This is a genomic window from Extibacter muris (assembly GCF_004345005.1).
GTDB classification, from domain to species: Bacteria; Bacillota; Clostridia; order Lachnospirales; family Lachnospiraceae; genus Extibacter; species Extibacter muris.
In genome coordinates, this window is the sequence record NZ_SMMX01000013.1 from 1 (window position 1) to 57,671 (window position 57,671).

At 47.6% G+C, this 57,671-nt stretch carries 52 protein-coding genes and 2 pseudogenes (1 of these 54 running past the window's edge); 53 read left to right on the forward strand and 1 reads right to left on the reverse strand.

Going from position 1 to position 57,671, the window contains the following annotated elements; translation table 11 throughout:
- Positions 1–125 precede the first annotated feature (125 nt).
- The 5 genes and pseudogenes from E1963_RS14090 to E1963_RS14110 all read left to right on the forward strand — a co-directional run.
- Positions 126–1,217, forward strand: a pseudogene (locus E1963_RS14090) (VirD4-like conjugal transfer protein, CD1115 family); the annotation flags it as partial.
- A 593-nt stretch (positions 1,218–1,810) separates the two neighbouring features.
- The gene (locus E1963_RS14095) at positions 1,811–3,628 is read left to right on the forward strand and encodes a reverse transcriptase/maturase family protein (RefSeq protein WP_315974346.1); all 1,818 of its coding nucleotides are present in this window, start codon (positions 1,811–1,813) and stop codon (positions 3,626–3,628) included.
- 108 nt (positions 3,629–3,736) lie between these two features.
- Positions 3,737–4,192: pseudogene (locus tag E1963_RS14100) on the forward strand (type IV secretory system conjugative DNA transfer family protein); the annotation flags it as partial.
- 58 nt (positions 4,193–4,250) lie between these two features.
- Positions 4,251–4,550 (forward strand): glutamyl-tRNA amidotransferase, encoded by a 300-nt coding sequence (locus E1963_RS14105; RefSeq protein WP_330570842.1) that lies wholly within the window; start codon positions 4,251–4,253, stop codon positions 4,548–4,550.
- 80 nt (positions 4,551–4,630) lie between these two features.
- Positions 4,631–5,470 carry a VirB6/TrbL-like conjugal transfer protein, CD1112 family gene (locus E1963_RS14110; RefSeq protein ID WP_132279146.1) on the forward strand — a complete coding sequence of 280 codons (840 nt, stop codon included), beginning with the start codon at positions 4,631–4,633 and terminating at the stop codon, positions 5,468–5,470.
- A gap of 22 nt (positions 5,471–5,492) precedes the next feature.
- On the opposite strand, the gene E1963_RS14115 is transcribed toward E1963_RS14110, so the two are convergent.
- Positions 5,493–5,873, reverse strand: coding sequence for a hypothetical protein (locus E1963_RS14115; RefSeq protein WP_132279149.1), 381 nt, complete (start codon positions 5,871–5,873; stop codon positions 5,493–5,495).
- 86 nt (positions 5,874–5,959) lie between these two features.
- Between E1963_RS14115 and E1963_RS14120 the strand changes: the two genes are divergently transcribed.
- The 48 genes from E1963_RS14120 to E1963_RS14350 form a co-directional block, all read left to right on the forward strand.
- Positions 5,960–6,325 carry a PrgI family protein gene (locus E1963_RS14120; protein ID WP_132279152.1) on the forward strand — a complete coding sequence of 122 codons (366 nt, stop codon included), beginning with the start codon at positions 5,960–5,962 and terminating at the stop codon, positions 6,323–6,325.
- Entirely contained in the window at positions 6,318–8,660 is a 2,343-nt protein-coding gene (locus E1963_RS14125) for a VirB4-like conjugal transfer ATPase, CD1110 family (protein ID WP_132279155.1), read from the forward strand. The genes E1963_RS14120 and E1963_RS14125 overlap by 8 nt, the downstream gene beginning before the upstream one ends.
- A gap of 12 nt (positions 8,661–8,672) precedes the next feature.
- The gene (locus E1963_RS14130) at positions 8,673–9,080 is read left to right on the forward strand and encodes a DUF6075 family protein (RefSeq protein WP_132279158.1); all 408 of its coding nucleotides are present in this window, start codon (positions 8,673–8,675) and stop codon (positions 9,078–9,080) included.
- 46 nt (positions 9,081–9,126) lie between these two features.
- On the forward strand, positions 9,127–9,879 hold the full coding sequence (locus tag E1963_RS14135; RefSeq protein ID WP_132279161.1) for a class B sortase: 753 nt from the start codon (positions 9,127–9,129) through the stop codon (positions 9,877–9,879).
- 81 nt (positions 9,880–9,960) lie between these two features.
- Positions 9,961–11,649 carry a lysozyme family protein gene (locus tag E1963_RS14140; RefSeq protein ID WP_132279164.1) on the forward strand — a complete coding sequence of 563 codons (1,689 nt, stop codon included), beginning with the start codon at positions 9,961–9,963 and terminating at the stop codon, positions 11,647–11,649.
- A 266-nt stretch (positions 11,650–11,915) separates the two neighbouring features.
- Positions 11,916–12,584 carry a response regulator transcription factor gene (locus E1963_RS14145; protein ID WP_132279167.1) on the forward strand — a complete coding sequence of 223 codons (669 nt, stop codon included), beginning with the start codon at positions 11,916–11,918 and terminating at the stop codon, positions 12,582–12,584.
- A 1-nt stretch (position 12,585) separates the two neighbouring features.
- Entirely contained in the window at positions 12,586–13,515 is a 930-nt protein-coding gene (locus tag E1963_RS14150; protein WP_132279170.1) for a sensor histidine kinase, read from the forward strand.
- Positions 13,516–13,625: 110 nt separating this feature from the next.
- Positions 13,626–14,294: an ABC transporter ATP-binding protein gene (locus E1963_RS14155; RefSeq protein ID WP_132279173.1), complete on the forward strand. Its 669-nt coding sequence runs from the start codon at positions 13,626–13,628 to the stop codon at positions 14,292–14,294.
- Between the two features lie 9 nt (positions 14,295–14,303).
- Positions 14,304–16,877, forward strand: coding sequence for an ABC transporter permease (locus tag E1963_RS14160; protein WP_132279176.1), 2,574 nt, complete (start codon positions 14,304–14,306; stop codon positions 16,875–16,877).
- Positions 16,870–17,334, forward strand: a complete 465-nt coding sequence (locus E1963_RS14165) for a winged helix-turn-helix domain-containing protein (RefSeq protein WP_132279179.1) — start codon at positions 16,870–16,872, stop codon at positions 17,332–17,334. The genes E1963_RS14160 and E1963_RS14165 overlap by 8 nt, the downstream gene beginning before the upstream one ends.
- Positions 17,335–17,528: 194 nt before the next feature.
- Positions 17,529–17,810: a hypothetical protein gene (locus tag E1963_RS14170; RefSeq protein ID WP_132279182.1), complete on the forward strand. Its 282-nt coding sequence runs from the start codon at positions 17,529–17,531 to the stop codon at positions 17,808–17,810.
- Between the two features lie 91 nt (positions 17,811–17,901).
- On the forward strand, positions 17,902–18,273 hold the full coding sequence (locus E1963_RS14175) for an RNA polymerase sigma factor (protein ID WP_330570840.1): 372 nt from the start codon (positions 17,902–17,904) through the stop codon (positions 18,271–18,273).
- 789 nt (positions 18,274–19,062) lie between these two features.
- On the forward strand, positions 19,063–19,581 hold the full coding sequence (locus E1963_RS14180; protein WP_132279188.1) for a type II toxin-antitoxin system PemK/MazF family toxin: 519 nt from the start codon (positions 19,063–19,065) through the stop codon (positions 19,579–19,581).
- 131 nt (positions 19,582–19,712) lie between these two features.
- On the forward strand, positions 19,713–19,910 hold the full coding sequence (locus E1963_RS14185; protein WP_132279191.1) for a MerR family transcriptional regulator: 198 nt from the start codon (positions 19,713–19,715) through the stop codon (positions 19,908–19,910).
- A 17-nt stretch (positions 19,911–19,927) separates the two neighbouring features.
- Positions 19,928–21,151, forward strand: coding sequence for a site-specific integrase (locus tag E1963_RS14190; protein WP_132279194.1), 1,224 nt, complete (start codon positions 19,928–19,930; stop codon positions 21,149–21,151).
- A 1-nt stretch (position 21,152) separates the two neighbouring features.
- Positions 21,153–22,445, forward strand: a complete 1,293-nt coding sequence (locus E1963_RS14195) for a tyrosine-type recombinase/integrase (protein WP_132279197.1) — start codon at positions 21,153–21,155, stop codon at positions 22,443–22,445.
- A gap of 329 nt (positions 22,446–22,774) precedes the next feature.
- Positions 22,775–24,757, forward strand: coding sequence for an excinuclease ABC subunit UvrB (gene uvrB / locus E1963_RS14205; protein WP_132279203.1), 1,983 nt, complete (start codon positions 22,775–22,777; stop codon positions 24,755–24,757).
- Between the two features lie 24 nt (positions 24,758–24,781).
- Positions 24,782–27,664: an excinuclease ABC subunit UvrA gene (gene uvrA / locus E1963_RS14210; RefSeq protein ID WP_330570841.1), complete on the forward strand. Its 2,883-nt coding sequence runs from the start codon at positions 24,782–24,784 to the stop codon at positions 27,662–27,664.
- A gap of 210 nt (positions 27,665–27,874) precedes the next feature.
- Positions 27,875–28,864: a rod shape-determining protein gene (mreB, locus tag E1963_RS14215; RefSeq protein ID WP_049729390.1), complete on the forward strand. Its 990-nt coding sequence runs from the start codon at positions 27,875–27,877 to the stop codon at positions 28,862–28,864.
- Positions 28,864–31,074 (forward strand): SF1B family DNA helicase RecD2, encoded by a 2,211-nt coding sequence (gene recD2, locus E1963_RS14220; RefSeq protein ID WP_132279206.1) that lies wholly within the window; start codon positions 28,864–28,866, stop codon positions 31,072–31,074. Before mreB ends, recD2 begins: the two co-directional genes overlap by 1 nt.
- Positions 31,071–31,778, forward strand: coding sequence for a ComF family protein (locus tag E1963_RS14225; protein ID WP_132279209.1), 708 nt, complete (start codon positions 31,071–31,073; stop codon positions 31,776–31,778). Before recD2 ends, E1963_RS14225 begins: the two co-directional genes overlap by 4 nt.
- 57 nt (positions 31,779–31,835) lie before the next feature.
- Entirely contained in the window at positions 31,836–32,231 is a 396-nt protein-coding gene (locus E1963_RS14230) for a hypothetical protein (RefSeq protein ID WP_132279212.1), read from the forward strand.
- Positions 32,232–33,389 carry a hypothetical protein gene (locus E1963_RS14235; protein ID WP_132279215.1) on the forward strand — a complete coding sequence of 386 codons (1,158 nt, stop codon included), beginning with the start codon at positions 32,232–32,234 and terminating at the stop codon, positions 33,387–33,389. It abuts the gene before it with no gap.
- A gap of 41 nt (positions 33,390–33,430) precedes the next feature.
- On the forward strand, positions 33,431–34,321 hold the full coding sequence (cdaA, locus tag E1963_RS14240) for a diadenylate cyclase CdaA (protein ID WP_132279218.1): 891 nt from the start codon (positions 33,431–33,433) through the stop codon (positions 34,319–34,321).
- Positions 34,299–35,561 carry a CdaR family protein gene (locus tag E1963_RS14245; RefSeq protein WP_132279221.1) on the forward strand — a complete coding sequence of 421 codons (1,263 nt, stop codon included), beginning with the start codon at positions 34,299–34,301 and terminating at the stop codon, positions 35,559–35,561. The genes cdaA and E1963_RS14245 overlap by 23 nt, the downstream gene beginning before the upstream one ends.
- 9 nt (positions 35,562–35,570) lie before the next feature.
- Positions 35,571–35,834 carry an HPr family phosphocarrier protein gene (locus tag E1963_RS14250; protein WP_066574468.1) on the forward strand — a complete coding sequence of 88 codons (264 nt, stop codon included), beginning with the start codon at positions 35,571–35,573 and terminating at the stop codon, positions 35,832–35,834.
- 14 nt (positions 35,835–35,848) lie between these two features.
- Complete coding sequence (locus E1963_RS19460) at positions 35,849–36,034, forward strand: hypothetical protein (protein WP_145964191.1); 186 nt, start codon at positions 35,849–35,851, stop codon at positions 36,032–36,034.
- Between the two features lie 375 nt (positions 36,035–36,409).
- A complete protein-coding gene (locus E1963_RS14255; RefSeq protein ID WP_227185743.1) occupies positions 36,410–36,721 on the forward strand; it encodes a LytTR family transcriptional regulator DNA-binding domain-containing protein in 312 nt (103 codons plus the stop codon).
- Positions 36,714–38,480 carry a hypothetical protein gene (locus E1963_RS14260; protein WP_132279224.1) on the forward strand — a complete coding sequence of 589 codons (1,767 nt, stop codon included), beginning with the start codon at positions 36,714–36,716 and terminating at the stop codon, positions 38,478–38,480. The genes E1963_RS14255 and E1963_RS14260 overlap by 8 nt, the downstream gene beginning before the upstream one ends.
- Positions 38,477–39,280 (forward strand): hypothetical protein, encoded by an 804-nt coding sequence (locus tag E1963_RS14265; protein ID WP_132279227.1) that lies wholly within the window; start codon positions 38,477–38,479, stop codon positions 39,278–39,280. The genes E1963_RS14260 and E1963_RS14265 overlap by 4 nt, the downstream gene beginning before the upstream one ends.
- A gap of 35 nt (positions 39,281–39,315) precedes the next feature.
- Complete coding sequence (locus tag E1963_RS14270; RefSeq protein ID WP_132279230.1) at positions 39,316–40,338, forward strand: MORN repeat-containing protein; 1,023 nt, start codon at positions 39,316–39,318, stop codon at positions 40,336–40,338.
- Positions 40,335–42,377, forward strand: a complete 2,043-nt coding sequence (locus E1963_RS14275) for a TolC family protein (RefSeq protein ID WP_132279233.1) — start codon at positions 40,335–40,337, stop codon at positions 42,375–42,377. The genes E1963_RS14270 and E1963_RS14275 overlap by 4 nt, the downstream gene beginning before the upstream one ends.
- 3 nt (positions 42,378–42,380) lie before the next feature.
- Positions 42,381–44,669: a stalk domain-containing protein gene (locus E1963_RS14280; protein WP_132279236.1), complete on the forward strand. Its 2,289-nt coding sequence runs from the start codon at positions 42,381–42,383 to the stop codon at positions 44,667–44,669.
- 4 nt (positions 44,670–44,673) lie between these two features.
- A complete protein-coding gene (locus tag E1963_RS14285) occupies positions 44,674–46,359 on the forward strand; it encodes a phage tail sheath family protein (RefSeq protein ID WP_132279238.1) in 1,686 nt (561 codons plus the stop codon).
- A gap of 24 nt (positions 46,360–46,383) precedes the next feature.
- Complete coding sequence (locus E1963_RS14290) at positions 46,384–46,911, forward strand: phage tail protein (RefSeq protein WP_132279241.1); 528 nt, start codon at positions 46,384–46,386, stop codon at positions 46,909–46,911.
- A 38-nt stretch (positions 46,912–46,949) separates the two neighbouring features.
- Positions 46,950–47,312 carry a phage tail assembly protein gene (locus tag E1963_RS14295; RefSeq protein WP_132279244.1) on the forward strand — a complete coding sequence of 121 codons (363 nt, stop codon included), beginning with the start codon at positions 46,950–46,952 and terminating at the stop codon, positions 47,310–47,312.
- A 32-nt stretch (positions 47,313–47,344) separates the two neighbouring features.
- Entirely contained in the window at positions 47,345–47,503 is a 159-nt protein-coding gene (locus tag E1963_RS19770) for a DUF6760 family protein (protein WP_201272048.1), read from the forward strand.
- Positions 47,503–47,940, forward strand: a complete 438-nt coding sequence (locus E1963_RS14300; protein ID WP_132279247.1) for a hypothetical protein — start codon at positions 47,503–47,505, stop codon at positions 47,938–47,940. Before E1963_RS19770 ends, E1963_RS14300 begins: the two co-directional genes overlap by 1 nt.
- Complete coding sequence (locus tag E1963_RS14305) at positions 47,937–48,440, forward strand: hypothetical protein (RefSeq protein ID WP_132279250.1); 504 nt, start codon at positions 47,937–47,939, stop codon at positions 48,438–48,440. The genes E1963_RS14300 and E1963_RS14305 overlap by 4 nt, the downstream gene beginning before the upstream one ends.
- A gap of 9 nt (positions 48,441–48,449) precedes the next feature.
- On the forward strand, positions 48,450–48,911 hold the full coding sequence (locus E1963_RS14310; protein WP_132279253.1) for a CIS tube protein: 462 nt from the start codon (positions 48,450–48,452) through the stop codon (positions 48,909–48,911).
- A gap of 4 nt (positions 48,912–48,915) precedes the next feature.
- Positions 48,916–49,356 carry a CIS tube protein gene (locus E1963_RS14315; protein WP_132279256.1) on the forward strand — a complete coding sequence of 147 codons (441 nt, stop codon included), beginning with the start codon at positions 48,916–48,918 and terminating at the stop codon, positions 49,354–49,356.
- Positions 49,346–50,476, forward strand: a complete 1,131-nt coding sequence (locus tag E1963_RS14320) for a hypothetical protein (RefSeq protein WP_132279259.1) — start codon at positions 49,346–49,348, stop codon at positions 50,474–50,476. The genes E1963_RS14315 and E1963_RS14320 overlap by 11 nt, the downstream gene beginning before the upstream one ends.
- 14 nt (positions 50,477–50,490) lie before the next feature.
- Positions 50,491–51,243: a phage baseplate assembly protein V gene (locus E1963_RS14325; RefSeq protein ID WP_132279262.1), complete on the forward strand. Its 753-nt coding sequence runs from the start codon at positions 50,491–50,493 to the stop codon at positions 51,241–51,243.
- A 50-nt stretch (positions 51,244–51,293) separates the two neighbouring features.
- Entirely contained in the window at positions 51,294–51,683 is a 390-nt protein-coding gene (locus E1963_RS14330) for a GPW/gp25 family protein (protein ID WP_066574520.1), read from the forward strand.
- A gap of 10 nt (positions 51,684–51,693) precedes the next feature.
- A complete protein-coding gene (locus tag E1963_RS14335; protein WP_167482209.1) occupies positions 51,694–54,477 on the forward strand; it encodes a baseplate J/gp47 family protein in 2,784 nt (927 codons plus the stop codon).
- A complete protein-coding gene (locus E1963_RS14340; RefSeq protein ID WP_132279268.1) occupies positions 54,474–56,549 on the forward strand; it encodes a baseplate J/gp47 family protein in 2,076 nt (691 codons plus the stop codon). The genes E1963_RS14335 and E1963_RS14340 overlap by 4 nt, the downstream gene beginning before the upstream one ends.
- Positions 56,550–56,557: 8 nt before the next feature.
- On the forward strand, positions 56,558–57,511 hold the full coding sequence (locus tag E1963_RS14345) for a hypothetical protein (RefSeq protein WP_132279271.1): 954 nt from the start codon (positions 56,558–56,560) through the stop codon (positions 57,509–57,511).
- A 69-nt stretch (positions 57,512–57,580) separates the two neighbouring features.
- Positions 57,581–57,671, forward strand: the beginning of a protein-coding gene (locus tag E1963_RS14350) for a Pvc16 family protein (RefSeq protein ID WP_132279274.1). It continues 464 nt past the right edge of the window; 91 of the gene's 555 nt are visible here — the first part of the coding sequence; the start codon lies at positions 57,581–57,583; its stop codon lies off the right edge, out of view.

A 57,671-nucleotide genomic window follows, 5' to 3' on the forward strand; every position in this document is an offset into this window, starting at 1 on the left:
ACACCTGATGGTCCAAGGAGAAAACGTCACACCAATGCCTGCTCATTATACAGCTTAAACAATGAGAGGATTAAGTCCCAACTGGCTGTTGGGTACTGAAACCCTACACTTATATATTAGGAGGAGAGGAGCATGGTTCAGCACAGTGGGGAAATACGCAGGAAGTCAATAAGAAGTACAGCGAAAAAAACTTTGAGGCAAATAAACTGATGACTAAGAATGTGCGGATTAGTTATAACAGCCGCAAACACCGTAGAAACCTGTTGACCATTGTGGTAGGAGGAAGTGGGGCGGGAAAAACCCGCTTTTATTGCAAACCCAATCTTATGCAGGCAAACACTTCTTTTGTGGTGCTTGATCCGAAAGGAGAGAATTTACGAGATACCGGACACCTTTTGGAGCAGAAAGGATATGAAGTCAGGGTGCTGGATTTGATTAACATGGAGAAGAGCCATTGCTACAATCCATTTGTTTACCTGAAGGACGATAATGATGTACAGCGTCTGGTGACAAATCTCTTTAAAGCTACGACACCAAAGGGAAGTCAGAGCAACGATCCCTTTTGGGATACCGCCGCTTCTATGCTGTTACTGGCACTTATTTTTTATTTGAAATACGAAGCACCGGAAGAGGAACAGAATTTCCCGATGGTCATGGAACTATTGCGAGCAGGGGAAGTACGGGAAGATAACGATGAGTACCAATCTCCGTTAGATGAATTGTTTGAACGTCTAGAGATGAGAGAGCCGGATCATATCGCAGTGAAGTATTATAAAGATTATCATTCCGGAAGTGCAAAAACATTAAAGTCCATTCAGATTACACTGGCGGCAAGACTGGAGAAATTCAACCTGTCAAGTTTATCTGCACTGACCGCAACGGACGATTTGGATTTACCGTCTTTGGGAGAGAAGAAGGTTGCTTTGTTTGCGGTGATACCGGATAACGATACCAGTTACAATTTTCTGGTATCTATCTTATATACACAGTTGTTCCAGCAATTATTTTATCTGGCAGATTATAAGCATGGCGGGAGCCTGCCTGAGTCAGTTCATTTCTTGATGGACGAATTTAGTAACGTATCTCTGCCAGACGATTTTTCAAAAATTTTAAGTGTTATGCGGTCAAGGGCGGTAAGTGTCTCGATTGTACTGCAAAATATCGCTGCCTTGAAAGCCTTGTTTGAGAAAGAATGGGAGGCGATTATCGGCAACTGCGTGCGCACGGAAGCCGCCAGCGCGATATAAATTGGCGACGTGGTACTTATAGGATTCCGCCTTTAGCAAGCGGTAGGTAAAAGTATCAAGTGATGAAAAATCACAGCCTATTATTTTACAACTTATCCGAGAGGGGAAACCCGAAGGGGAGTGTAGCATGTTGTCGCTCTTACTATCCTTTAAGTGAGAGCCTGTACAGGAGGATGTTAATCCTAAGTGACCGAATGTACAAAAATAAAAATCAGTGTATGAGGTATAAAGCTAAACTGCCTGAACGATAGCCAGAGTGGGGGAACCCGACTCCGCATACGAAAAGGATTGAAACGTATGCTATTCCATGTTGATTACATTTCGCAATTGTGGAATCAAGCGATACTCATGGAAAGACAACCACAAGACAGTGGGTAAATGGCGAAAGTCGGTGCCGACAACACTGAATGCTAATCCTATATTTACTAACCGTGGATGACCTAAACCCGGTAACGGGCATGGTCACACAGCTCCCATAGTAGTCTGAGACGTTAATGACGTTCACATGGCGAAGGGGAGCAGCTTATTTACTAATACAAGAAGAAAGGACGGTGCGAGAGGCATTGAGAAATCCAATCGAAGTATTATGTAGTTTGACGGAAAAGTCAAAGAATGAATCATACAGATTTCAGAGGTTGTATCGGAATCTGTACAATCCAGAGTTCTATTGGCTTGCATATAAGAACATATATGCAAATACCGGCAGTATGACTGCCGGTGCTGACGGAACAACGATTGATGGAATGAGTGACGAAAGAATCAACGGGATTATAGATTCCCTGAGGGACAGAAGTTACCAGCCAAAACCTGCACGAAGGGAATACATTGCAAAGAAAAACAGCAATAAAAAGCGTCCGCTGGGAATCCAGTCGGGAAATGACAAGCTTGTGCAGGGAGTAGTGAAAATGATTTTAGAGAGCATTTATGAACCAGTGTTCAGAAAAACCTCACATGGGTTCAGACCAAACAAAAGCTGTCAGACGGCATTACAGCAGATACAGAGTACCTTTACAGGTGCAAACTGGTTTGTAGAAGGTGATATTCACGCCTGTTTTGATAGTTTTAATCACCACACGATTATTCGGCTTCTGAGAAAGCGCATAGATGATGAGACATTTATACAGCTTATTTGGAAGTTCCTAAAAGCAGGATATATGGAGCAATGGACATACAACAGGACATACAGCGGTGTCCCGCAGGGGTCCGGTGTTAGTCCAGTGCTTGCAAATGTATATCTACACGAACTGGATAAGTTCATGGAAAACTATGCACAGGCATTTAGTCAGGGAAAGAAAAGAAGAATGAATCCGGAGTACAATAAAGCCATGAAAAGAGCATCTTATTTTAGGCGCAAAGGCAAGGAAAAGTGGACGGATTTATCCCCGGATGAACGCATGGAAAGAACTAAAAGGCTAAAGGCACTGGAAACTGTGGAAAGACAAATAACACCTGCACTGCCATTAGATGATTCCTATAAGCGTATCCAGTATGTACGTTACGCCGATGATTTTACTATTGGAGTAATCGGGAACAAAAAAGATGCCGAACAGATTAAATCTGACGTTGGCAAGTTCCTAATGGACAGATTAGATTTAGAGATGTCCGATGCAAAAACGAAAGTAACGCATACCGGAGACAGAGCCAGATTTTTAGGATATGACATCACAGTATCCAGAAGTCAGGAATTAAAGAAGTCAGCAGGTGGTTATAAAGTAAGAAGCCATGCAGGAGTGGTGAGATTGCTGGTACCCAGAGAAAAGTGGGTAGGAAAGTTACTGGAATATAATGCTATCAAAATCAAGATTAACGAAAATGGCAGAGAAAGATTCGTTGCCCTGCACAGGGGCAAGCTGGTGAATCAGAGTGATATAGAGATTCTGGCAAGATATAATGCAGAAGTACGTGGATTGTACAATTACTATTCTATTGCAAATGATGCCCATAAAATAGGTAAATTTGCCAATGTCATGAAATATAGTATGTACAAAACATTTGCGTGTAAATACAAAACAAATGTCCATGAAATCAAACGCAGATATTGTGTCGGAGACTTATTTACGGTTGCATATGATACAAAAGCAGGCAGGAAAACCACAACTTTTTATAGGGATGGATTCAAGCGTAAAGAAAAGGCAACAAAATTTGATAATGTCAGTGAGTTGCCACAATACTCAAAATATGCTAAAACCAACACCCTGAAGCAAAGAGTGGAACGTCATACCTGTGAATTGTGCAATAAGGAATGCAGAAATCTGGAAATTCACCAAGTTAAGAAACTGAAAGACCTGAAGGGCAACTCAGAGTGGGTGCTTCTCATGCGAAAGAGGAGACGAAAAACTCTGGTGGTATGCCCGGACTGCCATCAATTGATTCATTCTTAAACACCGCAAATATAGTAAGCGGAAAGCCGTATACATCGAGAGGTGTACGTGCGGTTTGGGAGGGAGGGGATGCAAGTCCTGCAAGGGATGAGCTGAACCTTACCTCATGATGAATTTCTTTATTTGGGAGGAAATGAACAGAGTACCCACAAATATGTGAGCGAGCTGCTCGGAAAAGCAACCATAGATATGAACACCTATGGAAAATCTACTGGGCATTCCGGAAACTATTCAACGAATTATCAAATATCAGGGCGTGAACTTTTGACGCCGGACGAAGTGCGTATGCTGGATAATCGGTACGCACTTCTTTTTATTCGTGGTGAACGTCCAGTGATGGATGAGAAATTTGATATTTTAAAACACCCAAACGTGGAACTGACCACGGATGGGAAAGGAAAGCCATACCGACACGGAGAAGTAACGGAGGCAGTAGCCGCTATTTCACTAGCGGATAGTCTGGAGGGTGAGTTTCAGCCGGAACAGACAGAAGATTTAGCATTTGAACTTCTATCCGATGAGGATTTAGAAGAATTATTCAGTCAGAACAAGGAGGACATGTAACATGATTTTTAACAACAGAAAGAACAGAGAAAATGAGAAGAATCCCGGCAGAATTACGATGGAAAGAAAAGCACGAAGAGCCTTTGCAGTGTATGCAGCACTGGTACTGATGATGACAATGGGAACGATAACCGCATTTGCCGCAGGCGATCCCATTGCGGTAGTTAATAACCTGTCTGAATTTATCTTTGGTTTGATTCGTGCTATCGGAATGATTCTGTTGGGATTTGGTATTGTGCAGATAGGACTTTCTTTAAAGTCCCATGATCCGAGCCAGAGAGCCAATGGATTCTTGACACTGGCAGGCGGTGTTATCATTACGTTTGCAAAAGAGATTCTGACCTTGATTGCAGGATAAAGAAAATGGATTGATTTAAGACAAAAGACACAGGGCAGGCGGAAACGTCTGTCCTGTTTGGAAAAAGGAGGTGCAAAGAAGTGGACTCAGATAATTGGGTAGTACAGAATCTCATCAATGCCCTGGACACATGGAACAGTAAACTGGCGGAAATCTGGCAGATTATCACACAGTCACCGGAGACATTCAAAGGGGGCAATATCTGGAGTGTGATTGTCACGATACACGGAACGCTTCAGGCAATCGGATATGCGCTTTTGGTCTTGTTCTTTGTGGTAGGAGTAGTGAAAACCTGTGGAAGTTTTACAGAAGTGAAGAAACCGGAACACGCCCTGAAACTGTTTGTGCGATTTGCCATTGCAAAGGGTGTGATTACCTATGGGCTGGAGCTTATGATGGCAATCTTTGAGATTGTACAGGGAGTGATTAGTACCATAATGAATACAGCAGGTTTTGGAACAGCACAGCAGACCGTATTGCCGCAGGAGATTGTGACCGCAGTGGAAGACTGTGGATTTTTTGAGAGTATTCCTCTGTGGGCGGTAACGTTGATTGGCGGTTTATTTATTACTGTCTTAAGTTTTATTATGATTATGTCGGTATATGGGCGATTTTTCCGTCTGTATCTTTATACCGCTATCGCTCCGGTGCCACTATCCACATTTGCCGGAGAGCCGACACAAAACGTGGGAAAGAGTTTTATGAAGTCCTATGCGGCGGTTTGTCTGGAAGGTGCGATTATCGTGCTGGCGTGTATTATTTTCTCTGTGTTTGCGGCTTCACCGCCAGTGGTCAACCCGGACGCAGCGGCAGTGACAATGGTGTGGAGTTATATCGGGGAACTGATTTTCAATATGTTGGTGCTTGTAGGGGCAGTTAAGATGGCGGACAGAGTGGTAAGGGAGATGATGGGATTGTAAAAAGGACACCTGTAACAGTGTCCTATTCCACAATCTCATTTGTTGTATTGTAGCGAAGATTTCCGTCTGTATCAAAATGTACGGAATCGGTAGAAATACCTTTTTCTCTGGCACGATTTATCTGCCATGCCATATCTTCTTCCAGTGCCTTGTAATATCTGTGTTCCTGCCATTTCTCTTTCAGGGCGAAGAGCCAACTGACAATAGAAAGAGCGACCAAGAGATATAGAATAGCAATGGCAAGTGGTTCATGACTTGCCGCCCATTTATTCAGAATGGTAGAAACGAGCAGAAGATAAATCAACGGTAAGGTAAGACGGAGTTTGCCTGCAATTTTAAACAGAAAAGAAAGAACGAATAAAAACAGGGTAACGGAGAGTGAAAGGATAAGTCCTAGTGGCATAATAAAATCCCCCTTTTTCGTGTTTTCTTTTCAGTATATCAGAAAAAAAGCAAAGAGCAAATGTGCGAATTGGAGGTGTATTTATTTTGGAAGTAAAAATCAATCGAGAGATTCGTAATTATACGGAATCCATGTTTTTCGGACTGTCCATGCGGCAGTTTATTTTTTCTGTATTAGCCTGCGGCGTTGCTGTCGGGCTTTATTTTTTGTTACGTCCCTATGTGGGAACGGAAACCGTGAGTTGGATGTGTGTGTTGGGAGCAGCACCTTTTGCAGCATTGGGATTTATCAAATACCACGGAATGAATGCGGAGCAGTTTGTGTATGCGTGGATGAAGTCAGAGTTTTTGATTCCCAAGCGTCTGATTTTCTATCCAGAGAATCTGTACTATGAAATTCTGAAAACCAGCATTGAAACCCATGAGAAGGAGGAGTTAAAGAAACATGATTAAGACATTACGAAATATTTTCAAGCAGGATAAAGAGAAATTTGTTGTGCCGAAGAGTGTCCAGCAGGCAATTCCTGTTCAAGCAATCTGGGAAGATGGGATTTTTCAAGTAGGAAAAAACAAGTTCGCCCGTACCTATAAATTCGTAGACATCAATTATGCAGTGGCGAGCAGGGAGGATAAGGAGGCAATGTTTTTGGAGTACAGCGAACTGTTAAATTCTTTTGACAGCGGAGCCACGACAAAGATTACCATAAATAACCGGAGGTTGAATAAGCAGGATTTTGAGAAAGCAATCTTGATTCCCATGCAGGAGGACGGACTGGATTTATATCGCAAGGAATACAACAAAATGTTGATTGTAAAGGCTACCGGGGCAAACAGCATGGTGCAAGAAAAGTATGTGACGGTATCGGTCTATAAGAAATCCATCGAAGAAGCGAGGATGTATTTCTCCCGTGTAGGAACAGATTTAGTCAGTCATTTTTCAAGATTGGGTTCCAGATGCGTGGAGATGGACGCAACGGATAAATTGAGAGCTTTGCACGATTTTTACCGTACCGGAGAAGAGACAGGCTTTTATTTCGATATGGCAAAGACCATGAAAAAGGGGCATAGTTTCAAAGATTTTATCTGCCCGGACAGTCTGGAGTTTGAAAAAGACCATTTCAAAATGGGGAATCGTTTTGGACGGGTGTTATTTCTTCGGGAGTATGCTTCTTATATCAAAGACAATATGATTGCAGAACTTACCGATCTGAACCGGAACATGATGTTAAGTATTGATGTGATTCCCGTACCGACAGATGAGGCAGTGCGGGAGGTGGAGAACAGACTGTTAGGAGTGGAAACAAATATCACTAACTGGCAGAGAAGGCAGAATGCCAACAATAATTTTTCCGCAGTTGTGCCTTATGATATGGAACAGCAGCGGAAAGAGAGCAAGGAGTTTTTAGATGATTTGACTACCCGTGACCAGCGGATGATGTTTTCTGTTCTTACCCTTGTGCATACCGCAGAGACAAAGGAGGAATTGGACGCAGATACGGACACACTTTTGACCGTGGCAAGAAAGCATTTGTGCCAGTTTGCCACATTGAAATTTCAGCAGATGGACGGGTTAAATACGGTATTACCTATCGGACATCGAAAAATCAATGCACTCCGCACCTTGACTACGGAAAGTCTTGCAGTGTTAATGCCATTCCGGGTGCAGGAGATTATGGACGAGGGCGGTATTTACTGTGGGGAAAATGCAATCTCACACAACCTTATCATGTGCAATAAGGCAAAACTTCTGAATCCAAACTCTTTCTTATTAGGTGTACCGGGCAGTGGAAAGTCCTTTAACGCCAAAATGCTGATTGTATTTTTAGCACTTGCCACGGGTGATGATATTTTAATCTGTGATCCGGAGCGAGAATATGCCTCACTCATTGAGGCAATGGGCGGCGAAGTCATTCGGATAGCAGCAGGCAGTCGTGACCACATCAATGCAATGGATATGGTAGAAGGATATGGAGACGGAGGAAATCCGGTCATTGACAAGTCTGAGTTTGTCCTCTCTCTGTTTGAACAGTTGGATACAAAAGGGGTGAGTGCGAAAGAGAAGTCTATCATTGACCGCTGTACCGCCGCAGTCTATGAGGATTACCAGAGAGGAGGGCGAGTACCGACACTTTGTTTACTTCGTGAGAAAATGTTGGAGCAGCCGGAGCGTGAGGCACATGACCTTGCACTGGCGCTGGAATTATTTACAAGCGGAAGTTTGGATGCATTTGCACATGAGAGTAACGTGGATGTGAATAATCGCATGGTTGTGTACGACATCATGGATTTGGGAAAACAGTTGAAAACAATGGGACTTCTCGTTATCACAGACGCTATGCTGAATCGTGTGACGGAGAACTGGAAGAAAGGGAAACGTACTCATATCTTCTTAGATGAGTTTCATGTGGTGTTTGAAAATGAGTATTCCGGAGCGTTCTTCAATTCCGCATGGAGAAGATTCCGTAAGAGAAATGCGTTCCCGAACGCAATCACGCAGAATGTGGAGTATCTGTTGGATTCTGTTCTTGCCAGCACTATGCTGTCTAACAGTGAATTTATCGTTATGCTGAATCAGGCAGCGTCAGACCGTCAGAAACTTGCGGAACTTTTGAATATCTCCAACGAGCAGATGAGTTATATCACCAATGCAGACGCAGGGTGTGGACTGATTAAGTATGGAAGTTCCCTTGTGCCATTCGTGAATAAATTTCCGAGGAATACAAGGCTTTATAAACTGATGACTACAAAACCGGGAGAAGATAGTGCCAACCGGAACAGACAGCCATAAGGAGGGGCGGGTATGATGGAAATTAAATTTTCTTCCAGAGAGCATAAACAGTTTTTCTTTGACATGCTGGATCGGTGTAGGGTGAAAGACAGTTATCATCAGGCGTTTTTCTACTGTGTGGGTATTTCAGAAACGACACGGTTAAATGTCAACAGGTTATTTTCTTTTCGGGAGGATTGTATCAACCCAGAGGCATTGCATGAAGGATGGCAGACCGGAGGAACAGTCAAGCTTACACGCCTTGCTTTTAATCTGTGGAATGGATATACGGAAGAAAAGAATGAACAACTGTCTACGCCGTATGAAATGTTTGATTGTGGATATGCTCCGTATTTTCTTGATGCAATCCGGTTGAAATATCCAGAGTATTGCAGGGAAACAGGAGTAGGGAAACCAAATGTAAGGGTAGAAGAGCGATAAATGTAGAACAGGTGAAAGCACCTGTTTTTTTAGATGGAGGCAAAGAATGAAGAAAAAAATGTATGTGTTAGGAATGATTTTATGTACTTTTCTGTTTGGTGTATCAATCTTTCAGGTAATCAGCCATTATACCAATGCACAGAAATACACAGAGGATTTTAAGGAATTGGCAGAGATGATAGAGCAGTCTGGAGATGAAGAAGTGACGGGAAAAGAGAGGACTTTTACGTTAGACCGCTATCAGGAATTGTTTTATCAGAATCCGGATATGGCAGGGTGGATTTCCATTGTGGGAACGAGTATCAATTATCCGGTCATGTACACGCCGGATAAGCCGGACTTTTATCTGAAGCACAGTTTTGAAAAAGAATACAGTGATTACGGTGTGCCTTATATCGCAGAGCATTGTGATCCGGGTGAGAGCGATAATCTGACGATTTACGGTCATCACATCAAAGGCGGAAAGATGTTCGGGGCTTTGATGGGTTATAAGGAAAAACATTTTTATGAAGAGCATAAGGTCATTTGTTTCGATACGCTGACGGAGACCGCAGAGTATGAGGTGGTGGCGGTATTTAAAACGACCGTGTATGACGATAGCGGATTCCCCTATTATCTGTTTGCAAAGGCGGAGAAAGAGGAAGATTTTAACAGTTATATCAAAGCGTGTAAGGAACTGGCATTTTATGATACGGGTGTGACAGCAGAATATGGCGATAAACTGATTACACTATCTACCTGTGAATATTCCGCAGAAAACGGAAGATTGGTTGTAGTTGCGAAGAAAATCGTGGAATAACAGCAGATTTCCTTTTATCCCCAATACCGCAGCGGTGTGTCTATACGTTATGCGGCAAGAAAGATGAAAGGAGGCGGAGCGATGGGTAAGGAAATCAGAACACGCCAAATCCATAAGGATATAAAAGTGTTGGATAAAGCGGTTACAGGTGCAGAACGAATCAAGCGAGCGTATGTGCGGACAAAAGACAGTGCCGAGCAGACAAGAAATACAGAGTATGCTACCCCGGTGGACTATGCGGAAAGCAAAATATCAAATAGTACAGATACTGCGGCACATGAGACAGCACATCAGACGTGGAAACAGGGTAAAAAAGCGTTAAATGGTATCAAAGATACCATTCACCAGCCGAAAGAACACATTCGAAAAAGCGGTCAGGAACTGGCAAAGAAGAAGGCGGTTCAAGCGAAGTCTTTGAGACAACAGTCCATCAGAACATTGGAGAGAGGGGAAAAGACCATCAAGACTGCGGAATATAGCGGACAGGCGGTAAAGAATACTGGAAAAGGTACTGTGAAATATGCAAGCCGGACAGTAAAGACCGCAGAGCAGACCGCTCGAACTACAGTCAAGACTACACAGAATGCCGCAAGAACCGCCCGGATAGCGGCACAGACTTCCGTAAAGACAGCGGAAAAAGCAGCAATGGCGGCTAGGCAGGCGGCAAGGACAGCCGCACAGACCGCCAGAGCGGCGGCGAGAGCCACAGTGGCAGCGGTAAGAGCAATCATAGCCGCAACAAAAGCCTTGATTAGTGTTATTTTTGCAGGTGGATGGATAGCGGTGCTGATTTTGGTTATTGTGATTTTGTTTGGCGGTATATTATGTATGGTGGGCGGAGGCAATTCCAATACAGTTACTCCAGTCAGTGCAGAAGTAAAAGCCTATGAGCCATTGATACGAAAATATGCAAATCAATATGGTATCGGTGAGTATGTGGAACTTCTGAAGGCGGTGATGATGCAGGAATCCGGTGGACGGGGACTTGATCCTATGCAGAGTTCAGAAGGAGCCTTTAATACCAGATATCCAAGACAGCCCAATGGTATCACTGATCCGGAATATTCCATTGCCTGCGGTGTGCAGGAATTGAAGGCTTGTCTGGAGAGCGCCGGAGTAGAAAATCCAGTGGATATGGATAATATTAAATTGGCATTACAAGCCTATAATTTTGGAAATGGCTATATTTCATGGGCGAGAGAACACTATGGAGGTTATACCATGAGTAATGCCGCAGAATTTTCCGATATGATGGCAGAACGTATGGGATGGGAAAATTATGGGGACAAGCAGTATGTACCTCATGTACTCCGATATTATGTGTTTGGACGAATCCCGACAGGAATCGGAAATCAGGCGATTGTACAGATAGCATTGTCACAGATAGGAAATGCGGGCGGTCAACCCTATTGGAGCTGGTATGGTTTTAATAAAAGAGAAGAGTGGTGTGCCTGCTTTGTGTCATGGTGCGCAGATCAATGTGGCTATATTGCAAGCGGTGTAATCCCGAAATTTGCGAAATGTACGGTAGGGGCAGAATGGTTTCAGAGTCATGGACAGTGGCAGGATGGAAGTTATGTACCAAAGGCAGGAGATATTATCTTTTTTATATGGTCAGGAGATATGGAGACAAACCATGTGGGGATTGTCGAACGTGTAGAGAATGGTGTGGTGCATACAATAGAAGGTAACAGTGGAGATAAGGTGGCTACGAATTCTTATTCGGTTGGTAGTAGCGTGATTTACGGATATGGAATTCCAGAATATTAGGAAAGAGAAAAGAAGTTTTGAGACATGGGCTATTAGACGAGTGATTATGAAAAGAAGTCCGGGGTGTGAGCCTCGGACTCACTATTTTGTAAACGAAAAGTAATTGAGAAGTCTGTGCAAATGCCGTATAATAAATAACAAGTATGAGAATTGTTGAATAAATAAAAGTTAAATTTATTTTGAATTGTATGGTGAGAATTACAGGTTTCGGAATAATTTGGGTTTAGACGTGAAAGATGTTTTTTATATAAAAGGTGACTGGTAGAATGAAGGGTAAAATACTGATTATAGAAGATGATAAAAAACTGAATGATGGAATAAAACTGGCACTGAGAGGAGAATACTGCTGTGAGCAGGTATTTAGCATAAAAGAGGCAAAAGAGCTTTATCATGCAGATCATTTCGATGTGATCTTGTTGGATGTGAATCTTCCGGATGGTAGCGGATTTGACTTTATGGAGGAAATCAGGAAAACAGATTTGATACCGATTATTTTGTTAACGGCTAATAAAATGGAAATGGATATTGTGTCAGGACTTGAAATGGGAGCAAATGATTACATTACGAAACCTTTCAGCCTCGCTGTTCTTCGTGCAAGGGTAGCAGTGCAGTTAAGAAATAAAGTGATGAAATCATTCCTTTTTTCTGTTGGTGATTTTCGTTTTGATTTCCATAGGATGGAGTTCTTAAAAAAGGATAATGTGTTGGAGTTAAGCAAAACGGAACAGAGATTACTGAGAAAACTGGTAGAAAATATGGGCAGAAGCATTACCCGAGAGCAGTTAATTGATTATGTTTGGCAGGGAGAAAATGAATTTGTCGATGAACATGCTTTAACAGTTGTTGTGAATCGTCTGCGAAATAAATTAGGCGGCGATGATCAGAATTACATCAAGACTGTTTACGGCATTGGATATATGTGGGTAGGAAAATAGTATGTGGTATGTTTGGGCAGGAAGTATTACTTTTTTAACCGGGATTCTTATAGCAGTCTTTTTTTGGGAAAAAGAGAGAAAGACAATAAGACAGCTCCAGAAAATGCTGGATCATGCTATTGCAGGAAAAGCGTTGGATGTGCAGTTGGACGAATCAAAGACAGCGACAATCGAAAATGATATGTGGCGGTATATTTGTGATAAAGAAGTGTTTGAACAAAATGTAAGACGAGAGAAAATGCAGATACAGTCAAAAATATCAGATATTTCTCATCAGGCTGTCATACCAATTTCAAATATTATTTTGTATTCTCAGTTGGCAGAAGAGGAGATCAGGACAAGGGACAGGGAAAAATCCTGTGTGTTGGAAGAAATGGCAGCTATTCAGGAACAGGTAGAGAAATTAGATTTTCTTATTGAAACATTGGTAAAACTTTCTCGTACAGAAACCGGAATGATTCATGTAAATAAGAAATATCAGTTATTACAGCCGATTTTGGATACCATTCGAATACAATTTCAAGAAAAAGCAGAAAAAAAGGGTGTTCAATTACTGATTGAAAATACCGGGGAATCGGCAGTTTTTGATCTAAAATGGACCATAGAAGCAGTTGCCAATGTTGTAGACAACGGAATAAAATATACAAAGTCCGGTGGAACTGTAAAAATTCATGTAGAATCCTATTCTTCGCTGGTGCGAATGGATGTTACAGATGATGGTATTGGAATTTCAGAGATGGAGCAGGCATCAATTTTTCACAGATTTTATCGCTCCGAGATGGTCAGTGAGGAGCCGGGAGTAGGGATTGGTCTGTATCTTGCACGGGAAGTCATGAAAACTCAGGATGGCTATATTAAAGTGAGTTCCAAGATTGGGGAAGGCAGTCGGTTTTCCTTATTTTTTCTGAAAAATGAAATCTCTCAGAACTGAGATATTTGAGAAACCAGTTTGAGATAATAATGTGATATAGTCTGTATAGAAGAAGGATATCGGAATACAGACTATTTTTTATGTTTTCATGAGAGGAGAGTGTAGTGCAGATGAAGATTCTTGAAACAAAAGGGTTGAAGAAAATATACGGAACCGGTGAAACAAAGGTTTCTGCTCTTAATGATATTGATCTTGTGGCAAAGAGAGGTGAGTTTATCGCAATCGTAGGTTCTTCAGGCAGTGGAAAGACAACACTTTTAAATATGATTGGAGGCTTGGATGTTCCTACAGATGGGGAAATATGGATGGATGGAAAGGAACTGCAGAAATTATCAGATGATGAACTTACCGTATTTCGAAGAAGAAAAATCGGATTTATTTTTCAGCAATATAACTTAATTCCTATGCTGAACGTATGGGAAAATATTATTTTGCCTTTAAAAATGGATGGAAGAGTGGTAGATAAAGAGTATGTTATGGAAATTGTAAATATACTTGGCATTCGGGAAAAGCTAAAGAATATACCAAATGAATTGTCAGGCGGTCAGCAGCAAAGAGTGGCAATTGCTAGAGCGCTTGCTATAAAACCGACGCTTATTCTTGCGGATGAACCCACCGGAAATCTGGATTCCCGGACAAGTCAGGATGTTTTAGGATTATTAAAGATAACCAGTGAAAGGTTCAATCAGACGGTCATTATGATTACACATAATGAAGAAATTGCACAGCATGCTGACAGGATTCTGCGGATTGAGGATGGCAGAATTATAAGAAAGTAGGTGAAACTCATGAAAGCAAATGCGGAAAAAAAGCTGAAACTACACAGATGTTTTTTAAAGAATTATAAAAAAAATACAGCAGCAATTTTTCTGAGTTTTTCCCTGACTTTTCTGCTGCTTACAGTCATGCTTGTATTGTTGCGCACAAATTTTCAAATTTCTAATTTGCAGGCGAAACTAGAGTATGCGCCGGGTGACTGTTATATTGATAATCTGTCTTGGCAGCAGGTTGATAAGCTAAAAAAAGATCCGGAAATAGAATGGGTATATATGCAACAGGGAGCATATACTGCTTATCAAAAAAATAATCAGACAGTTTTTTTAACAAAAGCTGAGGAAAAGATTATGACAATGACGTCAAAGATGATAGAAGGAACCTATCCAAAAGAAAAGGGAGAAGTTGCCGCAGAAAAGTGGGTGCTCTTGAATCTTGGAATAGAACCCACAGTCGGCGCTGTTTTTACGTTAACCAACTATGAAACAGGTGTGGAAGAAGAGTTTTGTCTGACAGGAATTTTATCGGACGTTTACCGGAATAAGAAGTCAGGAGTATTAGAACTGCATTCTCCAATGGATGTAAAAGCTGTGGATACCCAGTCTTTTATGGCATATTTGCAATTTAGAGAAAATGTATCTTTTAAAGAAAAAATCAGGAATTTGCAGACGCAATTAGGAATTGAAAGGAAACAGATAAAGGAAAATCCGGCAAGAGAGAATTACACAGAATTTTATGTTTTATGCGGAGAAATTGTTCTTTTGATTTTTGTTATCGGTATGGTGATTTTTTATGGAATCTATCGAATTGCAGTTTTCGCAAGAGTACAGCAGTATGGGATTTTGAGAGCATTGGGCATGAAAAAGAAGACGGTGCATAAAATCATTCTGGCTGAATTATTTCAGATTTATATGATTAGTGTGCCGGTTGGGATTTTAGCCGGAATACTGTTGGCGTACTTTATTATGGTATTATCCGGCAATTTTGAAAAGAAAATCTTTTTATTTAATGAATCTGTAAAGCTTTCTCTTGTAATACCAATAGGACAGCTTGCATTTTGTGTGCTGCTGGTTGCGGTTGGAATCGTAGCTATCGGATGCCGAATTGGAAAACGCATAACAGACAAACAAATCGTGCAGATTATTTCAGGAGAATGGGAACATAAGCAAAAAAAGCATATCGGTTTTTCTCTTGATAAAGCAGAAGGAAAAACGGGAACTCTGATTCGTATGGGATGTAAATATATTGTACGGGACTTTAAAACCAGTTGTTTTGTAATACTTACCATATGTCTGGGGATAACCTTATTTACAGGATTGGTATATGAAACCAAGATAGCAGAAACTTATCGCTCCGATATAAAAGAGAGGGATTATTTAAACGGACAGTACGTTATGTCTATGCTTCGTTATGATAATATAGAGGAGGGCGTGTCAAGAAGCAGTGCAGAGGAAATCATGAAACTGGAAGAAACTACGGATGTAAAAACCAGTTCAGCCCTTCCAGTTCGTATTATTGATGAAAATGATGTTGTAAGAAATGACGATTATTATGATGAGTATAATAAAAGGCTGGAAGAACTTTATGGTTACGGTGGCGCAGGCTTTGACGGAGTCAATCAGATCTATCATTCAAAATTATGCGGATATAATACAAGTGCATTGAAAGCACTGGAAAACTTTGTAGTGGAAGGTGATTTTTCACCGGAAAAACTCAGAGAAGATGAAGTGATTTTGTCTGTGTTAAGAACAAAAGATGATTCTACAGAAAGTCTGGGTTCGTATCAAGAAGGGACGCCTTTGATGGGATATCAAGTGGGAGATGAAATCACCTATAAATATCGGCAGGATTTACAAACCGACTCCATTGAGTATGATAGCTTGCAGGACAGAGATTCAGAGTATGTATATCGAACAGTGAAAATTGTAGCAATCGTGTCATTTCCATATATTCTGGATTGTGACAGGACGGTTTATCCTCTTTTGATTACAGATGACCGATATATAAAAAAAATAGCGCCGGAGAGTTCCTTTCAATGTTTGTATTTAGATGGCAGGCAGGAAATGAGCAAAGAAAACCAAAAGGAATTAGAGAGAACTCTGATAAGAATCGGAAATCAGCATTCAGATGTTTCCACTCGCAGTCTTATTGATGAAATCCAACAGAATGAGAGGTTGTATCAGAAGCAGATGGTCTATATTTACAGCATTGCAATCATTAGTTTTATTCTTGTAATCATCAATATGATAAATAATCTTCACTACCGGATGCAGGTACGTACAAGAGAAGTTTGTATGCTACGGGCGATTGGACTAAGTGTATCTATGACGAAAAAAATGATTATGATTGAGAATGTGCTTTTAGGAAGTGTCGCTGTTGGTATTGCATTTGTACTTTCAAATCCGATTTTAAAATATATATTCAAAATATCGGACATGGAAGCATTTGGACATAGTTATTCTTTTGAATATCCAGCATTTATATGTGTGTCTGCATGTGCCTTGCTTATCTGTGTATTGCTTTCTTTGGGGATATTAAAGGAATGGAAGGCAAGGCAGATTATTGAAGGTATAGGAAAATATGAATAAGGATATGAGAAAGAAAGGAAGTGAAATTATCGGACGAATCGTAATCATGGAGATTGCAGAGAATGAGAATCAGTTATTTGATGAAGTGATGAGAATAGTAAATCAATTTTCCGCCATTCATAAATTTGATGTATCAAGTGAGCCGATAGTCTCTGTTTCCGGAATTGAAATTCATACGGAATGTAGAAAAGTCTATCGTTCCGGTGAGGAGATTCCTCTTACCGCAAAAGAGTACGATTTACTATATTTGTTGGCAGAGCATAAGGGTATTGTACTAACTTATGACCAGATTTATCAAAGAATCTGGAAAGATTACTCACATGCGGTAGAGAATAATACTATCGGTTATCATATCTGTAAAATGAAAAAGAAGGTGTGTCCAGTAACTTCAGAAAGTAAATTTACAATCCGGTGCGTCAGAGGCATAGGATATTGTCTGGACGTTCTAGCTGAATAATCTACATAAACAGTCTGGTTGTGATAATCAGGCTGTTTTTTTGTCATAACTTGCGATATTCCCAATCAAAATCCAAGTAATTTCTCGTTAAAAACTAAAATTTCTACAATATACTTTTCCTGTTATCGCAGAAAATGGGAAAGGTTGTAAGTTTAAGGCGCACTCCCCATTAGAGAGGGGGAAGTGCGATAAGAATGGAGACTGGACAAAGTGTAGGACAAAAGAAAGAACGAGGTTACATATTTGCTGTATTTTCATGGGGAAGTGCGGCATTTTTTTATTTGATTAAGTTTTGTCAGTTACCTAACAAATACCTATTAAAAAAACAAGTACATCCAGAAGGCGTATCCAACAAACGGGTACGCCATTTTTTTGTCGAAGAATGGCACTATTTGTTACTTCATGGAGGGCGTTCACCGCCTCACAATCTGGAATTTCAAAAAATTTCAGATTGGAGGAAAAAACATGGAGGGTAAACACCCAAAGAGAAGAAAGGACAAATATAATCCGTACAATATATGTGAGCAGGACGGACATTATTACATATCATTCAGAGATGGAGAAGGAGTGTATCAGCGATTTGAAATCAACAAGTCACTTTGTGAGGCTTTCAATCGTTTTGAATTGGCTGATCTATCTTATCTCAATGTATGGGACAGGCATATTGAACAGTCGGAGATTTGGGAAACAAGTCTGAATGAAAGAGCGTTGGAAAAGCCTGAGACGGTAGAAGATATTGTATTCCGAAATATTCAGACAGAGGATTTATATAAAGCGATTGACCGACTTCCTGACATACAGAAACGCAGGATATGGATGTATTTCTTTGAAGGTATGACTTATGAACAGATTGCTGAGTTTGAGAAGTGTAAACATCCGGCGGTTGTGAAGTCAGTAAAAGCTGCTTTAAAAAATTTGAAAAAATTTTTAAGTGAATAGGGTTACAATTTTGGATTTAAGTGAGGAAACAGGTGAGAGGGACAAGTATTCCACTCGCCTGTTTTCCGTTATTGGTGAATGGGTGGAACCTTGATAAGTGAATAACCATTCATCAAATACGTTCCTGTTGTTATCGTGATGAGCGTAAGCCACATTAACCGATACGCCATGATGTGAATGAGAGAAAGGCAGCGAAATCCCACAAATAGAGAAGAAATGGTTTGCGGCTGATTTGTCTTATTCAAAAAGCGAGTTATATCGGGTTATAACTGTCAGATTGCTACTGACAGGGCGATAACAGGCAACAGGCATAATGATACTCCTGTCCGGTCATAAAGTCGAGCATGTACGGGGAACCCCGAAAAGACGCAAGCCTTTTTGGGGAAGACGAGGAGCTATGTAGCGCATGAGACGTGTCGCTTGCGACATGGCGAACATAGCGGAATCAGCACCGAGGATGTCGCAACAAGTGAGGGCAGTTCCGGGCGATCCCCGGAGGGGTGTAAATCCCGTGGAACTGATACGCTGTCAGTCATTTGGTGACTTCCCGTGTGTAAACACAGTAAGCCGGGGTGTCGGGGACAAATAGGCTGATTTAGGCTAATTATGGTAGCCGGATAACCGATACAAAGTAATTTCTTGACAGTTAGGCAAAGACGTATCAGGTGTCCGGCTGATACATAACGACAGAGGCAGCATTCTGAGAGAGTACTGCTTTTGTTGCCAAGCATACGACAAAAACGTCCAGTGGACGTTTTTTAGTAGTCATGGATATGAAGGAGGAAGATTATGGAAGAGAGAGAAATCAAGCGAGGGGATATTTTCTATGCAGACTTAAATCCCGTCATTGGAAGTGAGCAGGGTGGTTTTCGTCCAGTACTGGTTATTCAGAATAATACCGGAAATGAATACAGTCCTACGGTAATTGTAGCGGCAATCACGAGCAGACCAAAAACAAAACTTCCTACACATGTCTCTTTGAGAAACAGAAAGGGATTGGAGAAAAATTCTGTTGTACTGTTGGAGCAGATACGGACTTTAGATAAAAAGCATCTGGAGAATTTTGTGGGGACGATAGACAGGCATCAAATGCGTAAAGTAGATGACGCACTGAGGAAAAGTACTGGTGTGAGAAAATTGGATAAACCGATTGAGATGTGCCTTTGTCCAGTGTGTGTCAAAGTATTTTATGAATCCCCAGAACATTTTGTAAAGAGGGCAGACCAGCATCAACAGAAAAAGGAAACGTGTATGTTCTGCAATAGCAGGCAAGGATATGATTATTTAATAAGGAAGAAATATTATTGAAAGCATAAAAATAAAGCGTTGTCAAGTGTGCGATTGAAAAATTCGCATGTTAGACGGAGTGGGGACTGTACGTTATTCTATAAGCGTACAGTCCTTTTATCGCAGGGAGTGTAATGGGAGGAGGTACGGTCATGACAGATTCTTTTGATATATCGAAAAAGGTATATGGTGCGGAGGAAATCCAGAAACTGCTTGGAATAGGAAGAACGAAAACCTATGAATTTCTGGATGAGGTTTATCATAAGCAGGAACCGTTTCGTGTCATCAGGATAGGCAAAGTTTATAGAATCCCCTGCAAACCATTTGATAAATGGCTGAGTGGGGAGTGAGAAAAGTGAGGAAATAGATGGTGCAGAAGAATCGAAAGGTTGATACGAAAGAAGAAAAGCAGGAAGAAAAAAGGGTTGTCTTTTTTGAAGGAAGTTCGTGGTATCACCGGACAAAAGAGTTGATGGATGATATGACCACGAAATACAGTAAAAAAGGTGGATTCCAAACACCGGAAGAGGCAGAAAAAAGTTATTGGGAATATGAAAATCGTTACCGTGACAGACAAAGGGAGTTTCAGGTAGCATTTCTGAAGAATACGGATGTAATGTTTGCCGATTACCTGAAGTATTGGTTTGAACATATTTACTCATTACGAATAGAGACAACAACGAGGATGATAGGCTCGTATACGCTGTATGAACTGCTTTTACCGAATCTTACCAATGATGTAAAACTAAAGTATGTCACTGTGGAATATCTGGATGCATTATTGGAGGGAACAGCGAAAGTTTGTATTTCGGCAGGTAACAAAGGCAGGGAACTTTTAAGCCTTGCCATGAAAGACGCATTGATAGATGGATTTATCCAGCATAACTCCTTGCCGGAGACAAAACCATATCCGAGGGCAAAACCGAAGATACGCATTTTGAGTAAAGAAAAGATAAAAATATTGTTGAATGTTGCCTCTAAAAATCCGTGGTATTTGGAGATTTTGTTGGGATTATTTTGTGGATTGCGAAAAGGGGAGATTCTTGGTCTAAAGTTCAGTGATTTTGACTTTGAGAAACAGACTATGAGAATCAGTCGGCAGTTGGTGGCGAATCCGAAAGTAAAAGGTGCATTTGAAATTGAAGAATATGCGGTAATTGAACGTGATCCAAAGACAGAAAACAGTTTCCGTATTCTACGTGTTCCGAAAGCGGTAATGATTGAAGTGGAACGCAGATTACGCAGGGTGGAGTTGGAGAAAGAGTGGAAAGGAAAATACTATGATGACAATGGATATGTAAGTTGTCAGCCAGATGGTAAGCCCCGTGCTTTAAGTTCCTTTAATCAGGCATTAACCAAAATGTGTGAACGGAACGGACTCCCGGCAATTACCGTGCATGGTTTACGTCACATGTTCGCAACCATTCTTATTGAACGTTGTGTGCCGCTTGTGAAAATATCCGGTTTGTTGGGGCATAGTTCCATCCATACTACTTATGAATACTATTGTGATGTTATGGATGAGAAAGACAAAGTTATTGCCTTTATGAACGATACGTTTGTGCCGGAAAGGACAGGGACGGAGGGATAGCATGGGCAAGAAGTTTGAATTTAAAAAATACGTAGAGTATAAGGTCTACTCGGTTACTAATATAAAGACGGGATATGGTTTCCGTGTTCTGCTTACTTTTGCAGATGAAACAACTTTGACAAAACAGCACTCCGGATATAAAAGTAAGAGAGAGGCAAATACCGCACGAGATGAGGTTGTAGGACAGCTTCGTGATAGGACGTATATTGTTTATGGAAAGATAAAGGTTGCAGATTTTCTGGAGTTTTGGCTGGAAGATATTATGCGGCTTAGAATTTCGGATAATAGTTATAACAGTTATAAGAACGTTGTCTATAATTATGCGATTCCCCAACTGGGAAAAATGTATATGGCAACACTGAATCAGGGATATATCCGAAAATTTTATAATTCGGTTGCTGCTCAATATGAATCTATCGCAAGACTGGCACAAACCGTTATGAAAACTGCATTAGATTATGCGAAATCTAAGAATGTTGTTGGGGAAAATTTAGCAGAGGGAGTATTACTTCCGAAAAAGATTAAGAAAAAGGCATATCGTGTTCTGAAGATTGATGTGAAAAAGACACTTACATTGCCACAAGTATTTAAATTGATTGAAGCAGGCAAAGAAACGCCGATTTATATGCAAATCCTGTTTGCGGTGCTTATGGGGCTGAGGCGTGGTGAGATCAACGGACTGAAATATAGTGATGTGGATTATATCAACCAGACGCTGAAAGTCCAAAGACAGTTAGGGAAGAAACCGAACTCAAAGGCAGAAGATGTAGAACCCAAAATGCTGACAAAACAGGAGATAAAGGTAAAGACACCTTCCAGTGTGAGAGAACTTCCTATACCGGATTTTGTATTTGAGGCGATACTGGAACAACGAAAGATATATGAGAAGAACCGCAGGCGGAGATCAAAGGAGTTTCGAGATTGGGATTATATTTGTTGTTCTACTTACGGAAATCCGAGAAGTAAGGGCTACCATCATCCATATTTTAAAAAGTTGCTTGCTTCTCTGGAGTTGCCGGACATTCATTTCCACCAGTTAAGAAATACATATACGACAATTCTCTTGAAGAATGATTTTAACATCAAGGGAATAGCGAATATGTTGGGACACTCCAAAGAAATCATTTCAGCGGACATTTATGGAGACACTGCAGAGATTATCGAGGACTGTCTGTATGCAATCGAACCATTTATGAAAGAAGTCATGCCGGAGCAGCGTGAAAACAAATATTATGATTATTCTGATATAGAAGAGATAGAGAGCATTGCGGACGAATATTTGCAAGCCGCCTGACAAAACTTATGAATATGGAAGCATGAAAAGTACAAATGAAAAATCGAACATTTGTACTTTTCTTTGCTTTGGGATATATACTTTTAGAAAGATATTTGCTATAATGTGCGTTAAGGCAGAGTCAGATAACTGTGAAGTGTTCTGCCCGTTTGTGTTATTTAGTGTTATTTAATTCCCGAAAATCGGTTTTGTGACTTTTGCTTTCTAAAATTCGTAAAAGTGATTTATAAGGCGGGGATTTTAAGTTTTCGTTACGAATTTCATTACGAATGGTTTTTAAAATGTGGCTGATATTGAACGTATCAAAAGTCACAAAGGAGGTTTTGACCATGAATAAATTTGTTTTAAAAGCCCCATATCAGCCTACCGGAGATCAGCCGCAGGCTATCGCAGAACTGGTAAAAGGATTCAAGGAAGGCAACCAATGCCAGACTTTACTAGGGGTTACGGGTTCCGGTAAGACGTTTACGATGGCGAATGTTATTCAGGAACTTCAGAAACCGACGCTTGTTATCGCACATAATAAAACGCTTGCTGCTCAGTTGTACGGGGAATTCAAGGAGATGTTCCCTGAGAATGCGGTGGAGTATTTTGTCAGCTACTACGATTATTACCAGCCGGAGGCTTATGTACCGTCATCCGACACATATATCGCTAAGGATTCATCCATCAATGATGAGATTGACAAGCTCCGCCACTCTGCGACAGCGGCACTGTCCGAGCGCAGAGATGTGATTATCATCGCCAGCGTGTCATGCATCTACGGCCTGGGAAGCCCGATCGACTACCAGGAGATGGTAATCTCCCTGCGTCCGGGTATGACAAAGGACAGGGACGATATTATCCGTAAGCTGATAGATATCCAGTATGACCGCAATGAGATGGACTTTAAGCGCGGCACGTTCCGGGTACGGGGAGATGTGCTGGAAGTCATTCCGGCCATGAATGACTGTGACGTTATCCGTATCGAATTCTTCGGTGATGAAGTAGAACGTATCACGGAAGTGGATGCGCTGACAGGTGAGATAAAGAACGAACGGAACCATATCGCTATATTTCCTGCCTCCCATTACGTCGTTTCAAAAGAGAGCATGGAGCGGGCGGTGAAAGAGATAGAAGTGGAACTGGATGAACAGATTCAGTATTTTAAAAGCAAAGGAAAGCTTCTTGAGGCACAGAGGATTTCCGAGCGGACGAATTTTGACATAGAGATGATGCGGGAGACCGGATTTTGCTCGGGCATAGAAAACTACTCCAGACATCTGACAGGGCTGGCTCCGGGACAGCCGCCCCATACGCTGATTGATTATTTCCCGGACGATTTTATCATGATGATTGATGAATCCCATAAGACAGTGCCGCAGATTGGCGGCATGTACCACGGCGACCAGTCCAGAAAGTCTACGCTCGTTGAATACGGATTCCGTCTGCCGTCGGCAAAGGACAACAGGCCGCTCAGCTTTGAAGAGTTTGAAAGCAAGCTGAACCAGGTGATGTTCGTCTCCGCCACACCGGGCCGCTATGAAGAAGAACATGAGCTTCTGCGGGCAGAACAGGTCATCCGTCCGACGGGGCTGCTGGATCCTGAAGTGGAAGTGCGGCCGGTGGAAGGACAGATTGACAATCTGGTCGGTGAAGTGAATAAAGAAGTGGCGAAAAAGAACAAGATACTGATAACGACGCTGACAAAACGTATGGCAGAAGACTTGACCGACTATATGCGTGAGCTCGGAATCCGCGTAAAGTATCTGCATTCTGACATCGATACGCTTGAGCGGACCGAGATTGTAAGGGATATGCGTCTAGATGTGTTTGATGTGCTCGTTGGCATCAATCTATTGCGGGAAGGGCTTGATATTCCGGAGATAACGCTTGTAGCGATTCTGGATGCGGACAAGGAAGGGTTCCTGCGTTCCGAAGTATCGCTGATTCAGACTATCGGCCGTGCGGCCCGTAACTCTGAAGGACATGTCATCATGTACGCAGACAAGATGACAGACTCCATGCGGCTTGCGATTGAAGAGACGAAACGCCGCCGCCGGATCCAGATGAAGTACAATGAGGAACACGGCATCACGCCTCAGACGATTCAGAAGGCAGTCCGAGACCTCATCAGCATCTCGAAGAAAGTTGCGGCAGAAGAGATGCGCCTGGAAAAGGATCCAGAATCTATGAGCAAGAAAGAGCTGGACAAACTCATAAAAGAGATAACAAAGAGAATGAAGACCGCAGCGGCAGAGCTGAACTTTGAGGCAGCGGCAGAATTGCGTGATAAATTGGTTGATTTAAAAAAGATATCAGAAGACTTATAAAATTTCCATAGGGGTCTGACCCCTATGGAAATTGACGGAAAGGAATGTATGATGCAGAACAGATCAGATGAGAAACAATATATCAAGATACGAGGTGCCAATGAGCACAATCTGAAAAATATCGATTTGGATATCCCCAGGAACGAGCTGGTCGTCCTGACCGGCCTTAGCGGTTCGGGGAAGTCTTCCCTGGCGTTTGATACGATCTATGCGGAAGGGCAGAGGCGGTACATGGAATCGCTGTCTTCTTATGCGAGGCAGTTCCTCGGACAGATGGAGAAGCCGGATGTGGAGAGCATCGAGGGGCTTTCTCCGGCGATTTCTATCGACCAGAAGTCTACGAACCGCAATCCGAGATCTACGGTCGGCACTGTGACGGAGATCTATGACTATTTCCGGCTGCTGTATGCACGTGTGGGAACGCCCCACTGTCCGCAGTGCGGGAAGGAAATCAGGAAGCAGACGGTAGACCAGATGGTAGACCAGGTCCTGGAGCTTCCATCCGGTACGAAGATCCAGCTGCTGGCCCCGGTTGTCAGAGGGAGAAAAGGGAGACATGAGAAGCTTCTGGAGCGGGCCAAGCGAAGCGGCTATGTCCGCGTGCGCATTGACGGCAATCTGTACGAGCTGTCGGAGGATATCGTACTGGATAAGAATATCAAACATAATATAGAGATTATCGTGGACCGTCTTGTCGTAAAGGAGGGCATCGAGAAACGGCTGACAGACTCCGTGGAAAGCGTCTTGGCGCTTGCGGAAGGGCTTCTCGTCGTAGACGTCATCGGCGGAGAGCCGATGAACTTCAGCCAGAGCTTTTCCTGTCCGGACTGCGGTATCAGCATTGATGAGATCGAGCCGAGAAGCTTCTCGTTCAACAATCCGTTCGGCGCCTGCCCGGAATGTCTTGGACTCGGCTATAAGATGGAGTTCGACGAGGACCTGATGATTCCGGATAAGAATCTGAGCATAGCCGAAGGCGCGATTGCGGTTATGGGATGGCAGTCATGTACGGACAAGGGCAGCTTCACAAGAGCGATACTTGACGCTCTGGCAGACACGTACAGATTCTCGCTGGAGACACCCTTTAAGAAATATCCGAAGAAAATACACGATGTCCTCATCTACGGTACCGGTGGAAAAGAAGTTAAGGTGCACTACAAGGGACAGCGCGGCGAAGGCGTATACGATGTGGCTTTTGAGGGGCTGATCAAGAATGTGGAGCGGCGCTACAGGGAGACTGGTTCGGAATCATCCAAGGCGGAGTATGAGACGTTCATGCGCATCACGCCGTGCCATGAATGTGGCGGACAGCGCCTGAAGCCAGGCGCGCTCGCTGTTACGATAGGCGGGAGGAACATTGCGGAAGTGACGGCCCTTTCTATAGGTAGGCTTCAGAAATTTCTGGACAGGCTGAAACTGAATAAGCAGCAGATGCTTATCGGCGGACAGATACTGAAAGAGATAAAAGCGAGAATCAAATTTCTCATGGATGTCGGACTGGATTACCTGACACTGTCCAGAGCGACAGGTTCCCTGTCAGGCGGAGAGGCTCAGCGTATCCGTCTGGCCACCCAGATCGGCTCCGGTCTTGTCGGCGTGGCGTATATACTCGATGAACCGAGCATAGGGCTTCACCAGCGGGATAATGACAAGCTGCTGCATACGCTGAAGCATCTGAGAGACCTGGGAAATTCTGTCATCGTGGTCGAACATGATGAGGACACGATGCGCGAAGCGGACAATATCGTGGATATCGGACCGGGCGCCGGAGAACACGGCGGGTCTGTCGTGGCCCAGGGCACGGCAGAAGAGATTATGAAGAAGGAAGATTCTATCACCGGCGCGTATCTGAGCGGCAGGCTGGCGATCCCTGTCCCGGACGGAAGGGCCAAGCCGTCGGGATGGCTGAAGATCAAAGGGGCGAGAGAGAATAACCTGAAGAATATCGATGTAAAGATACCGCTTGGAATCATGACGTGTGTAACCGGAGTGTCCGGGTCCGGAAAGAGTTCGCTCATCAACGAGATTCTGTACAAGCGGCTGGCGAGAGATCTGAACCGTGCCAGGACCATTCCCGGAAAACACAAAGAGATCGAAGGCATCGACCAGCTCGACAAAGTGATAGATATCGACCAGTCCCCGATAGGCAGGACACCTCGTTCCAACCCCGCTACTTATACAGGAGTGTTTGACCTGATTCGGGACTTATTTGCGGCGACGCCGGATGCAAAGGCCAAAGGATATAAAAAGGGAAGGTTCAGCTTCAATGTAAAAGGAGGTCGCTGCGAAGCGTGCAGCGGCGACGGCATCATCAAGATCGAGATGCACTTCCTTCCGGATGTATACGTCCCCTGTGAGGTGTGCGGGGGGAAACGCTACAACAGAGAGACATTGGATGTAAAGTATAAAGGAAAGAGCATATATGATGTGCTGGACATGACAGTGGAAGAAGCGCTGGAATTTTTTGAGAATGTGCCCAGCATACGCAGAAAGATGGAAACGCTTTATGATGTCGGACTGTCTTATATCCGCCTCGGCCAGCCGTCCACGCAGCTCTCCGGCGGAGAGGCGCAGCGTATCAAGCTTGCGACGGAACTCAGCAAGCGGAGCACAGGCAAGACGGTATATATCCTGGATGAGCCGACGACAGGCCTCCATTTTGCAGACGTGCATAAGCTGACCGAGATTCTGAGACGTCTGGCATCTGACGGCAATACGGTCATCGTAATCGAGCATAATCTGGATGTGATTAAGACAGCTGACTATATCATTGATATCGGACCTGAAGGAGGGGACAAAGGAGGGACGGTAATCGCCGAAGGCACACCGGAAGAGATTGCTGCGAATCCGGTCTCATATACAGGGAAATATATCGAAGCCATGCTTCACAAAACAAATGATGCATAAATTTGTCCCGATAGTTGCATATTATTAGAAAAGCGCCTGCAGTTCCTGGTTTTGCACATTGATTCACAAATAATTAAGGAAAAAGGGGTTTCCATTTTTTGAAAATTTGATTATAATGATACATGCACGTACCCAGGATTATCCAGATACGTGCCGTGGATGATAAACAAATGATAATCATATAGATAGCATAATGAAAGGGGAAGAAGAATGTCAGTAGATATTGGAATCGATTTAGGGACTGCCAGTATCCTCGTATATGTGAAGGGCAAGGGCGTAATACTGAAGGAACCGTCTGTCGTTGCATTTGACAGGGATACGAACGCGATCAAGGCGATAGGAGAAGAGGCCCGGCTGATGCTCGGCAGGACACCGGGCAATATAGTGGCTATCCGGCCGCTCAGGCAGGGCGTTATCTCTGATTACACGGTGACAGAGAAGATGATCAAGTATTTTGTCCAGAAGGCGATGGGAAAACGCACGTTCAAAAAGCCGCGTATCAGCATCTGCGTGCCGAGCGGCGTGACAGAGGTAGAGAAGAAAGCGGTAGAAGAAGCAACATATGCGGCAGGGGCGAGGGAAGTAAACCTTATAGAAGAGCCGGTAGCCGCGGCAATCGGAGCGGGCATAGACATATCCAAGCCGTGCGGGAACATGATTGTGGATATCGGCGGCGGAACTGCTGATATTGCTGTGATTTCTCTTGGCGGGACGGTAGTGAATACTTCTATCAAGATAGCGGGGGATGACTTTGACGAAGCAATCGTCCGGTATATGCGCAAGAAGCATAATCTATTGATTGGAGAGCGTACGGCTGAAGATATAAAGATTAAGATCGGGACGACCTACCCTTTGATTGAGGACGAGGCGATAGAAGTCAGAGGCAGGAACCTGGTCACGGGGCTTCCGAAGACGGTGACGGTTACTTCTTCTGAGACGGAAGAGGCACTCAGGGAGACTACGGGCCAGATAGTGGAAGCTGTCATAGGCGTGCTGGAGCGGACTCCGCCGGAGCTGTCTGCCGACATTCTGGACCGGGGCATCGTACTGACCGGGGGCGGAGCCATGTTGCGCGGCCTGGAGGAGCTTATCGAGGAAAAGACAGGAATCAACACGATGACAGCGGAAGATCCGATGAAGGTGGTCGCAATCGGGACAGGCCAGTTCGTCGAATTTATGAGTGGACGAAAAGATATCTGATGGAAACGATAAAAGGATATGTAGAACACATCGTGTACCGGAACGAAGACAACGGCTACACGGTATTTAACCTGAACAATGAAGACGGGGAACTGACGTGCGTCGGCAACTTTCTGTTTATTGAGGAAGGGGAGCTGTTGAACCTCAGCGGCGGCTACACGACGCATAAGCTGTACGGCATGCAGTTTTCTGTAGAATCTTCGGAAGTGTGCGAGCCGGAAGACCTTATATCAATAGAGCGCTATCTCGGGTCGGGAGCCGTAAAGGGGCTCGGGGCGGCCCTGGCAGGACGCATTGTGAGACGGTTCAAGGAAGATACGTTCCGCATCATAGAAGAAGAGCCGGAACGGCTTGCGGAAGTCAAAGGGATCAGCGAACGCAAGGCGAGAGAGATCGCGCTTCAGGTAGAAGAGAAGAAGGACATGCGCCAGGCTATGATATTCCTTCAGAAGTATGGGATATCTACGGCCCTGGCTGCGAAAATATACCAGCATTACGGACAGAACGTATACCGGGTAATAGAAGAGAACCCATACCAGATTGCGGACCATGTATCCGGGGTGGGCTTTAAAACCGCTGATGAGATTGCGGCTAAGGTTGGAATCCATACCGATTCTGACTACCGCATACGCAGCGGTATTTTCTATACCCTTCTCCAGAGCATCCATGAGGGGCATATCTACCTGCTCCAGGAAGCCCTCCTGTACCGTTCAGGGCAGCTGCTTGGCGTTGAGATACAGCACGTTGAGAAGTATCTCATGGATCTGGCAATGGAGAAGAAGATTGTCATGAAGGACGCAGAGGACGGCGTACGAGTATATGCGTCACACTACTATTATATGGAGCTGAACGTCGCAAAAATGCTGCATGATCTGAACATTACCTTTGAAATGTCCGAAAGTGCACTGAGACACAGGATTCATGCCATTGAAGAGAACACGCGGCTTCCGCTCGAAGATATGCAGCGGAATGCGGTCATGGAAGCAGCCGGACACGGTATCACCGTGCTGACCGGAGGGCCGGGAACGGGTAAGACCACGACCATCAACGCGATGATACGTTTCTTTGAAAGTGAAGGAATGGACATCTTCCTGGCTGCACCGACAGGGAGGGCGGCCAAGCGGATGACCGAGGCCACCGGATATGAGGCACAGACGGTACACCGTCTTCTGGAAGTGAACGGGAATCCGGAAGAAGAAGGAAAGACAGGCTTCCTGCGGAATGCGGAGAATCCACTGGAAGCAGACGTAGTCATTATAGATGAGATGTCCATGGTGGATCTGCCGCTCATGGCAGCTCTGCTGGATGCTGTCAGCCCGGGGACCAGGCTTGTGCTTGTCGGAGACAGAAACCAGCTGCCATCCGTAGGTCCCGGAAGCGTACTGAAGGATATCATTGACGCAAAGCGCTTTCCGGTCGTCATGCTTACGAAGATCTTCCGCCAGGCAGGGGAAAGCGATATCGTAGTCAATGCTCATAAGATCAACAGAGGGGAAGAGGTCGTGCTCGACAACAAAAGCCGGGATTTCTTCTTTCTGAAAAGGCAGGATGCAAATGTCATCATCAGCGTGCTCATACAGCTCATACAGAAGAAGCTGCCTAAATATGTGGACGCGGAGCCTTATGATATCCAGGTGCTCACTCCGATGCGCAAGGGCCTGCTTGGAGTGGAACGCCTGAACCGGATTCTGCAGGAATATCTGAACCCTCCCACAGAGTCCAAGAAGGAAAAGGAATTTGGAGACCGGATATTCCGCACCGGCGACAAGGTGATGCAGATTAAGAACAATTACCAGCTTGAATGGGAAGTGTCCACAAAATATGGGATGACGATAGATAAAGGGCTTGGGATATTCAACGGTGACATGGGCATTATAAAGGATATCGATACATATGAAGAAGCCATATCGGTAGAATACGATGAACACAGAGTGGTAAAGTATCCATACAGCTTATTAGACGAGCTGGAACTTGCATATGCTATTACTATACACAAGTCGCAGGGGAGCGAGTACCCTGCGGTAGTGATACCGCTTCTGCAGGGACCGAGGCAGCTGTATCACAGGAATCTTCTGTATACGGCGGTAACGAGGGCGAGGCAGTGCGTAACGCTCGTGGGGAGTGACACGGTATTCAGGGAAATGATCCAGAACACGAATGAGCAGAACCGGAATACGAGTCTGGCGGAACGAATCCAGGAATTAAAATGAAAGATGTAAAAGCTCTGTCGCTTTTCTGGCCGGATACATGCCCTTTCTGTGGAAAGGTGTGGAGGGGCGGCGCCTGTCCGGCCTGCCTGGCTGCAGTGAAGCGGCTGGAAGTGAAAGAACCAAGATGCATGCAGTGCGGCAAACCTGTCCGGCGGGCAGAAGAGGAATATTGCCGTGACTGTTCGCATACATATCATCATTATGACAGGGGGAGAAGCATATGGCTGCATAAGCCGCCTGTCAGCAATTCTATCTATCGGTTTAAATACCAGAATCAGAGAAATTATGGAAGCTACTATGCTAATAAAATGACAGAGCACTGCGGCACATTTATAAAAGCATGTAATCCGTATCTAATCGTTCCCATCCCGTTACATCCAGGCAGAAGGCGAAAGAGAGGGTATAACCAGGCGGAAGTGCTGGCGGACTGTCTCGGGAAGCTGACGGATATACGCGTGGACGGCAAGGGACTGGCCAGGATACGCAGCTCCAGCCCGCAGAAGCTGCTTGGCAGCAGGGAGAGGAAGCAGAATATGCAGGGAGCATTCGCGGTCACAGGCAGGTTCGTACCGGTGCCGTCCGTCCTGCTTGTCGATGATATCTATACGACCGGGAATACCATAGATGCAGCTGCCGAAATACTGAAAAAGTCCGGAGTCCAAAATGTCTATTTTTTGACTATAAGTATTGGACAAGGATACTGAGATTTGTTATACTAAAAATGATGTTTAATTATATGTGACAGGAATTTGAGGTGGATTATGTTAGATGAGCGGAGAGTAAAACTGATGACCCAGCTTGCCTTCTATGAACAGACGCAGGGGAAGCAGGATTTTAAGATAAGTGAATACTATAGAAAAGATTATGCAGGGATGCATACGATCTGCTCCATCCTATGGGTGACGGTCGGTTATGTATGCGCGCTCGCACTCATATTTCTGACCGGCATGGATAGCCTGATGGCCAAGATGTCCAACGGCCTGATACTTACCCTGGGCCTGGCCGTGATTATAGGATATGTCGTACTGGTCATCGTATATACGGTCATAACGAGCCATCTTTATAATCTGAAGCATAAGAAAGCAAGACAGCGTGTTAAGAAGTATAATCATAATCTGACGAGACTGCTTAAGATGTATGAAAAGGAGAATAAGTAAATGGAAAGTTTATTCGTACTTCGGGGACGGCTGCAGGAACTGTATGCCAGAAATTCTAAGATCATAGATAAGGCAATCCAGTTTGTTCTTGCACTTGTAACATTTTATCTGATCAATCATAACATAGGATTTATGAAGATGGCAGCATCACCGGCCGCTACGGTCGCGCTGGCAGTCATATGTACGTTTCTCCCGATGGTCATGACAGTCATTGCCGCTACGGTACTTATACTGGCACATACATTTTCTGTTTCACTTGCAACGTTTGCAGTGACAGCAATTGTATTTCTCGTCATGTATATCTTCTATTTCCGCCTGACACCGAAGATGACGTTGATCGTGCTGCTCACGCCGATTGCGTTCGCCTTTAAGATACCATATGTCATACCGGTAGCTTTCGGCCTTGTAAGCGCCCCGGTATCTCTTGTGGCAGTCGCGTGCGGTACGGCCGTATTCTATATGCTGAAATATGTAAAGAGCACGGCGGCAGTCATAGAAGGCAGCGGGGCCAAAGGGCTCATGACACAGATCAGCGCATATGCCAAACAGGTATTTCAGAGCAAAGAGATGTGGATAGTGATCGTAGCATTTATCATCTGCTTCTTTGTCGTATACACGTTGCGCAGACAGTCCATGGATCATGCCTGGAAGATAGCGGTCGTGGCTGGAGCTGTCGTAGACGTAGTCGTCATAGCGGCAGGGGATATCGCTCTTGGAGTACATACTTCATATGGAATTCTGATAGTGGGAAGCATAGCTGCGGTCATAATCGGACTCGTGCTGGAATTTTTCTTCTTCTCGGTAGATTATGCCAGAAGCGAGAGCCTGCAGTATGAGGATGACGAATACTACTATTTCGTGAAGGCGATACCGAAGATATCTGTGGCCACGCCGGAAAAGACGGTAAAGCGCATCAATGAGCGCCAGGAGACAGAGATTATAGATACGGAAGAAGTGAGAAGAAAGGCGAGACGCGGTGGAACCGTGTCAAAAAAGGCGCCTTCCGGCAAAGAAGCATCCAGAAAAGCACCGGCAGCGTCCGGGAAGAAACCTGCTCCTAGGAAAGGGCCTTCTGCGAAGGGCCGCGTGATAGGCAATACGGAACAGATACTGCTGACACAGAGCATGAAAAAGGACCTGAACCTGGATAAGGAATAGTACGGTGGGGAAGTATTGGTAATTAAGAAGGAGGTGACAAGATGGAACAGCGGATTACACAAATGATGGAACGGTATCTGAGTATCGTGGACGTTTATTTTCCTGAGATACATCTGACGGATATCATCGAAGTGATGATTCTGACTTTTCTGATTTATCAGATAATGATATGGATCAAGAATACAAAAGCGTGGATGCTTCTGAAAGGAATCATCGTGCTTGCTGTTTTTATTCTTGTTGCTGCTATATTTAAGATGCACACGATTCTGTTTGTGGCAAGAAATTCGGTTACGGTCATGGCAACGGCGGCTATCGTCGTATTCCAGCCGGAGCTGCGCCGGGCGCTCGAGAAATTGGGAGAACGGAAATTTCTTACGTCCGTCGTGCCTTTTGAGACGAACCGGGAGCGGGTAAGGTTCAGCGAAGAGACGATGGACAGCATGATTGATGCGGCTTACAGCATGGGAGCCGTCAAAACAGGAGCGTTGATAGTTGTCGAGCAGGCGATCCGCCTGACTGAATATGAAAGCACCGGCATCCGTCTGGACTGTATCGTGTCCAGGCAGGTGCTCATTAATATATTTGAACATAATACGCCGCTGCATGACGGGGCTATCATCGTCCGGGGAGACCGGATCGTCTCTGCCACATGCTATCTGCCGCTATCTGACAATATGGGGCTCAGCAAAGACCTGGGAACGAGGCACCGGGCGGCGGTGGGGATGAGCGAGGTCAGCGATGCTCTGGTCATAGCGGTTTCTGAGGAGACCGGGGCAGTATCCGTGGCATCAGGCGGCCAGCTCTACCGGAACATCAGCCGTGAAGAGCTTAGGGATAGGCTAACCGGTATCCAGAACAAGAAGACAGACACGAACAAATTAATAGCAATGTGGAAAGGAAGGCACGGCCATGAAGAGAAGACTGATGAATAATATTGGTCTCAAGATATTAGCCTTCTTTGCGGCACTGCTATTATGGCTCATAGTGGTTAATATCGACAATCCGGTTATCGACAAGACATTTTCCAATATACCGGTAACCGTGACCAATGAGGAAGTACTGACGGCGGATCCTAAGAATCCGCAGACCTATCAGATTGTAGACGGAACCCAGACGGTGAGCGTCACCGTAGTTGGAAAGAGGAAGCTGCTGAATGAGATCAAGGCGGAGGACATCCTTGCTACGGCTGACATGAAGGAGCTGACGTTAAAGACCCAGATTCCGATAGATATTACTGTGAATGGATACGAGGGGCGTTACAGCAGCGCCTATGCCACGCCGAGGAATCTGCAGGTGAAGCTTGAGAAGGAGCAGGGCAAGAAATTTCCGATTACTCCGATGACGACAGGCACGGTAAGAGACGGTTATGTGCTCGGAGAGATAGCATCAGATCCGGAGTCCGTATTCATAAGAGGGCCGGAATCTGTCATAAGCAAAATCAGCAGAGTGGCAGCGGAAGTAGACGTATCGGGCATGTCGTCTGATGCGGTGCTGAAATCCCAGCTTACACTGTATGATGAAGACAACAACGAGATAGACCAGTCGCTTCTTACGAATAACCTGGGCAGCAAGGGAGTAGGAGTCAGCATACAGCTGCTGCACACGAAGAAGGTTGGGCTGGAGTTTGACACCTCAAGGATATCTGCAGCAGACGGCTACTCATTCTCAGAGATTACTTATGAACCGCAGGAGATACAGATATCAGGTGAGGCCGATGCGCTGGATGAGATTACAAGCATCCAGATTCCGGCGAGTGCGCTGGAGGTGTCTGATGTAAGTGAAAAGACCGAGAAGATAGTTGATATCACCCCCTATCTTCCGGAAGATATCAACCTCGCGGACGAAAATGCCGGTACGATCGTCGTATCCATCAGCGTGGAAAAGAACGGGACGAAATCTTTTGAGATGGCGCTCGGTTCCATAACAGTCAACAATCTGCCGGCAAACCTGAAGCTGACATACGGAATGGCGGAGAATATAGAGATACAGATACGCGGACCGAGAGAAATTCTGGATAAGCTTGAAATGGGCGTGGATATCACAGCAGGCATAGACTTGAAAAACTATAAAGAAGCAGGAACATATGAAGTACCGGTCAATATACAGTATCCGGACAGCTGTTCGCTTGAGCAGAGCATCAAAGTGAAAGTTGTACTGGAGGACAAGGAATAGGAGGATATTATGGTTAGTCAGAAGGTAAAGATCACCAACCCAACAGGACTGCATCTGAGGCCGGCAGGAATATTCTGCAACGAGGCTCTTAAGTATGAATGTAAAGTAATGTTCCAGATAAGGAACACGACGGCTAATGCAAAGAGCATCCTGAGCATTCTCGGAGCATGTGTCAAGGAGGGCGATGAGATTGAGCTTGTATGCGAAGGAGAAGGCGAAGAAGAAGCGCTCAAGGCTATGACGGCAATTGTCGAACACGGGCTAGAGGATTAATTAGGGGTGGTAAAGTGGACGCCGGGCGGAAGCCGGATGACATCTGCTCCGATGCGTCCGAGGCTCCGACTAGCCCACGGCCTCCTAACTTTGCGGAAGAGTCGCTGATGGCTGACGTGAGGAATTTGGTCATGGCAGTATTTGTACAAAATAAAAGGTTAAAGAAGCTGAAAGCCTTGCCGTGGATTAATAAGACTTGAAGAACGTGAATTGCTTGAAAAGACCTCTGGGGAAAGAAATCTTGAAAGATTTCTTTCCCCAGAGGTCTTTTTGTAAGTCATGTGAGATTACAGGAAAATCAGTGTGATAAGGAAGCAATACCTACAAATGCTTGCACACAAGCCCGACACAATCAATCAGCCAGCTGACGCAGCCAGTAGCGTCCCACTTTACTATCCCCCACCATAATATGACAAAAAACGACAAAATATGAATTTTATAAACATGGTTGGGCGATATGTAGTAATTTATATTATATAGTTTTTCTCAATGTAAGCGGACTAAAGGAGTGAATCATTACGGAAGACAAGGAGTACATCTACATTCAAGACAGCGAGCATATCTGGAGGAAAGTAATGTTGTCGGATATCTACTATATCGAGACGATTAAATCCACTCACTACTGCGAGATTGTCTACAAAAACGGGGTGGGCAAGATACGCGCAGATATAACGCCGCTGCAGGAGGAGTTCGCTCCATATTTGTTTCGGACGAAAGCGTCCACGCTTGTAAATCTGGATCTGGTTGAAAAGGTAGATACGAAGAACCGGATCCTTTATTTCAATGACAGTATATATTGTACCTATGCACAGCGTCTGTCACCTGAGGTAAAAAAGAGGCTCAGGCTTTATAATTACAGAAGTTACAGGGGGAGAGAGGATGAGTGACCGGCCGTATCCATTTGAAAAGAACCGATACTATTATGGAAAGATGCTGACATCGGCAGACTTTCAGGCAGAACAGAGATACCATGACTGTAGAAGGATGTTCCTGAACCAGATGGTCCTGGGAACTGGTATCCTGTGCGGCCTTGGCGTCCGGGCATTGGATGAACGGACGCTGTTGATTGAAAGCGGGGCGGCGGTCGACGGCGCCGGCAGAGATATCGTCGTTCCGGGAGATACGGTGAAGAAGCTGGCTGCGTTAGAAGGATATGACAGCCTGACAAGATCTACGGCAGTGCTGTACCTTCGGCACAAGGAGGAGACCGTACAGCCTGTCTGCGTCGTAAACAGAAGGGCAGAACAGGAAGAGTATGAAGACAACAGGATACGGGATACTTATGAGTTCTTTCTGGCAGATTGCCCGGAAGATGAGAAGAAGGGGGAGGCAGAGGCGTTTTTTGCTGAGATGGTGCTTCTTGACGGACCCGATTATAAAGTAAGCCTTAAGATGCCGGCTGTCGTGTGCAAAGGGCGGCACGTAAGGCTCTCTTTGCTTATAAAAAACCTGTCCGGCAGCGAAGGCGCGGTCTCTGTCAAAGGACAGCTTAAGCTGCCTGCATTCCTTACGGCGGACGGAGCCCGGGAGCTGCAGATCAGGCAGGAGGAGGCCGTGCTGCAGAGTGGGGAAACGAAAAGACAGGATTACTGGCTGTATACGAATGAAGTAGAATATGAGTCTACCAGCATCTTATGGGACGATGAGGCTTCCGGCATATTTCTTGACGGAGATGAGACGGAGTGCCAGCCGCACCCGGAACTGGCGCTGCTGCTTACAGAGCGTACGCCCGAAGAGCTTGTGAGGTGGAACGTGGGGCGCAGGAATCTGGAAGAGAAGGCGCTGGGCAAGGCTGAAGAAGCGGTCTGCCTTGCCAGGATCGCCATCGCGGACGCAGTACATGACCATATACTGGAAGAGGTGAAGGAAGCAGGCGTCAAACGGTATATACCGCTGCCCCAGACAGAAGACATATGCAGTGAATATCTGGCCTGCTATTCCTATGACGGAGGTAATATAGTGCAGCCTGCATATGCACAGAGGGAGGAAGAGGAGGCGGTACAGGTCCAGGAAGAACCGGTGCTGGCCAGGGGTGGGACATTGGAGATACCATTGGATCTCAAGCAGAGAAAAGGTAAAGTATATTGCTCAGAAGAGGTGGTCCATGGGCTAGGTCCAGGTCCCGTATATGTGGATGTCGGAATCTTGAACGTAAAAGACGGGGCAGGCAGGGGCAATACAGGAGATACCGTCATCTATGGAGATGCCGGACTCTTTGAAGGCAGATCCGCACACGGAATATCAGTCCAGACATCCGTGAAGGTATACGAGTCAAGAGGGAGCTTCCAGGTAGCCGCAAGGCTTACGGGTGAACAGGATACGATTGTCCTTCCCCTCAGGTGGACGGCGGTACGGGTGCCTGCCGGGCTGGAACAAGGGGAGGAGAACAGAGCCATGCAGCTTGTGCCGGAAATGCCTACAGTCAGGCTGGCCCCGGGAGAGAAGCACTATTTCTCCGTCAGATTCAAGAATATGGAGCCCTGCACCCTGCTGTATGAACTGATGGATGAAGGCGGCGGAGAAGTCGGACCTGACGGTATATACACGGCGCCATCCAGATGCGGCATATACGAGATACGGATATGCTGCAGAGAATATAAGAAAGTATGTACGTATGTGTATGCGGTTGTGGGAGGAAAGGAATGAGCCTAAAAAAGATAGGTACTTTGAAGGAGGGCAGAGTGAACACGGTCTGCGTATGTACGGATAACGAGGGCGATAAGTGGCATACCCTGTGGGAAGTCAAGAAACATAAGACCGCGAGGATGCTGATGGATATGCAGGGAGCATCCCCTTTTGCAGAGTGCGGCATGGACGGCGAGCGCTTGTGCATCCTGCTTGCATATGAGGAGCCGAGGCCCCTTGGAAGGTTCTACCAGGGCAGCCTGTATACATGGGAGGAGCGGCGCAGGATATACGAGAACATCGTCCAGGCATGTGTGAATGCGGCTGTGCCATATCCTCTGCTGTACCTGCTTCTCAAAGAGAGGTGCATCAATATACGCCAGGATGGCAGCATGTACTTCACATATTACATACTGCTTGATGATCTGGATACCGATAAAGCAGAAAAAGATTGTGCGGGACTTGCCGCGGGCCTGCTGGCAGAGCTGATGGAGCTCCACGGCAGGAAAGAGGAAAGGTCCTGCCTCGCGCTTATACGCAAGAAGCGGAAACGGAATGCATATAACAGCTTCACGGAACTGGCCCATGATATAAAGTTTATTGACGGAAGGAAGAGGCTGAGCCTTATCTGGGGCAGGATTCCCTATCCGGAACAGAGCACGAAGGACAAGCTGTTCAGAATCCTGCTGCTGCTGACCGCGGTATTTCTGGCAGCAGCTGTCATCCTCGTCGCTTCACAACTTATGTTCGGCGATATTCCTCTGCTGCGGGCGTTTTCTGCCGCAGTCGGAAAGATTGGCACAGAATCGCTGCTTAAGTAAGAGGGAGGAGAAGGCCTACGAAAAAAGGAATTGATTTGACCCCAAGGGATGGACAGGACTATTACCGTATCGGTTTCTGGCTTGTGAGCAAGAGACTGGCATTCCTGATTACCATCGTCGTGTGCGTGGCAAGCCTGTGGTGCATCTTCCGGTCATTTCCGGTATCCCTGGGAGGTACGGAAAAAGGGGTTCCGGTCTTCCGCTATAATTCACTGCCGCTCAAGTTCTATAAGGGAGAAGCGGAAGTGCTGGCAAAGTCGGGATATACTGCATATATCGGACATGTGGACAGAGGAGCGGCACAGGGGAACGGCACTTTATATACGAAGGAGGGGAACGTCCTGTACAAAGGGCAGTTTACCGGTAATGAATACCACGGCAAAGGGACGCTCTACCGGGCCAATGGGACGAAGGAATATGCCGGTGCGTTTGACTACGGCGTGAGGCAGGGCAGAGGGAAGCTCTATAATGCTGGCGAAGAGCTGGTATATGCAGGCAATTTCCGCAACAACGAGATTGCCTATGAAGAACTGGCTGGGACGGCGACTGAAAAGGTGGCGGAAAGGTATACCGGACGACAGATCCTATATGAGATGGACGATACGGTATGTGCGGCCATGCCGGAGATACATGCCCTCTACAGTGCCCGAAGCGGTGAAGACAGCGTCGACGGCCTGTGGGAGACGACAGGAGTCTATGTCATGGCAGAAGAGTTCACGGCAGAAGACGTTAAGCTCAAGACTGTAAAAGGACTGAAGGGCTATTTTGAGACGCTGCAGTACGAAGGGAAGACGGTACTTCAGTTTGAAGATGTGGTGGCGATGAAGCAGCTGGCCGGACCAGTGAAGAAGAAGTACGGCACAGAGATTGCCATCGAGACGGAAGGGGAGCTTGCAGACGCCAGGAAAGTAACCGGCTACCCACGTAATATAGAATGCTATATCTATACATTTGAAAAAGAAGGCTTCCGCTATACGTTCTTCAGCTATGCGAAGAACAGCGGATTTGGCCTGTATCTGATTGAGAGGGATGACCGGGCAGGAAAAGGAGCGGAATGAGAAAGAGTGGATGGAAGAAGTGCCTGTGCATGCTCTGCGCTGCCTGCATATGTGCAGGAACATTCACCGGTTCTGCAGGGACGGCCGAAGCCGGACAGAAGGTACTGACACTTGAGCAGGCGAAAAAGCTGGCATACTTAAGTAGCACGGACTATACAACAGTAAAAAGCAAGATGAACCTGCAGAAAATAAAATACACGGAAGCTGTAAAATCTATCGCTTTGAAGCAGAAGAATATGCTGACCTTCCGCTGGTCTCCGCTTCTGACCTTCAAGTTTCCTGAACGGCCGGACATGGCAACGCTGTATGACTGGCTTTATAAGCCTGTACAGATACAGACGGAACTGTCTTCGCTCATGCATCAGCTTGAAGATGTAAGATGCAGCGTGGACGAGAAAGTGTCTAATCTCTATGTGGCCGTATACTGTGCTCAGGAAAAAATCACATTTGCCGGACAGAGGCTCGACAGCTTGAATGAGACGCTGGAAAGAATCAGGTGGAGAGTAAAGGCGGGGGAAGGCGCCCAGGCTGACGTGGATAAGATACAGGCACAGGTGAAGAAGCTGACAACGGATGTCAGCCTTCTGACGCGGCAGTACGAGACTGCAAAGAAAAAGCTTGGCACCGCGATAGGCCTTGACCTGTCGTGGGGATTCCGATTCGAGAATCCGTATGTAAAGGGGAAGCTGAAGCGCAGCATGGTGGGAGAGCTGACCGAGCATACGCTTGCCCACGACCAGGGATATTATGAGGCAAAGCTAGGTACACGGGCAGGCCTCGTGAGCCTGGAACTGAATGAACGGCTTCTGAAGTCTAAATACAGCAGGCATATGTCCTATATCCAGCCTTATATCAACCAGGCGCGACAGGGGCAGAAGATTGATACCGACGCTTTCAGGACGGCGTACGACCAGTTCTTATATGCGCTGGATAGCCGCTGGCAGGGGCATATCAGGATATTGTTCATCAAGATACCGAAAGAATGGTTCAAAGGCGCGCTTGACGGGGTGAGATATATGGAAGACGATCCCTATGCCGCATATACGCAGACACTGGAATATGTGGACCTGAAGCTGGAACAGGACCAGAAGCAAAAAGAGATAGAAGAAGCGGTGGCAGACCAGTTCGAGGCACTCGTTACGGCCGGGAACGCGTTGGATGCCCTCCAGGAGGCCGTAGCGGATATGGAGACAAAGCTGGAGAAGCAGGCAGCCTTGAACAAGCAGGGAAAGCTGTCTTTCGAGGAACTGAACGCACAGCAGGATGAGTATGAAGAGTACGAGATGCAGATGCTGGATTCTATGGCGGACTACAGCAGCCAGCTCTATTCCTTCGACCGTCTGACGTGTGGAGGGATAACGAAGTATCTGGAGGAGGGAAGCCTGTCTGCAAATGTATCAGGAACAGGTGACAGCTATCTCGTACAGGAAGAGGGAGAGGGCGCTTATTATACGCTGGAATCCAGAATCGAAGACAATATGTTTCTGCTTGGCGTCCGCATACCGGACGGGTACCAGATCAAGGTGACGGACTATGAACTCTGGGTTGACGGCGCCCAGATCGGGGCAAGGACGAAGATCGAAGAACCGCTGAAGCATCTTGCGCTTACGCTCGATGACGTTCAGAATGCGGCCATCCGCTTTTATAATAAAGATGGGTTTGTGGATGCATGTGAGATTGATCCCATGGTTATGCAAGGGCCGCTTGATATAAAAGGGGAGTATCAGGCAGCAGCAAAGAAGAAGCAGAAAAAGGTGGCGGATTATACCTATACATACCGGACATCCACAGGCATGGCGGAATTTAAGTTTACGCCCGTGACAGGGGAAGGGATCGCATATTACCAGGTGGCCGGCAATGACGGGCAGGCCATCTATGACAAGGCGCTTGTCCGGGCGGACCAGCCGTTCTGCTATCTGGCCTTGGCCGCGAGAGACCAGAAGAACCTGCGGATAAAGTTCTATGATGCGGACAAGAGGGAGCTGTATGTCGGTTCGCTTAAGCCTGATACACTGGAAGTTACCATACGGGAGGAATGACGGATGAGGATAAAGAGACGGATATCAGCGGCAGCCCTTGCAGTCCTTCTCATTTCTGCAGGATTGCTAGCATGGCAGTTCCCGAAATGGAGCGGAGCCGCCTTTTGGGAAGATGACGCTGTGCACATAGACCCGGATAAGATAGAGGAGTCCACGCTTATCATAGGTACGCACCTGATATATCTGGGGGCGCTTACCGATAAGCTCTATGAGACGGCAATCCAGTCGTCGGAAGAGTCCGGACAGAATACGATGTATTATAAGTCGGAGATTGGAGAGGGAAGATGGTACGCTATCGATGACGCCGGCTCCATAAAAGATATCAGCGACAAGGGAAAAGAAACCGGCAAGTCTAAGATAAAGGAACTGTATCTCACGCACCATACGAAATCCGACGGCTATACGTACAAGCTGAAGGACGACAAGATGGTAAATGTCTACGATATCAATTCTCCCTATGATCTGGAAGGGATGAAGGAGCTTTCTGCTCTCGTTAATGAAAAAAAGATGAGCGGAAAGGGGGGAGAAGTATTCGGGGCAAAGGTTGAAGGCAAGGTAACAAAGTGGTGTGACAAGGGGCTGGACATACTGAACAAAGAATATATCAGGCTTAAGGCCGCGGGGGCGGACGCCGAGTGGCTGGATATGCTGGACAAAGCGATGGGCAAGGTGGACGACCTGAGACGGCATGAAGCATATCAGAAAGTGGAAGCGGAAGTCAGAAAGCTCATAGACGCGGCGGACAGCGCAGACGCGGGTTATGTGGATGCGCTTTCTGACGCGGCGGCACAGCTGAATGACAGCATAACAGAGACGGAAGGAAATATGCTGGACATCGATTCCAAGACAGACATACCCGACGAGCCGGGCGGGGAACCAGATGAACCAGATGAGCCGGCAGAGGAAGAGGAGCGGCCGCTGACGGTCATGACCGTCATGGAGTCAGACCTTATCCGGCAGTACATCGAGGAGCCGAAGGATGATATCCTTGAGAATATGACGACACTGTCGCATATAATGGAAGGGATAAGCGTGTATCCGGAGGAGGAGGCACAATTTCTGAAAGAAAAGCTCATACCTGCAGCGGAGGCAGCTTATGCTGAGGATCCCACAGAAGTCAGGAAAAATGAACTGGACTATTACAAGAATGAACTGGCATCACGGGAAGGCGGCACGCCCGCATCTGACAAAGAGCTGGCCGGACTGTATGACAAGAAGGCAAAGCTTCAGCAGGACAGGCTCATGGCCTTGGATGAGGAGAACCTGGCCGAGGCCAAGCGTCTGGAAGCGCTTATCGATGTGACGTCCAGAGAAATCCAGGACAAGGAGGATGCCATCGAGAAGGAAGCGGCCTCTCTCGCAAGACAGAAGACCGAGCTGGAAAAAGAGCGTGACGGAGCAAAGACAGAGGAAGAAAAAACAAAGCTTGCAAATGAAATCCAAAAACTGGATAATCAAATCACAGCCCTTGGCGCAAATGTCGATGGTGGCTCCGCTTCCAGAAAAATAGAAGAGATGGCAGAGGCCGCCCGGGAGGCGCTTGAGGAAGGGGAAGACGGCACGGCACGGCTTACGGAAGCAGTGGAGGGCATAGGAGCGCTGTGCGGCACGGACCCGGCGCTTGCCGGAAGCAGCCTGGAGAGCCTGTATGAGAAGATGGCCTCCAGAAAATATATGGACGAAACGGACATCTACGACGGGCTGCTCGAAGACATTGAGGGGATCCTGGCGGACAACATATCCGTACTCGGCCAGGAGCTGGGAGAAGAGGAGGCAGTGCAGGTGATGGAAGAGGCTGCAGGTAAAGATAAGACGGCAGCAGTGATGGGCCTTACCATGTTCCTGGAACAGACGTCCGGCAGCGGGCTGAAGAACCTGCTGGACGGTAAAGTGAAAGCGTACGCCCAGGAAGGAGAAGCCTATGCGTTTCCCAAGCTTTCCGGTACGGCCGGTACCGGGTATGCCCCGGCAGATGTGGTTGCAGACTATGCATCGTTCCGCTATGTATGGAATGACAATAAAAAGAGGGCCGTGCTGGCCTCCAGAAAGACATATTATAAGTTTACCGCCTTTGACACGGCCGTTATCAGAGGGCCGGAGGAAGAAGAGGAGAAGCTTGGCGCGGCGGCAGGATTCAAGGGGACCGTCTATATACCGGAGGATTATGTGAAGAAAGAATTCGGGTGTGAAGTCTACGATATACCGGATACCGGATATTGTATTCTTATAGATCAAGATATAGCAGATAAGGCAGCGGAAGTATGCGATGCACTGTTAGAGAAAGGAGAGTAAAGAGATGGCAGATTATTTATCACCGGGAGTATATGTGGAGGAATACGACAATTCTCCCAGAGGAATGGAAGGAGTCGGCACAAGTACGGCGGGATTCGTCGGCATGGCGGAAAAAGGGGCCACGGCAGGGCCTCCGGTGCTTGTTACAGGCTTCGGCGACTTTACGAGGAATTACGGGGGGTACTTAAGCGAGTTCACCCATGGAGAATATCGCTATCTTGCAGGCGCGGTGGAGCAGTTTTTCGCAAATGGCGGCACACGCTGCTATATCGCCCGTGTCATCCCGGAAGATGCGAAGGCCGCAGAAGGGACGGCAGGGAGCGTGACGGTATCGGCAAAGAATGAGGGAGCGTGGGGCAACAAGATTACGATGGCCGTCCAGTCGTATACAAGGCGTAAGATGCAGCTGCTGGAAAAGACGGGAGACCAAAAATACCGTGCCAAATCAGCCGCAGGATTTGAAGAAGGCTGTATCGTAAAAGCGGGAGAGACGTATAACCGAATTACGGCAGTCCAGGGGTCAGAAGTCACATTCGAGGAAGAGCTGAAAGAGGACATGGTAGATGCCGGCCTCGTACCAGAAAAGGTGCTCTATCTGGCAGAATTCCAGGTAGATGTCCGCTGCGGGGATGACGCAGAGTCGTTCGAGGGGCTCAACATGAATCCACAGTCCGGCAATTATGCCCCGTCCAGACTGGAGCAGAGCCGGCTCGTGAATGTTACATGTGTCCCCGCGGAAGGCATCCGCAATCCCGCCGAACTGTTCGCCGGGGCCGAAGAGGCGGTGATAACGCTGGAGGGAGGTTCGGACGGAACGATGGAACAGGTCGGTGACGGGACATTCATCGGCAAGAATGAGCAGGCAGGAAAACGGACCGGCATCCAGGCATTCCTGGAGAACCCTGTCGTAAGCATACTGGCGGTTCCCGGAATCACAAGCCCTGAAGTGGTCGTATCTCTCGTCAACCACTGTGAGAACACGAAGAGCCGGTTTGCGGTCATAGATATGCCGAAAGACATGTCCGATACGGCAGAGCTGCTCGGATACAGGGATATGCTTGACAGTACATATGCGGCCATGTACCATCCATGGATACAGGCGTATGACCGCTCATGCCAGAAGCCATCTTTCTTCCCGCCTTCCGGTGCAGTGGCAGGGGTGTATGCGAGGACAGATACGGCAAGAGGAGTACATAAGGCGCCGGCCAACGAGACCATCTCCTGTACGGGTCTGAGCGTCAGCTATTCAAAAGGAGAACAGGATGTACTGAATCCGGCAGGCGTGAACCTGATCCGGGCATTTCCGGGACAGGGGATCCGTATCTGGGGAGCCAGGACAGCAAGCAGCAACGCAACTTTCAAGTATGTGAACATACGCAGGCTTTTCATCTATGTGGAAGAAAGCATCAAGGCCAATACGAACTGGGTTGTCTTTGAACCGAATGACGAGTCGCTCTGGAACAGGGTACGTGCAACCATCTCCTCCTTCCTTGAGACGTTATGGAGAAACGGCATGCTTGCAGGAGCATCCGCGGGAGAGAGCTTTTTCGTAGATATCGGACCGTCCACCATGAGCCAGGACGATATCCAGAACGGCAGGCTTATCTGCAACATAGGGATTGCACCGGTACGCCCGGCAGAGTTCGTCATATTCCGTGTAACCCAGAATACGGCGGAGTCAGGAGCATAGAGAGAGTAAAGGAGGACAAGAATTATGCCAGGAGAAGAGAACGGAGGATACAGCTATCCTTTGACGAACATGAATTTCCTCGTGACGTTCGGGGAGAATCTGACAGCAGCCTTCACAGAGATCAGTGGAGTAGAAGCTACCGTGGAGGAGATTGAATTCCGTCAGGGTAATTCCACGAGCCTTGCACCGGTAAAAATACCGGGCCTTGTCAAGCATGGCAGCGTGACGATGAAGATGGGATACACGACGGACAACGGGCTGGTCACATGGATCTATAACTGTATCAAAGAACAGAGGAGCGGGTTTGAACGGAAAGACGTGACGATAGAGCTTATCGATATCAGGACCGAATCGCCGGCACAGCCGGTGCAATCCGCCGGCGACCGCCCGGCGTGGAAGCTTAAGAACGCCTGGGTGACGAAGTATTCGGCGCCTGACCTGAATGCGTCCGGCAAAGAAGTTGCCATCGAATCCATAGATCTGGCTTATGAGGAGCTCGTCACACCAGGCGGCGGCGCAGCCGGTGGCAGCCCGTCCGGCGGGGGCGAATAGACGTCACGGTATAAACTGACATAAAGGAGGAACTTAAGATGCAGACGATATATGAGTTTACACTGCCAAGGGGATATGTGGATGCACAGGGCGGCATACATAAGCGGGGAAAGATGCGGCTTTCGACCGCCGGTGATGAGATCCGGGCGACGAGAGATCCAAGGGTGCTGTCGAATCCCTCCTATCTCACGCTCGTCGTGCTGTCCTATGTCATCACGGAGCTGGAAGGCGTGGAGATTATGACGGCAGGGGTCATCGAACAGCTTTTTACGGCAGATCTGGCTTTCCTGCAGGATATGTATGAGAAGATCAATGGGGCGGAACCTCCCAGGATGAAAGTCGTGTGCCCGTCCTGCGGCCACATGCATGAAGTGCCTGTAAATTTTACACAGGAGGGATAACCCTCTACCCGGAAGAAGAATTGTACAGGGAGATGTCTTTTATCGCATATTATTACCACTGGAGCCAGGAAGAAGTGATGGCGCTCGGACACGCCGAACGGCGCCGGTGGTGCGATGAGATATCTGCTGTCAACAGAGGGCAGAGCCTGTCTGCCAATAGAGAGAAAAGCATACTGGAGTGGAAACTTTAATGAGCGATATGATAATGAACGATATGGTAATGAACATGAACTTTCTGCTGACGCTTGACCGAGAAGCGATTCCATGTAAGAGCATCCATGGATTCCACCGGGAATGTGAGCAGGAATACATACAGGAGGGCGGTCTGAACGGCTATGTGCATATCCGGCCCAAACCGGCGTCCGGCCCTTCGACGCTGGAGATTGAACGCTATGTGACGGGCGGATACAGGGACTGTTTCCCCGAAGGCGGGCATCTGGACCATGACCTTGTGCTTGAAGTTGGTAAATGTACGGACAAGGATAAGAGCCCATCGGTGAAGCTTACCTTCAAAGGCTGTGTCGTGACCCGGAAAAGTTACGGAGAGCTGAACGCAGAAAAGGGAGGCATCCTGGTAGAGACGATAACCATCAGCTACCAGGAGCTGAAAGCAGGTGACAGGCCGTGAGGAAAACAGAAGAATTCAACAGCAGGATTACACGTCTCTATGAGCGTGGGATATGCACGGACAGGCCGAAGAAGCTGTCCCACATGGAGCGGCTTTGCCCTGTCGTGCAGATACGGGAGGGGGATGTACGATACTCCCACCAGATGAACCTGAGGATTGACGGGCAGCCCCGCGTCAGGTTGAAACTGATCAACGGGCTCACCTATCAGGAAGAGCTGGCGCAGAAGACATTCATGCGGCAGGTGAAAAAGGCGGAGCTTGTCTATAAGAATGTAGAGCAGGCTGCCGATGCGGCACAGCTTGTGAGAGAGCTGGACGAACGTAGCCGGCGGCAGAACAGGCTGGATGAGATGAAGAAAGAGATTATGAAGGAAAGCCAAGAAGAGGTCCATCATATCGTGCGCAGACAGATGCGGGAGCAGACGGGGGCGCTGACGGAGAAGGTATACCGGCGCCTGGAGCAGAAGCTTCAGGATGAAAGACGGCGGCGGGGCCTCTAGGAGAAGGAGGTGCCGGAATTGATTGAGAAGGCCTGCATACAATTCATGGATATGGTGACGGACAGCGGAGGCGGCACGATGTTCCAGGTACCTTTTAACCCGGCACAGCTATGCTTCGAGGCAGGGCGGGAGAGGGAAGATAGGCGGGAACCGGGCATCCGTGGCCGGAAGGTCCGGCTGAAGATGAAGCTCATTTTTGACAAGAGCCTGGAGCAGGGGAGCGTACAGGAAGAGACGGAACAGTTCCTGGAAGCTGCGAGAGATCCACTTAAGAGGCGGGTCGTCTTCCAATGGGACAAGCTGTGTTTTGACGGCCTTCTGGAGCAGATGTCCGCCGTATACGAGATGTTCGCTGAGGATGGGAAGCCGGTGCGGGCCAGGATAGACCTCGCCATCGGCAGCCGGAGCGGCAGCATGGCTTCAGAAGAATGGTACAGAGACTATAAAGAATTATTTTCAATCAAAGGATAGGCAGATGTTAAAAAAAGCAGTATTGACCGTGCCCGGAGAGACAGGAGATCTGTATCCGATCGAGGTACAATATAATCCTTCCACGCTGAACCTGTCGGTATCAGCAGGAGCGGTGTCCTATGAGAACCCTCAGACCCATGTGATGAACAATCAGGCAGACCAGAATACAGACAGCGGAGAACTCACCCTGTCTTTTGACCTGATCATAGATGATGCGGGCGGCCGTGACGTGAGAAAGACGATCCAGGGCTTTCTCGGCATGCTGTTTCAGGAGAGTGCAAGGAAGATCATCTTCAGCTGGGGAGATGTACATTTTGCAGGAGAAGCAGAGCGGATGAATGCCTCTTTCGACATGTTCAGCAGCGATGGCAGGCCAATCCGTGGAAAGGTACACATGGAAATCGTCCAGCATGATTTCAAAGGAGTGGTGAACAGTGAATTATAGCAGCCTGAAGAATACATATGGCGGCTTCCAGCTGCCGAAGGCGGAAGTAGAAGTAGAAGGAAGAGCCTTTGACGGCAGGAAGGCAGGGATGCTGATTGAAAAAGTATATGTAGAACTAAGCTGCGGATATGAGGCGTCCAAAGCAGAATATCTTATCAGCGGCTGCGTGGACAGGAAATCAGGCGAATATAGGCTGAAGGAGCTGAAGCCGTATATACTGCTTGGGTCTTATGTCCTTGTCAGGATGGGATACAGCTCCGGTACAAAAGAAGTGTTCCGCGGCTTTATCTCCCGAACGGAATTTCTGAATGAGGACGGAGATTCCTACGTGAAGGTGACCGCAGTGGACGTAAAAGGCATCATGATGGCAAATTCTCACGCGAGGCAGCTGAAGGCGAGATATGTAAGCGATGCGGTGCGGGAGCTGTTTGACAAGCCGGCCTATCAGGAGATGACGGCGAGAGAAATCATAAAAAAGCTTGCGATAGAAGCTACTCCGGACAAGACACGGGGGAATGCCGACAAGAACCTTGTATCGATGGAAATGGTAACGGAAAGCGATTATGAGTTTGCCGTCAGGTGGGCAAAACGGTGCGGGTTTGAATTCTTCACGACGCTTGGCACGGTGCACTTTCGGAAGGCGTGGTCCGATGATAAGGTATATTACAGGCTGGGGCCGGAGGAAGGCATGACCCGGTACCGGATCTCCTATGACTTGGGCGGGCTCGCGGGGAAAGCTGAAATACGCTGCATGGAGGATGGCAGAGGGGAACTTGTAAAGGCAAAGAGGACGATGGACAATAAGCTGTCGCTCGGCCATTATGCCGGCAAGCTGGTCAAACAGTCGGAGAAGGTCTATATAGACAGCACCATCCGTTCAAGAGAAGAGGCGTCGGAACGGCTTGCGTATCTGTCGGGAAGAGCTGCATACAGGTTCGCGACGCTGGAGTGCGAATGCGTAGGGATACCGGAACTGCTGCCAGGACGGTTCATGGAAGTCGGCGGTCTGGGAAGCCCGGCGGACAACTGCTTCTATGTGGAGGAAGTGCAGCACAGTATGGACCGTGCGGCAGGCTACCGGTGCCGGATGAAAGGAAGAGCAGACAAGATCAAAGGCTGACGGAGGACGGAGAGATGTCATTGTATGATGAAGTGGAAGAGATAAGCGGCCAGCAGCTGAGGACGGCAGAGAACGGCGGGGAAAGGATATACGGAGTCATCCTGGCGGTCGTAGTAGAAAATTATAAAAAGGAGCTTCCCGGCATGGTACAGGTGCAGATACCGGTGAGGGACGAGGAGAATTCCATCTACCGATGGGCAAAAGTGGCCCACATGTACAGCGGCAGGGAGTGGGGGCAGTACTTCCAGCCGGAAACAGGAGACCAGGTGCTGCTTGCTTTTGAGCACGGCAATATCGAACGCCCCTTTATCGTCGGTTCCGTGCCGAGGAACAATGATAAGTTTATCAGCCAGTCGGCTAAAGAGCAGAACGAGATAAAGAGGATCGTATCACGGCATGGCAACGAAATTGTCATGCTGGATGCAAAAGACAGTGATGGCGAGAAAGACAGCATACAGATACGGACGAACGGCAAGGAGCAGAGCATTTCACTGGATAATGCGAAGAAGCAGATTGTCATGAAGGCGGAGGAGAAGCTGACGATCAAGGTGGGAGACACGATTACGGTGACCCTGAACGGCAACAGCGGAAAAGTCACGATAGAGGCGAAGCAAGTGAACATCCATGCCAGCGACTCCATGCGGTACGAGACGGACGGGGCGGCGTCGCTTTCCGGCCAGAACATGACGGTAAAGGCATCCACTTCGCTCAAGCTGGAGAGCAATGGCATGGCTGCCGTTAAGGGAAGCGTCATTAATCTTGGGTAAGCCGGCAGGCGGCACCACGGCAGGGAGGACTGCCATAGAGGAGGCAGAGGATGGAGGAGAGAGAGAGGCCAGGGCGCGGGATGAAGTTCCCTCCCCAGATAGACCGGACGACCGGGCGGTTTGTACTGGCGGACGAAAGCGAGAGCGTCAGAGACTCGGTGTATCTGATTCTGATGACGCAGAAGGGGGAACGTCCGGCAAGGCCGGAATTTGGCAGCAGAATACTGTCTTACCCCTTTACGGATACGAATCCGACCACGCTGCATGTGCTGGAACGGCAGGTGAAAGAGACGATATTGACACAGGAGCCGCGTATATCAGAGGTGGATGTAGATGCAGAGTTCAGAGCCGGAGAAGCCTGCCTGTACCTTCATATCCGTTATACCGTGGCCCGGACAGGAAAGGACGACAGTCTTACGATTCCGGTGGAAACGGCATAGGAGGACGGCAATGCTTGATAAGAGGACAATAGAAGACATCTGTGCAGAGATAAAGGCGCTGGCCGGCACCTATACGCCGGAATGGAACTTTTCGCTTGAAAGGCCCGACACCGGTTCTGTACTGGCATATATATTTGCAGGGCAGCTGGAAGAAGTAATACGTGCATATAATACGCTTCCGGATAGATATGAAGAAGAGCTTGTGCGGCTGCTTGGGATTACACCTCGAAAACCGGAGCCCGCAAGAGCTGTCATCGTGATGGAGCCATCCCCGGGGATGCAGGAAGGAACCCTTGTTAAGGAAGGGAGCCGTTTTTATGCGGAGCTTGCGGAACGTGACACGCCGGTCGTATTTGAATCCGCCCATGACATGTTCCTGACCGATGCCAGGATAACGTCTGCCTTTGCCATATCAGAAAAAGGCAGGACGGTCATCCCCCTCTGCAACGAAGAGGGAGCACTTGCCTGTCCGCTCACTCTCTTTTGTTTTGAGCCTTATATTCCATATAAGAACGAACTATATATCAGGCATCCGTGGCTGTTCCGGGGAGAATGGTCCGAATTCTCCATCGGCTTTGGAAGCGTGGACGCGGCAGCCCGGCTCATGGATGACAGCCGGTTTACCTTCTCGCTTCTTGCAGGAGAAGAGCGGATTCCGGTAACGAAGAAAGTAAGGCGTGGGGAATATATAGCAATAGGGCAGGGTGCGGACAGCGATACGCTTGTGATCGAGCGCAAAGGGGTGCCGGACGATGAGCTCGTTCTTCCGGCCATATGCTTTCTGGCGGGACGGCAGTCGGCACCGCCGGAGTATCTGTATGACGGCGCACAGGAGATCGCAGGGAATACGGCGGCGGCATTCGGGGAAGAGATCAGCCTGTACAAAGAATGCTATATTGGCTTTGACAGCAGCCTCATCCGGGAAGGGACAGAGATTGCAGTGGACTTCGGGCTTATATTTAAATCGCGCGAAGTGCGGGATGCCGTGCCACAGGAAGAGGAACTGAAGCTGATCAAGCGCAGGCCGGACCCGCTGGCAATAGAGCGGACGGCAGAAGTATACATACAGGAAGTATCGCTGTCCTACTATAACGGGCAGGGGTTCCGCAGGCTTCCCGTTCAGGAGAGCCTGTCCCATATGTTCTCAGGGCCTGACGGTGAAGGCAAGAGAAGGATATCGTTCCTCTGTCCGGACGACTGGGAGGTAATGGAGCAGGAAGGATACAGAGGACATCTGATACGCCTTCAGATCGTCAAGGCAGACTACTGCTATCATCGTCCCGCCAGGCACCATTTCCCATATCTCACGAATATAGAGGTGTCATATTCGCAGCGGGAAAGGCAGCTCGACCCGGAGCAGACGATAAGAAGGCAGGGGAATATGGAGACGGACCTGACCGGATATGTCAAGAGGAAGAAACCGGTGCCGGCTTTCCTGAAGTTCCCTTACAGAGGGGAGAGCATGCTGTTCGGCTTCGACAAGAAGCCGGCAGGAGGTCCGGTCAGCCTCTATGTCGTAATCAAGAAAAACATTAATTTCAGCGGTATCCAGACAGCCTTTGAATACTCCTCCCCGAAGGGATTCCGGCCCCTTAAGGTATTGAACAATACGGAGGAGCTGAAGAACTCAGGAACTATCCTTTTTGTACCCCCGGCCAACATGTCTCCCATGGATGTGGAAGGCGAGACGAGATACTGGATACGGCTCACGGCAAGGAAAGCGGCTGCAGACGAAGCGGTACATCCTGTGGCGGAGCATATCTATATCAACGGAGCGGAGGTCTGGAACGTAGAGCGCGGCCCTGTAAAAGCACAGTATGCAGAGCGGGCAGTTCCGGGCATGGCATTCCCCGCTCCGGCTGCACAGCTGCTCGATGTGAACATATGGGCAAGAGAAGGGGGGAGGACCGTCCCCTATAAGGAGATTCCCTCTTTTGACCTTTCTGAGGCGAAGGACAGACATTATGTGGTAGACAGGGCCGGGCAGGAAGTGAGATTCGGAGACGGACGCACGGCCAGGATACCGTGGAATGCCGAAGGAGCCGCATTTACGATGGAAATCGTAAGCTGTGACGGGGAAGAAGGAAATGTTCCGGAGAATGCCATACAATACGCCGCTTTCTCTTTGCCCAATGTGGAGCGTATCTACAATCCCCTGGCGGCATCCGGCGGCAGCAACCTGGAGACAGGGGACAGTGTGAAGCGGCGGGGGCGGATGCTGCTAGGCACAGGAGGAAGGCTTGTATCGGAACAGGATTACGTCAACGCGGCGAAGGCATTTTCCGGTACGGTGGCAAATGCATGGTGCGAGGTAAGAGGAAAGCAGATTATACTTGCAGTGCTCATGCAGGACTATGAGGCCGGGCCACATTCTTTCCGGCAGATGAAAGACGAGCTTACGGCATATCTGCTGCAGATGGCTCCGGCGTCAGTGAAGAAAAAGGATCTGCTGGTCCGGGAGCCTGTGTTTGTAAACGTGTCTGTAGAGCTGTGGGTTACTGTGGAAGAATGGAGACGTGCACTGGAAGAGCGGAGCCGCATACTGGAAGGCCTGTACGGCCTCTTTGGGCCGGTTAAGAGAAGGGGGCGTACAGAGCCGCGTGCCGGTTATGTGCCGAAGGAATCCCAGATACTTATGGCAGTGAGGTCCTTTTCCCCCATAACAAGGATTGACCATGCCGATATCACTGTAAGCTATGCGGATGAACACGGCAGGCATACGACGGAGCTTGGAAGACTTACCCGATCCCCGTTCATGGTGTGTACGAACGGGACGCATGAGGTACATGTATGATGGAAGAATTAGAGCAGTTGATGGAAGAGGCGGTATCCCTGGCCGGCATCTATTCGGAAGAATGGACGAACAGGAATCCGTCCGATCCGGGAATGACGATATTGGAGAACCTGTCTGCGCTCCACCTCCTGCAAAGAGAAGCTGCTGTACAAGTGACAGAGGCTGCAAGAGTCGGTCTTCTGAAGCTGGCAGGATTCATGCCGCAGGAGCCGGATAATGCAAGGCTGGTGGTGGAGCTGGCCCAGGAAGGCCCGTTCAGCTTTCCGCAGCATCAGAAGTTCTATGTGGATAACGTCTGCTTTGAGACGGAGGCAGGGGTGCGCAATATGCAGGGGCGGCTTCTCGGCGTATATGTAAAGGGGCGGGACGGATTCCGGGAGATAAAGGAGCTGAAGGACGGCGTGCCGCTGAACGCCCGTCCTTTTGGCAGCCATCCTTCAGCAGGTGACGCGGTATACTTTCTTTTTGATGAGCTTCCCTGTGGAAGGAAAGCAGGTGTGCGGCTGTATGCAGAGGGCATGGGATCCGGAACGAGGAATCCGTTCTCTGAGGAAGAGCCGGTGGATTTTGCCAGGATGCAGTGGAGCTGCCTGACCACCCGGGGACATGAGGATATCGTATGCCAGGATGGGACGCATGGATTCCTGCAGAGCGGAGAGATTGTCCTGTGGATAAATTCGGACCGGCTTGTGAAGGAACAGGTCGGAGCCAGGAAAGGATATTTGCTCTGCTGCCGTATCGTCGAGGCGGCATATGACAGGGCGCCTGAGATAGCGGCAGTTCATGGGCCCCTCTTCTCGCTCATACAGAGGGATACCCAGTCCTTTTCCATGAACTTCGGAGGCAGAGAAGACATCCGGATCTGGCCGGTCTTTCCGGAAGAGACCTTCCTCTTCGTATATGTAAGGGAACAGGGACGCGAAGATTATATCAGATATGCGGAGCATGCCGGACCGGGCAGTGAGGAGGTGCAAGGCAGATACTATGAGAAGCGCGAGATGGAGGACGGCAGGCTGCAGATCTGCTTTTTGGACGGGCAGCGCAGATACCTGCCCGCAGAAGAAGATAATGCTGTTGTCGTCATCTGCTGCAACAGAGAGATGATGCTGCACCGGGAGATGGGTGTACTGGGGGGATGGGAGAACCAGAGGCTTGACCTGCCTCCCGGCGGCTGCACGGACGCAAAAGTGCTCCGCATCGGGGTGAGACGTCCGGGGGACGAAAGGGGTGCCGGATGTACCTTCTTCCGTCCCGGAACAGATAAGAGGGACGGCGTGTACTACACATACGAGGACGGCAGCGGCCAGATCTGCATCCATGATGCAGGACCATATACAGGCTGCCATATCTTCCTTTCTGACTATGCGCTGTCCGTATGGGATGCGGGGAATATACGGTCCGGCAATGTACTGGCCTCTGCCGGAGGAAATGCAGGCGTCCGGGTCCGCAATCCTGTGAGAGGAATGGAAGGGCGTGCGAGGGAATCTGCCAAGGACATCAGAAAGCGGTTTCTGCAGGATATGATGCAGCCGGTCTCCGCCGTGACAGAAAAAGATTATAAAGAGCTGGTAATGCAGACGCCAGGGCTGTGCATCCACAAGGTTACGGCTTATTATGAGGAAAAAAGAAATGAGATATGCGTAGCCGTCATGCCCGGGACAGAAGGCCCCTTTCCCCGGCTGCCCCTTCTGTACCGCCGCCAGATAGAGCGGTATCTCGATAAAAGAAAGATACTGACGGCTAAGGTATCGGTCAAGGATCCCACTTACATACGGGTGGACGTGTATGTGACAGTCTCTGTGAGAGACAGGGAAACATGGGACATTCAGAAGGTCAGGCAGGAGATCGAGTGGGAGCTGGACGACAGGAGGAACACAAGGGAAATCGGACAGAGCATTTCTTTTGACAGCCTTTCCGGCCGGATACGCGCCTGCCCGGGGACGGGCCATATACTGGAGCTTAAGGCCATTCCTGCCGGTGTTCCGGGCAGATTCATCCGGCCGGGGACGGACATCCCCATCCCTCCGGACGCTGCCTGCTATCCGGGGGATATCGTAATACGTGAGGAGTAGCGGGGCTTATGAAAAGGTATAAAGTTGACGGGATATTCTCCGTGAGGCCGGGGGCGGAGACGGGACGCATCTTTCTTCCGCCTGTGGACAGTATGGAGAAGAACACGATGTGGGGAAGGCTCCATATCAGGATGCGTCTGCCGGAAGATGGGCTGTGCCATATCTATACGCTGGCCGGCAATGATCAGGTAATGGCGGGACAGCGGCTTGATAGCGCCGATGTGGATCCGGATAGAAAAGCAGGCCTTTTCCATACATACGGCAGAAAAGCCGGAACAAACAGCGAGAACGTCCTGCTGAACGATATGAGCGGACGTTATCTCTGGATATGCATAGAGGCGATGGGATCGGGGAAAGCAGTTTTTGATGAGATATTTATCGAGAATCCGGGAGATGAATTTATGCAGATGTTTCCGGATGTATACCAGGAACCGGGCGGCTTCTTCCAGCGCTATCTCTCCGTACTGTCCACCTTATACCGGGACATGCAGTCGAAGATAGATGAGAGCGACAGGCTGCTCGACGGGGAGAATGCGGACCGGGAACTTGTCCGGCTGTACGCAAGGTGGATGGGATTTGGAGGTGTCCGTCTGGGCCTGACGGAAAAGGAAGAGAGGATGCTGCTTTTGAACCTGTACTGGCTGAACCGGAGAAAGGGTACGAAAGCCGCTGTCCTGCGGCTGTGCGATATCTTTATGGAAGCCGGACCGAACGTCATGGACGTGGCAAAAGAGGAACTCTTCCTTGCGTTTGAACAGCAGCCCGACCCGGTCAGGAGCGAAAAGTTCTCACGCATTCTCAAGCGCTTTCTTCCGGCCGGATTACGTGTGCGCATCGTGTGCGGTCAGGAACCCGCCCGCTGCGACGGACATATATATATGGATGTCAATGGCGTGTTAGCGCCGCTCCCGGAAGGGAGCCTGGATACGGGGGCACAGTGTGGAAGGTGTACAGTATTGTAAAGGGGGCAGAGCTCTTGGGGTGGATAGTATTTACAGCATTTTGGGGGTCAGTCCCCGTGGGAGGTGTTGATGATGGGAGCTTATACGACGATTGCTAAGATCAGCGAATCGATGATGAACAACTTAAAAGAGCAGCTCGTGCCGGAGCTTATCCGGTTTC

Bases quoted from the DNA above. Each gene is read 5' to 3' on its own strand.
- E1963_RS14265 (WP_132279227.1), top strand. From the start codon at position 38,477: ATGAGCCTAAAAAAGATAGGTACTTTGAAGGAGGGCAGAGTGAACACG.
- E1963_RS19770 (WP_201272048.1), top strand. From the start codon at position 47,345: ATGTCTTTTATCGCATATTATTACCACTGGAGCCAGGAAGAAGTGATG.
- E1963_RS14180 (WP_132279188.1), top strand. From the start codon at position 19,063: ATGGAAGAGAGAGAAATCAAGCGAGGGGATATTTTCTATGCAGACTTA.
- E1963_RS14315 (WP_132279256.1), top strand. From the start codon at position 48,916: ATGTTAAAAAAAGCAGTATTGACCGTGCCCGGAGAGACAGGAGATCTG.
- E1963_RS14135 (WP_132279161.1), top strand. From the start codon at position 9,127: ATGAAGAAAAAAATGTATGTGTTAGGAATGATTTTATGTACTTTTCTG.
- E1963_RS14345 (WP_132279271.1), top strand. From the start codon at position 56,558: ATGAAAAGGTATAAAGTTGACGGGATATTCTCCGTGAGGCCGGGGGCG.
- E1963_RS14230 (WP_132279212.1), top strand. From the start codon at position 31,836: ATGTTAGATGAGCGGAGAGTAAAACTGATGACCCAGCTTGCCTTCTAT.
- E1963_RS14195 (WP_132279197.1), top strand. From the start codon at position 21,153: ATGGGCAAGAAGTTTGAATTTAAAAAATACGTAGAGTATAAGGTCTAC.
- E1963_RS14300 (WP_132279247.1), top strand. From the start codon at position 47,503: ATGAGCGATATGATAATGAACGATATGGTAATGAACATGAACTTTCTG.
- E1963_RS14185 (WP_132279191.1), top strand. From the start codon at position 19,713: ATGACAGATTCTTTTGATATATCGAAAAAGGTATATGGTGCGGAGGAA.
- recD2 (WP_132279206.1), top strand. From the start codon at position 28,864: ATGGAAACGATAAAAGGATATGTAGAACACATCGTGTACCGGAACGAA.
- E1963_RS14170 (WP_132279182.1), top strand. From the start codon at position 17,529: ATGGAGACTGGACAAAGTGTAGGACAAAAGAAAGAACGAGGTTACATA.
- E1963_RS14150 (WP_132279170.1), top strand. From the start codon at position 12,586: ATGTGGTATGTTTGGGCAGGAAGTATTACTTTTTTAACCGGGATTCTT.
- E1963_RS14190 (WP_132279194.1), top strand. From the start codon at position 19,928: ATGGTGCAGAAGAATCGAAAGGTTGATACGAAAGAAGAAAAGCAGGAA.
- E1963_RS14155 (WP_132279173.1), top strand. From the start codon at position 13,626: ATGAAGATTCTTGAAACAAAAGGGTTGAAGAAAATATACGGAACCGGT.
- mreB (WP_049729390.1), top strand. From the start codon at position 27,875: ATGTCAGTAGATATTGGAATCGATTTAGGGACTGCCAGTATCCTCGTA.
- E1963_RS14275 (WP_132279233.1), top strand. From the start codon at position 40,335: ATGAGAAAGAGTGGATGGAAGAAGTGCCTGTGCATGCTCTGCGCTGCC.
- E1963_RS14125 (WP_132279155.1), top strand. From the start codon at position 6,318: ATGATTAAGACATTACGAAATATTTTCAAGCAGGATAAAGAGAAATTT.
- E1963_RS14335 (WP_167482209.1), top strand. From the start codon at position 51,694: ATGCTTGATAAGAGGACAATAGAAGACATCTGTGCAGAGATAAAGGCG.
- E1963_RS14325 (WP_132279262.1), top strand. From the start codon at position 50,491: ATGTCATTGTATGATGAAGTGGAAGAGATAAGCGGCCAGCAGCTGAGG.
- E1963_RS14295 (WP_132279244.1), top strand. From the start codon at position 46,950: ATGCAGACGATATATGAGTTTACACTGCCAAGGGGATATGTGGATGCA.
- E1963_RS14255 (WP_227185743.1), top strand. From the start codon at position 36,410: ATGTTGTCGGATATCTACTATATCGAGACGATTAAATCCACTCACTAC.
- E1963_RS14280 (WP_132279236.1), top strand. From the start codon at position 42,381: ATGAGGATAAAGAGACGGATATCAGCGGCAGCCCTTGCAGTCCTTCTC.
- E1963_RS14160 (WP_132279176.1), top strand. From the start codon at position 14,304: ATGAAAGCAAATGCGGAAAAAAAGCTGAAACTACACAGATGTTTTTTA.
- E1963_RS14105 (WP_330570842.1), top strand. From the start codon at position 4,251: ATGGAAAGAAAAGCACGAAGAGCCTTTGCAGTGTATGCAGCACTGGTA.
- E1963_RS14260 (WP_132279224.1), top strand. From the start codon at position 36,714: ATGAGTGACCGGCCGTATCCATTTGAAAAGAACCGATACTATTATGGA.
- E1963_RS14140 (WP_132279164.1), top strand. From the start codon at position 9,961: ATGGGTAAGGAAATCAGAACACGCCAAATCCATAAGGATATAAAAGTG.
- E1963_RS14290 (WP_132279241.1), top strand. From the start codon at position 46,384: ATGCCAGGAGAAGAGAACGGAGGATACAGCTATCCTTTGACGAACATG.
- cdaA (WP_132279218.1), top strand. From the start codon at position 33,431: ATGGAACAGCGGATTACACAAATGATGGAACGGTATCTGAGTATCGTG.
- uvrB (WP_132279203.1), top strand. From the start codon at position 22,775: ATGAATAAATTTGTTTTAAAAGCCCCATATCAGCCTACCGGAGATCAG.
- E1963_RS14130 (WP_132279158.1), top strand. From the start codon at position 8,673: ATGATGGAAATTAAATTTTCTTCCAGAGAGCATAAACAGTTTTTCTTT.
- E1963_RS14115 (WP_132279149.1), bottom strand. From the start codon at position 5,873: ATGCCACTAGGACTTATCCTTTCACTCTCCGTTACCCTGTTTTTATTC.
- E1963_RS14245 (WP_132279221.1), top strand. From the start codon at position 34,299: ATGAAGAGAAGACTGATGAATAATATTGGTCTCAAGATATTAGCCTTC.
- E1963_RS14250 (WP_066574468.1), top strand. From the start codon at position 35,571: ATGGTTAGTCAGAAGGTAAAGATCACCAACCCAACAGGACTGCATCTG.
- uvrA (WP_330570841.1), top strand. From the start codon at position 24,782: ATGGAAATTGACGGAAAGGAATGTATGATGCAGAACAGATCAGATGAG.
- E1963_RS14225 (WP_132279209.1), top strand. From the start codon at position 31,071: ATGAAAGATGTAAAAGCTCTGTCGCTTTTCTGGCCGGATACATGCCCT.
- E1963_RS14285 (WP_132279238.1), top strand. From the start codon at position 44,674: ATGGCAGATTATTTATCACCGGGAGTATATGTGGAGGAATACGACAAT.
- E1963_RS14330 (WP_066574520.1), top strand. From the start codon at position 51,294: ATGGAGGAGAGAGAGAGGCCAGGGCGCGGGATGAAGTTCCCTCCCCAG.
- E1963_RS14340 (WP_132279268.1), top strand. From the start codon at position 54,474: ATGATGGAAGAATTAGAGCAGTTGATGGAAGAGGCGGTATCCCTGGCC.
- E1963_RS14145 (WP_132279167.1), top strand. From the start codon at position 11,916: ATGAAGGGTAAAATACTGATTATAGAAGATGATAAAAAACTGAATGAT.
- E1963_RS14165 (WP_132279179.1), top strand. From the start codon at position 16,870: ATGAATAAGGATATGAGAAAGAAAGGAAGTGAAATTATCGGACGAATC.
- E1963_RS14235 (WP_132279215.1), top strand. From the start codon at position 32,232: ATGGAAAGTTTATTCGTACTTCGGGGACGGCTGCAGGAACTGTATGCC.